40 protein-coding genes and 1 pseudogene (1 of these 41 only partly in view) are annotated in these 41,045 nt (G+C 67.6%); 14 read left to right on the top strand and 27 right to left on the bottom strand.

Going from position 1 to position 41,045, the window contains the following annotated elements:
* From LWH48_RS08060 to LWH48_RS08040, 5 genes are all read right to left on the bottom strand, one after another.
* Positions 1-433, bottom strand: a 433-nt coding sequence (locus LWH48_RS08060; RefSeq protein WP_232912176.1) for a universal stress protein, incomplete at its 3' end; no start/stop codon positions are given.
* Positions 434-450: 17 nt separating this feature from the next.
* Positions 451-1,734: a TRAP transporter large permease gene (locus LWH48_RS08055; protein ID WP_232912175.1), complete on the bottom strand. Its 1,284-nt coding sequence runs from the start codon at positions 1,732-1,734 to the stop codon at positions 451-453.
* 30 nt (positions 1,735-1,764) lie between these two features.
* The gene (locus LWH48_RS08050; RefSeq protein WP_161431842.1) at positions 1,765-2,343 is read right to left on the bottom strand and encodes a TRAP transporter small permease; all 579 of its coding nucleotides are present in this window, start codon (positions 2,341-2,343) and stop codon (positions 1,765-1,767) included.
* Between the two features lie 180 nt (positions 2,344-2,523).
* Positions 2,524-3,546, bottom strand: a complete 1,023-nt coding sequence (locus tag LWH48_RS08045; protein ID WP_161431841.1) for a TRAP transporter substrate-binding protein — start codon at positions 3,544-3,546, stop codon at positions 2,524-2,526.
* 93 nt (positions 3,547-3,639) lie between these two features.
* Positions 3,640-4,176 (bottom strand): TIGR02444 family protein, encoded by a 537-nt coding sequence (locus tag LWH48_RS08040; RefSeq protein ID WP_232912174.1) that lies wholly within the window; start codon positions 4,174-4,176, stop codon positions 3,640-3,642.
* Positions 4,177-4,226: 50 nt separating this feature from the next.
* On the opposite strand from LWH48_RS08040, the gene abc-f reads away from it, so the two are divergent.
* The gene (abc-f, locus tag LWH48_RS08035) at positions 4,227-6,170 is read left to right on the top strand and encodes a ribosomal protection-like ABC-F family protein (protein ID WP_232912173.1); all 1,944 of its coding nucleotides are present in this window, start codon (positions 4,227-4,229) and stop codon (positions 6,168-6,170) included.
* On the opposite strand, the gene dtd is transcribed toward abc-f, so the two are convergent.
* From dtd to thiD, 4 genes are all read right to left on the bottom strand, one after another.
* Positions 6,167-6,604 (bottom strand): D-aminoacyl-tRNA deacylase, encoded by a 438-nt coding sequence (gene dtd / locus LWH48_RS08030; RefSeq protein WP_161431839.1) that lies wholly within the window; start codon positions 6,602-6,604, stop codon positions 6,167-6,169. The two genes, abc-f and dtd, sit on opposite strands and share 4 nt — an antisense overlap.
* A gap of 51 nt (positions 6,605-6,655) precedes the next feature.
* Positions 6,656-7,225 carry a chalcone isomerase family protein gene (locus LWH48_RS08025; protein WP_232912172.1) on the bottom strand — a complete coding sequence of 190 codons (570 nt, stop codon included), beginning with the start codon at positions 7,223-7,225 and terminating at the stop codon, positions 6,656-6,658.
* 78 nt (positions 7,226-7,303) lie between these two features.
* Positions 7,304-8,149, bottom strand: coding sequence for a universal stress protein (locus tag LWH48_RS08020; RefSeq protein WP_161431837.1), 846 nt, complete (start codon positions 8,147-8,149; stop codon positions 7,304-7,306).
* A 90-nt stretch (positions 8,150-8,239) separates the two neighbouring features.
* A complete protein-coding gene (gene thiD, locus LWH48_RS08015) occupies positions 8,240-9,052 on the bottom strand; it encodes a bifunctional hydroxymethylpyrimidine kinase/phosphomethylpyrimidine kinase (RefSeq protein WP_232912171.1) in 813 nt (270 codons plus the stop codon).
* A gap of 66 nt (positions 9,053-9,118) precedes the next feature.
* Between thiD and LWH48_RS08010 the strand changes: the two genes are divergently transcribed.
* Positions 9,119-9,550: a YqaA family protein gene (locus LWH48_RS08010; RefSeq protein WP_232912170.1), complete on the top strand. Its 432-nt coding sequence runs from the start codon at positions 9,119-9,121 to the stop codon at positions 9,548-9,550.
* A 14-nt stretch (positions 9,551-9,564) separates the two neighbouring features.
* Here LWH48_RS08010 and LWH48_RS08005 read toward each other — a convergent pair whose 3' ends face one another.
* The 5 genes from LWH48_RS08005 to LWH48_RS07985 all read right to left on the bottom strand — a co-directional run bounded on the left by LWH48_RS08005 (position 9,565) and on the right by LWH48_RS07985 (position 13,847).
* A complete protein-coding gene (locus tag LWH48_RS08005; RefSeq protein WP_232912169.1) occupies positions 9,565-10,980 on the bottom strand; it encodes a TRAP transporter large permease in 1,416 nt (471 codons plus the stop codon).
* A complete protein-coding gene (locus LWH48_RS08000) occupies positions 10,980-11,525 on the bottom strand; it encodes a TRAP transporter small permease subunit (RefSeq protein ID WP_232912168.1) in 546 nt (181 codons plus the stop codon). The genes LWH48_RS08005 and LWH48_RS08000 overlap by 1 nt, the downstream gene beginning before the upstream one ends.
* Before the next feature lie 80 nt (positions 11,526-11,605).
* The gene (locus LWH48_RS07995) at positions 11,606-12,430 is read right to left on the bottom strand and encodes an endonuclease/exonuclease/phosphatase family protein (RefSeq protein ID WP_232912167.1); all 825 of its coding nucleotides are present in this window, start codon (positions 12,428-12,430) and stop codon (positions 11,606-11,608) included.
* Between the two features lies 1 nt (position 12,431).
* Positions 12,432-13,064 carry a thiol:disulfide interchange protein DsbA/DsbL gene (locus LWH48_RS07990; RefSeq protein WP_232912166.1) on the bottom strand — a complete coding sequence of 211 codons (633 nt, stop codon included), beginning with the start codon at positions 13,062-13,064 and terminating at the stop codon, positions 12,432-12,434.
* Positions 13,065-13,226: 162 nt separating this feature from the next.
* Entirely contained in the window at positions 13,227-13,847 is a 621-nt protein-coding gene (locus LWH48_RS07985) for a c-type cytochrome (protein ID WP_232912165.1), read from the bottom strand.
* A gap of 233 nt (positions 13,848-14,080) precedes the next feature.
* On the opposite strand from LWH48_RS07985, the gene yihA reads away from it, so the two are divergent.
* On the top strand, positions 14,081-14,698 hold the full coding sequence (yihA, locus tag LWH48_RS07980; RefSeq protein ID WP_232912164.1) for a ribosome biogenesis GTP-binding protein YihA/YsxC: 618 nt from the start codon (positions 14,081-14,083) through the stop codon (positions 14,696-14,698).
* Positions 14,699-14,785: 87 nt separating this feature from the next.
* Here yihA and LWH48_RS07975 read toward each other — a convergent pair whose 3' ends face one another.
* From LWH48_RS07975 to argH, 7 genes and pseudogenes are all read right to left on the bottom strand, one after another.
* Entirely contained in the window at positions 14,786-15,511 is a 726-nt protein-coding gene (locus tag LWH48_RS07975; protein WP_161431828.1) for an HAD family hydrolase, read from the bottom strand.
* The gene (locus tag LWH48_RS07970) at positions 15,508-16,425 is read right to left on the bottom strand and encodes a tyrosine recombinase XerC (protein WP_232912163.1); all 918 of its coding nucleotides are present in this window, start codon (positions 16,423-16,425) and stop codon (positions 15,508-15,510) included. The genes LWH48_RS07975 and LWH48_RS07970 overlap by 4 nt, the downstream gene beginning before the upstream one ends.
* On the bottom strand, positions 16,418-17,134 hold the full coding sequence (locus LWH48_RS07965) for a DUF484 family protein (protein ID WP_232912162.1): 717 nt from the start codon (positions 17,132-17,134) through the stop codon (positions 16,418-16,420). The genes LWH48_RS07970 and LWH48_RS07965 overlap by 8 nt, the downstream gene beginning before the upstream one ends.
* A gap of 39 nt (positions 17,135-17,173) precedes the next feature.
* Positions 17,174-18,022, bottom strand: coding sequence for a diaminopimelate epimerase (gene dapF, locus LWH48_RS07960; RefSeq protein WP_232912161.1), 849 nt, complete (start codon positions 18,020-18,022; stop codon positions 17,174-17,176).
* Positions 18,022-19,308 (bottom strand): diaminopimelate decarboxylase, encoded by a 1,287-nt coding sequence (gene lysA / locus LWH48_RS07955; protein ID WP_232912160.1) that lies wholly within the window; start codon positions 19,306-19,308, stop codon positions 18,022-18,024. Before lysA ends, dapF begins: the two co-directional genes overlap by 1 nt.
* 89 nt (positions 19,309-19,397) lie before the next feature.
* A pseudogene (lptM, locus tag LWH48_RS18445) lies at positions 19,398-19,514 on the bottom strand (LPS translocon maturation chaperone LptM); the annotation flags it as partial.
* The gene (gene argH, locus LWH48_RS07945; RefSeq protein ID WP_161431822.1) at positions 19,514-20,932 is read right to left on the bottom strand and encodes an argininosuccinate lyase; all 1,419 of its coding nucleotides are present in this window, start codon (positions 20,930-20,932) and stop codon (positions 19,514-19,516) included. The pseudogene lptM and the gene argH, both read right to left, overlap by 1 nt.
* Before the next feature lie 266 nt (positions 20,933-21,198).
* Between argH and hemC the strand changes: the two genes are divergently transcribed.
* Genes hemC through LWH48_RS07925 form a run of 4 tightly spaced genes read left to right on the top strand, consistent with a single transcriptional unit; the run spans position 21,199 to position 25,637 of the window.
* Entirely contained in the window at positions 21,199-22,140 is a 942-nt protein-coding gene (gene hemC / locus LWH48_RS07940) for a hydroxymethylbilane synthase (protein WP_161431821.1), read from the top strand.
* Positions 22,141-22,145: 5 nt separating this feature from the next.
* Entirely contained in the window at positions 22,146-22,937 is a 792-nt protein-coding gene (locus LWH48_RS07935; protein ID WP_232912177.1) for a uroporphyrinogen-III synthase, read from the top strand.
* 7 nt (positions 22,938-22,944) lie between these two features.
* Complete coding sequence (locus LWH48_RS07930; RefSeq protein ID WP_232912158.1) at positions 22,945-24,360, top strand: uroporphyrinogen-III C-methyltransferase; 1,416 nt, start codon at positions 22,945-22,947, stop codon at positions 24,358-24,360.
* Complete coding sequence (locus LWH48_RS07925) at positions 24,357-25,637, top strand: heme biosynthesis HemY N-terminal domain-containing protein (protein ID WP_232912157.1); 1,281 nt, start codon at positions 24,357-24,359, stop codon at positions 25,635-25,637. The genes LWH48_RS07930 and LWH48_RS07925 overlap by 4 nt, the downstream gene beginning before the upstream one ends.
* 142 nt (positions 25,638-25,779) lie before the next feature.
* Here LWH48_RS07925 and ybiO read toward each other — a convergent pair whose 3' ends face one another.
* The gene (gene ybiO / locus LWH48_RS07920) at positions 25,780-28,095 is read right to left on the bottom strand and encodes a mechanosensitive channel protein (protein ID WP_232912156.1); all 2,316 of its coding nucleotides are present in this window, start codon (positions 28,093-28,095) and stop codon (positions 25,780-25,782) included.
* 245 nt (positions 28,096-28,340) lie between these two features.
* Here ybiO and crcB point away from each other — a divergent pair, with 245 nt between their 5' ends.
* Both crcB and LWH48_RS07910 read left to right on the top strand, forming a co-directional pair.
* Positions 28,341-28,721, top strand: a complete 381-nt coding sequence (gene crcB, locus LWH48_RS07915) for a fluoride efflux transporter CrcB (RefSeq protein ID WP_232912155.1) — start codon at positions 28,341-28,343, stop codon at positions 28,719-28,721.
* The gene (locus tag LWH48_RS07910) at positions 28,718-29,110 is read left to right on the top strand and encodes a fluoride efflux transporter FluC (RefSeq protein WP_232912154.1); all 393 of its coding nucleotides are present in this window, start codon (positions 28,718-28,720) and stop codon (positions 29,108-29,110) included. The genes crcB and LWH48_RS07910 overlap by 4 nt, the downstream gene beginning before the upstream one ends.
* Here LWH48_RS07910 and LWH48_RS07905 read toward each other — a convergent pair.
* From LWH48_RS07905 to LWH48_RS07885, 5 genes are all read right to left on the bottom strand, one after another.
* A complete protein-coding gene (locus LWH48_RS07905; protein WP_232912153.1) occupies positions 29,107-30,399 on the bottom strand; it encodes an aspartate kinase in 1,293 nt (430 codons plus the stop codon). The genes LWH48_RS07910 and LWH48_RS07905 overlap by 4 nt on opposite strands.
* A gap of 147 nt (positions 30,400-30,546) precedes the next feature.
* Positions 30,547-31,725: a carboxynorspermidine decarboxylase gene (gene nspC / locus LWH48_RS07900; RefSeq protein WP_232912152.1), complete on the bottom strand. Its 1,179-nt coding sequence runs from the start codon at positions 31,723-31,725 to the stop codon at positions 30,547-30,549.
* A gap of 3 nt (positions 31,726-31,728) precedes the next feature.
* Positions 31,729-32,928 (bottom strand): saccharopine dehydrogenase family protein, encoded by a 1,200-nt coding sequence (locus tag LWH48_RS07895; protein WP_232912151.1) that lies wholly within the window; start codon positions 32,926-32,928, stop codon positions 31,729-31,731.
* Positions 32,929-33,247: 319 nt separating this feature from the next.
* Positions 33,248-34,417, bottom strand: a complete 1,170-nt coding sequence (locus tag LWH48_RS07890) for a M20 aminoacylase family protein (RefSeq protein WP_232912150.1) — start codon at positions 34,415-34,417, stop codon at positions 33,248-33,250.
* 85 nt (positions 34,418-34,502) lie between these two features.
* Positions 34,503-35,963 (bottom strand): MFS transporter, encoded by a 1,461-nt coding sequence (locus LWH48_RS07885; RefSeq protein ID WP_232912149.1) that lies wholly within the window; start codon positions 35,961-35,963, stop codon positions 34,503-34,505.
* Positions 35,964-36,239: 276 nt separating this feature from the next.
* Here LWH48_RS07885 and LWH48_RS07880 point away from each other — a divergent pair, with 276 nt between their 5' ends.
* The 5 genes from LWH48_RS07880 to torD all read left to right on the top strand — a co-directional run.
* Positions 36,240-36,731: a MarR family winged helix-turn-helix transcriptional regulator gene (locus LWH48_RS07880; RefSeq protein WP_232912148.1), complete on the top strand. Its 492-nt coding sequence runs from the start codon at positions 36,240-36,242 to the stop codon at positions 36,729-36,731.
* A 179-nt stretch (positions 36,732-36,910) separates the two neighbouring features.
* Positions 36,911-37,093 (top strand): periplasmic nitrate reductase, NapE protein, encoded by a 183-nt coding sequence (locus LWH48_RS07875; RefSeq protein ID WP_161431809.1) that lies wholly within the window; start codon positions 36,911-36,913, stop codon positions 37,091-37,093.
* 28 nt (positions 37,094-37,121) lie between these two features.
* Positions 37,122-38,306, top strand: coding sequence for a pentaheme c-type cytochrome TorC (torC, locus tag LWH48_RS07870; protein ID WP_232912147.1), 1,185 nt, complete (start codon positions 37,122-37,124; stop codon positions 38,304-38,306).
* A gap of 19 nt (positions 38,307-38,325) precedes the next feature.
* Positions 38,326-40,824, top strand: a complete 2,499-nt coding sequence (gene torA / locus LWH48_RS07865; protein WP_232912146.1) for a trimethylamine-N-oxide reductase TorA — start codon at positions 38,326-38,328, stop codon at positions 40,822-40,824.
* A protein-coding gene (torD, locus tag LWH48_RS07860) for a molecular chaperone TorD (protein ID WP_232912145.1) crosses the window boundary here: on the top strand, positions 40,824-41,045 show its beginning. 468 nt of this gene lie beyond the right edge of the window; only the first 222 of its 690 coding nucleotides appear in the window; it begins with the start codon at positions 40,824-40,826; the stop codon falls past the right edge of the window. Before torA ends, torD begins: the two co-directional genes overlap by 1 nt.

Raw genomic sequence — 41,045 nt, 5'->3', positions numbered from 1 at the left:
GGGTGGGGCAGTGGGCAGAGCCCGCCACGCGCTGGGAGACGCTGCCCAGCAGCAGGCTCTTGTCGCCGTTGGTGCCCTGGGCGCCGATCACGATCAGGTCGCACTCGCGCTTGCGGGCGAAGCGCACGATGGTACGCGAGGGACGCCCGCCCTTGACGAAGGCGCGCAGCTTGTCGGCCGGCACTCCCATCTCGATGGCCTGGTTCTTGGCATGCACGGCGATCTCGGTGGCGTACTCCTTGAGGGCGTCGTCGGGTATCTCCAGCTTGTCGGGGCGCACCATGGAGAGCGATGCCTCGAGCAGGCTGTGGTGCTTGAACACGCACAGCAGGTAGAGCTCCGCTCCGGTCAGCAGCTGCAGCCCCACGCCCTTCTCGAGTGCCTTGAGCGCGCCCTTGGAGCCATCCACCGGGACCAGGATCCGATTGAACATGGTTCACTCTCCTTGGATCAGTTGAACGCCACGTCGCGCAGGAACAGGGCGATCTGCGGGAACATGATCAGCAGCGCCGCGGCCAGTACCAGCATGAAGATGAAGGGTGGCGTGCCCTTGATCACGTCCAGGTAGGGGCGCTTGAAGATCGCGATGGCGGTGAAGATGTCACAGCCGAAGGGTGGCGTGGCCGAGCCGATGGCGACCTGCAGGGTGATCAGGATACCCACCAGCACCGGATCGAGGCCGGTAGCGGCGATCGCCGGGGCGAAGATCGGCGTCAGCACCAGGATCACCACGATGGGATCGACGAACATGCAGGCCACGAAGAAGGAGATGCAGATCGCGATCAGCACGCCGGTAGGTCCGGCCTCGTTGATGCCCACGGCCTCCAGGATCGCCTGGGGAATCTGCGCGAAGGAGATGATCCAGGAGAAGCCGTTGCCCGCCGCTACCAGGATGAACACCACCGCGGTGATCAGGCCGGTGGACTTGGCGATGGCGTAGATATGCTGCATTTTCAGCGAACGGAAGATGACGAATTCCAGGAAGACCGCGTAGAGCACGCAGGCCGCCGCGGCCTCGGTGGGGCTGAAGACGCCGCCGTAGATGCCGCCGACGATGATCACCGGGAAACCCAGCGGCCACAGCGCCTGGCGCACCGCGGTGAGGCGTTCACTCCAGTTCGCCCGGGCCTCGGTGGGAACGTCGCGGATCACGGCGTAGGCGATACAGTAGGCGGAAAACATGGCCAGGATCATCAGCCCCGGGCCGATGCCGGCGATGAACAGTTCGGCGATGGAGGTCTCGGAGATGACCCCGTAGATGATCATGCCGATGCTCGGCGGGATCAAGAAGGCGATATCGCTGGCGTTGATGATCAGCGCCAGGGTGAAGGAGTCGGAGTAGCCGGCCTTTAGCATCTTGGGCCGCAGGGGCGAGCCCACCGCCACCACGGTGGCCTGGGTAGAGCCCGAGACGGCGCCGAACAGGGTGCAGGAGGTGGCGGTGGAGACCGCCAGGCCACCCTTTATATGGCCGATGAAGGACATCACCATGGCGATCAGGCGGTCGGCCGACTGGCCGCGGGTCATGATGTCGGCGGCGAGGATGAACATCGGCACCGCGATCAGCGACGCGGGCCGGATACCGGCCATCATCTGCTGGATCAGGGTATCCATCTGCCCCAGGCCGTTGAACATCATGAAGAAGCCGATCACCGCGGCGGTGATCAGCGGGATCATCATCGGAAAGCCCAGCAACAGCAGGGCGATCATGGTGCAAACCATTATTGTGGTCATAGTGCGTTCCCCCGAGCGTAGCGCCCTGCGTCAGACTTCCGTTTCCGTGTCCTTGTAGCCATCGACCACGCCGGTCGACAGGTAGACATCCCTTGAGGTCATGTTCTTGATGGCGGTGAGCAGGTACTGGATGCCGGTGATCAAAAAGCCCAGTGGCGCCCAGACATAGATCAGCCAGATCGGAAAGCCCAGTGCCGGCAGTACCCGACCCTTGGACTGGAGGTCGAGGATATAGATGAGCGAGTAGTAGAGCAGGAAGAACATCACCAGCGAGGTGAACAGGGCGATGAAGATCATCAGGGCACGGCGGCCGCCCACCGGCAGCGCATCGTAGATGGCCGACATGCGGATGTGGCGGCCGTGGCGCGCCGCATAGCCGATGCCGGCGAAGGTGATCATGATGATCAGGATGCGGTTGATCTCGCCGGTAAAGAAGATGCTGTCGCCGAGCACGAAGCGGGCGATGACGTTGGCGATGGTGTTGATGGCCATCAGCAGCACGCCCATGGCCAGCAGCACCGCCTCCAGCTTGCTGATCAGGGTATCGATGACGCCCAGCGGGCCGGGCAGGCCCGAGCGATAGGCGTTTTCGGCTTCTTCATCTGTCATGGCTGCACTCCCTTCAGCATGCAGTGGGTTGTTGGCCGTGTATCAAGCAACGGCTTCTCGACTGTCAGGATACGGCCCGTGAGCCCGCTAGTGTGGTCTGAGGGTCAACGCTGGGTGCACGCAACGAACAAGGGGGTGACCCGCTATGGGCCACCCCCTGTCATGGCGACGGGAAGCGAATTACTCCTCGTCGGAGGTCACGGCCTCGAGGTCAGCCTTGAACTGCTCGAGCAGCTCCTGGCCCTGCTCGCCGGCCATCTCGACGAACTTCTCCTCGACCTGCGGTGCCTGCTCCTTGAGCTTGGCGATCTGCTCGTCATCCAGGCGGGTGACGGTGCAGTTGTCGCAGGCTTCCGTGATCTTGTTGAGCGACTCCTCGGCCAGGCCCTGGATATGCTCGATGGTGTGGTCGTAGGCCGCACCGGAGGCTTCGCGTACGAGTTCCTTGTCTTCGTCGGAGAGACCCTCGAAGAAGTCCTGGTTGGCCATCATGGCGGTGGTGAACCAGCCGTGGCCGGTAAAGGTCAGGTGCGGGGAGACCTCATAGAGGCCACCGGACTCGATCCAGAAGATGGGGTTCTCCTGGCCGTCGAGGATGCCGGTCTGCAGGCCGCCGTAGACCTCACCCCAGGGCAGCGGCGTGGGCGTCGCGCCGAAGGCGTTGTAGGTCTCGGAGAGCAGCGGGTTGGTCATCACGCGGATCTTCTTGTTCTGGAAGTCATCCACGGATTCGATGGGCTCGTCGGTGGTGATCACCATCTCGCCCTCGGGGTACATCTTGAGCAGCTCCAGGCCCTGCTCGGCGTAGAGCTCCGGGAACATCTCGTTGATGGCCTTGCTCTCGTCGAAGAACTCGAGCACCGTCTCCATCTCGGTGGGCAGCAGATAGGGGATGAAGAAGATCTGTGCCGACGGGATCAGCGAGCCGGTGAAGCCCGGCGACTGGTTGACGAACTGCAGGATGCCGTTCTGGGTCTGCTCCATGATGTCGTCGGACTCGCCCAGCTCGCCGAAGCGGTAGATCTGCACGCTGTGGTCGGAGTTCTCCTCGACATACTCCTTGAAGGCCACGGCGAAGACGTCCTGCACGTCGCCTTCGTACTCCTCGTGGGCGTAGCGCCAGTTGTCTGCCATGGCGGCGGAGGTCATGCCGAACATCAGTGCGCCGATACCGGCGGTGGTCAACAGCTTGTGTGACTTCATTCTTGTGGTCCCTCTGCAGGTTTTGCCCGGGGCGGCGCAAGCGCTCGCCACGCGGCATCTGGTGAATTCACATTCACACGGCTGATTTTCAGGCTAGCGTGGGCCCCGGGGAGGGTCAAGGCGCATCACCAGGCTATTGAGCGTTGAAAGATGGGCTTTTTTCTTCAGTTGCAGGACATTCGAAAGAAGTTCCTGCGGCGCCGGGTCGCCCGCAGCGAGCGGGCGCAGCGGCCCGGTCATCGCCACGGCCTGCAGGCGGGCGAGCGTCTCGCGCTCGGCCTGCAGCTCGGCCCGCTTGAGGGTCTCGCGCAGCTGGGCCACGCCATGGTGCTCGGCGGCGGCAGCCTTGAGCTCGCGGCGCAGCCGCCGCAGCGGGGTGGTGATCTCGCGCTGCCAGCGGCGCACCTTCGCGAGGGCCGTCTCGCTGCCCGGCTCCGGGATGGCGCCGTGGTGCAGCAGCCAACAGCGCCACAGCAGCTCGCAGACGTCGACGCCTGCCTCATCCTGCAGTTGCAGGCAGGCGGCCTCGACGCCCGGGCGTGCATAGAGCGCCAGGGCGAAGGGCCAGAGTGGCGACTCGGCGAGTCGGCACCGCAAGGCGGCCAGCATTTCGGTAGAATCGTCGGTCATGGTTTTTTCGTCGCCGCGTCGAGCGGCGGCCGCATCCTCGTGGAGCCCGCATGATCGCACTGCGCCAAGTTTCCCTGCAACGCGGCACCCAGGCCCTGCTGGAGGGCGCCGACCTCACCCTGCACGCCGGCCACAAGGCGGGCATCGTCGGCCCCAACGGGGCCGGCAAGTCGAGCCTGTTCAAGCTGCTGCTCGGCGAGCTGGCGCCGGATCGTGGCGAGGTCGAGATGAGTGGCGGCCAGCGCATCGCCCATATGGCCCAGGAGGTGGAGGCGCTGGACCGCTCGTTGCTCGATCACGTCCTTGACGGCCATGCCGAGCTGCGTCGGGCCGAGGCGGCCCTGGAGGCCGCCAGGGAGGCGGGCGACGACCATCGCGAGGCGGAGCTGCACGGTGTCATCGAGGCACTCGACGGCTACAGCGCCCCGGCCAGGGCCGCCCAGCTGCTGGTGGGCCTGGGCTTTTCGCAGGCCGACCTCGATCGCCCCCTGGCATCCTTCTCCGGCGGCTGGCGGATGCGCGTCAACCTGGCACGCACCCTGTTCATGCCCTCTGATCTGCTGCTGCTCGACGAGCCCACCAACCACCTCGACCTCGACGCCTTGCTGTGGCTGGAGCAGTGGCTGACGCGCTATCCCGGCACGCTGCTGCTGATCTCCCACGACCGTGACTTCCTGGATGCGGTGTGCGACTGCATCGTGCACTTCGATCGCCGCTCGCTGGTGCTCTATCGCGGCAACTACACCACCTTCGAGCGCACCCGGGCCGAGAAGCTGGCCCTGCAGCAGGCCGAGGCCGCCAAGCAGCAGGCGCGACGCGAGGAGATCGAGCGCTTCGTGGCGCGCTTCCGTGCCAAGGCCACCAAGGCGCGCGCCGCCCAGAGCCGTCTGAAGATGCTCGAGCGCATGGGCGATATCGCCGTGGCTCACGCCGACTCGCCCTTTCACTTCACCCTGCCCGCCGCGGAGAAGACCTCCCACCCGTTGCTGGTGCTGGACGAGGCGCGGCTGGGCTATCGCGACGAGGCGGGCCATGAGTCGGTACAGCTCGACAACGTCAGGCTGACGCTGCTGCCCGGGCAGCGTATCGGCCTGCTGGGTCCCAACGGCGCCGGCAAGTCGACCCTGATCAAGTCGCTGATCGGTGAACTGCCGCTGCTCGCCGGCAAGCGGGTGGCCGGCGAGCACCTCAAGGTCGGCTACTTCGCCCAGCACCAGCTCGAGGGGCTGGATCTCGCCTCCACCCCCTTCATGCATGTGCAGCGTCTCTCGCCCACCGCCAGCGACCAGGAGATCCGCAACTTCCTGGGCGGCTTCGGCTTCCCGGGCAACGATGTGTTCGGCGAGGTGGGGCGCTTCTCGGGGGGCGAGAAGGCGCGTCTGGCGCTGGCCCTGGTGGCCTGGCAGAAGCCCAACCTGCTGCTGCTCGACGAGCCCACCAACCATCTGGATCTCGAGATGCGCGAGGCGCTGACCGAGGCCCTGGCGGGCTTCGAGGGCACGGTGATCATCGTCTCCCACGACCGCCACCTGCTGCGCGCCAGTGTGGACGAGTTCTGGCGGGTGGCCGACCATCGGGTGGAACCCTTCGATGGCGACCTGGAGGACTATCGCCTGTGGCTCAAGGCGCGCCTGGAGGGCGAGCGGCGTGAGGCCCGCGGCGACAAGGAGGAACGCCAGGTCGAGGAGGGCGCGCCGAAGGAGGATCGCAAGGCGTCGCGTCGTGCCGCCGCCGAGCAGCGCGAGAAGCTGCGCCCGCTGAAGAAGCAGCGCGATCGCGTCGAGCAGACAATGGACAAGGTCCAGTCACAACTCGCCGAGGTGGAAGCGCTGCTGGGTGATGCCGAGCTCTACACCGATTCCGCCCGCAAGGAGGAGCTCACCACGACCCTGGCCCGCCAGGGCGAGCTCAAGTCGCGTCTCGACGACCTGGAGGCGGAGTGGCTATCCGCCGAGGAGGCCCTCGAGGCGATGCAGGCCGAACTGGGCGGCTAGCTTTCGAGCAGGAAGGTCACCGGCCCGTCGTTGACCAGCGTGACCTGCATGTCGGCGGCGAACTCGCCGCTGGCGACCTTCGGCCAGGCCGCCTCGGCGCGCGCCAGCAGGAGGTGGAAGAGGCGGTCGCCCTCGGCGGGCGGCGCAGCGCTTGAGAAGCTGGGTCGCAGCCCCTTGCGGGTATCCGCGGCCAGGGTGAACTGGGAGACCAGCAGCAGGCCGCCATCGACCTGCTGCAGATTGAGGTTCATCTTGCCATCGGCATCGCTGAACACGCGGTAGTGCAGCAGCTTGTGCAGCAGGCGCTCCACGGCGGCCTCGTCGTCGCCCTTCTCTACCCCGACCAGGGCCAGCAGGCCGTGGTCGATGGCGCCCACGGTGCGTCCCTCTACCTCCACGCTGGCGCGGGTCACGCGCTGGATCAACGCCTTCATCCTGAGTCTCCCGACGATCTCGAACGCGCGCAGGGTAGCACGCGGCGAGGCTCAGCCGCGCCCCAGCAGGGCGTCACGGAAGTTCTCCTTGAGCGGCGACGCACCCAGCCAGATGGCGAAGAGTGCCTCGGCCAGGGCCGTGTCTCCGCCCCGGTAGAGCTCCTCGTCGTTCAGTGCCAGGCTGAGTTCCTCGTCACTCCAGGTCAGGGCATAGCGGTCACCGGGCTCGACGCTGCGGTAGGCGCGGGTGAAGGCGTTGAGCCCCGCCAGCAGCTCGCGGTAGCCGGCCTCGCCGAGGTTCTCGCGGACCCGGTCGCGGGTGACGCCGGCGAAGTCGTCGGCCTCGATGGCGTGGAAGTACTCCAGCTCCAGGCGCCGCGGGATCTCGTCCAGGGGGGCGGGCGTCCGGCTCTCCGGCGCCTGGTAGTAGGCCCCGGCATAGGCGTCCCAGATCATGTAACGGAACAGGCCGTGGCCGACCAGATGGAAGGGCTGGCCGTCGACCTCGAGCTGGGTGGTGAAGCGGGCGCCGTTGACCTCCACGCGCTCGCTGGCCTGGGCGCTGGCCGAGGGGGCAAGCAGCATGAGCGCCAGCAGGGAGATAAGGGGAAACAGATGCATGGCAGTGCCTCCAGGGGAAGGGGATCTTCCTGTGCAGACAATGCCACCATGTACAAGTTCTGTCTATTTATTTGCTCGCTACCAGGCACGACACAGCATGATGTCGCAGTGGGGCTCGGCCAGCAGCGACTCCGTGATCTGGCTATGGCGACCCAGCTGGCCGCGGCTGCCCAGCGCCAGCAGGTCGGGCGGCTGGCGACGCAGGCGGTTCATCAGCACCTCCAGGGGCGCGCCCTGCTCCAGCACCAGTTCCACCTCGGGCACGTCGTCGAGCTCGGCCATCAGGCGTTCCACCTCGGTCTCCAGCTGGCTCTGCAGGCGCGCCACCTCGCGGTCGCGCCAGCGGGCGAAGTCGCCGCGGGAGCCGAGCTCGCGCTCACCGGGGATATCCCAGGCGTGGAGCAGGGTCAGGCGGGTGTCGGGAAAGCGGCGCAGGGTCTCGCGCAGGGTGTGGCGGGAGGTGAGCGAGAAGTCCATGGGCAGCAGGATCTCTTCCCAGCCCTGGCTGGCGGTGTGGCTCACCGAGAGCACCGGGCAGGGAGCGCTGCGCAGCACCCGGGCCAGGGTGGTGCCGGCCACCAGATCGGGCTGGCCGCGCTTGCGGTGAGCCCCCAGCACGATCATGTCCACCTCGCGTTCGTGGGCCTCGCGGATGATCTCGGCATAGGGGGAGCCGGTGACCGTCTGCATCAGCACCCGCGGCTCGGGCAGGGCGTAATCCTCGCGGATATCGGTGAGGGTGGCCTGCATGTCCGCCACTACGGCCTCCTCCAGGTCGTGGAGCACGCGGCGTGGCAGGTAGGGGTCGAGCACGTGGATGACGTCGAGACGCGCGCCCTGTTCACCGGCCAGGCGCACCGCCCTGGCGAAGGCGGCGCGGTTCTCGGCCGAGAGGTCGCAGGCAAACAGCAGGGTCGGGGTCATGACGGCTCCTTGGCGTGGCGCCACGGCGGTGTAGACCTTCAGCATGGGAGGCGCCGGCCGGGCCTGCAAGGCGAGATGCGCGAAAGGCCACTACCACCAGGCGTGGAAGTGGTGTACCGGCCCGTGGCCGTGCCCCACATCCAGCCGCCGGCTGGCGGCCAGCGCCGCCCCCAGCCAGTGCTTGGCCGCGGCCACCGCCTCCTCGAGGGCATCGCCTCGGGCGAGGCGTGCGGCGATCGCCGAGGAGAGGGTGCAGCCGGTACCGTGGAGGTTGGCGGTGTCGACCCGCGCCCCCTCGACCCAGCTGGTCGCCTCGGCGGTGATCAGCAGGTCGGGGCACGCCTCGCCGTGCAGGTGGCCGCCCTTGAGCAGGGTGGCCCCGGCGCCCAGCTCACGCAGCGCCGGGGCCATCGCCAGCATGCCGGCGCGGTCGGTCGGCGCCGGGGTGTCCAGCAGCACCGCCGCCTCGGGCAGGTTGGGGGTCACCAGGTCGGCCAGCGGCACCAGCACCTCGCGTACCGCGCGGATGCCGGCGTCGTCGACCAGGATGTCGCCGCTCTTGGCCACCATCACCGGGTCAAGCACCACCCAGCGCGGCCGGCGTCGCGCCAGGGCGTCGCGGATCACCTCGGCCACTTCGCGGCTGGCTACCATGCCGATCTTGACGGCATCGATGCGCACGTCCGCGAGCAGGGTCTCGAGCTGGACGGCGATGAAGTCGGCGGGCACCGGGTGTACCCCGGCCACGCCGCGGGTGTTCTGGGCGGTCAGCGCGGTGATCACGCTGGTAGCATAGGCGCCCAGTGCCGAGAAGGTCTTGAGGTCGGCCTGGATGCCGGCGCCGCCGCTGGGATCGGAGCCGGCGATGGTCAGGGCGTTGGGAATCGTGTCGGGGAGGGTCATCGCGGTCATGTCTTCATGGGATCAACGGAACTGCATCAGCCTACTGCAGGGGCGGAGGGTGCTGCCATGCTGAGTCTCTTCCTGGTGGCCCTGGCCAGCGCCACCCTGCTGCCCGGAGGCTCCGAGGTATGGCTGGCCCGGCTATGGTGTCTGGAACAGCCCGCCCTCGCCCTGTGGGCGGTGGCCACCGCCGGCAACACCCTGGGCAGCCTGGTCAACGTGGCCCTGGGCCGCTATGCGCGCCATTTCCAGGGGCGTCGCTGGTTTCCCGCCTCGCCGGCGAGCCTGGCGCGGGCCGAGCGCTGGTACCTCCGCTTCGGCGAGTGGAGCCTGCTGGCCTCCTGGGTGCCGGTGGTGGGCGACCCGCTCACCGTGCTGGCCGGCCTCTTCCGGTTGCCCTGGTGGCGGGCCATCCTGCTGATCGGCGTGGCCAAGGCGGCGCGCTATGCGCTGGTGCTGTGGCTCGCCGAGGCGTGGCTGGCGCCGCTCTGCCAGTAGCTCGCCGCGCGTGGCTAGAGCACCCCGGGCAGCCAGGTGGCCAGCCCCGGGAACAGCGCCAGCGCCCCCAGCATGCCGAGCTGGATCAGGATGAAGGGCAGCACCCCGCGGTAGATCGCCGAGGTGGGTACCGACTCGGGCGTTACCCCACGCAGGTAGAAGAGCGCGAAGCCGAAGGGCGGTGTCAGGAACGAGGTCTGCAGGTTCACAGCGATCATGATCCCCAGCCAGATGGGGTCGAGCCCCATGGCCAGCAGCACCGGCCCGACGATGGGCACCACCACGAAGGTGATCTCGATGAAGTCGAGGATGAAACCGAGCAGGAAGATCACCAGCATCACCACCAGGGTGGCGCCCACCACGCCGCCGGGCAGCGACTCGAACAGCTCGATGACCAGCTCCTCGCCACCGAAGGCGCGGAATACCAGCGAGAAGAGCGCGGCGCCGATCAGGATCAGGAACACCATGCTGGTGACCTGGGCGGTGGAGTGGACCACCTCGCGCAGCATGCGAAGGTTCAGACGGCGGTTGGTCAGGGCCAGCAGGAAGGCGCCGGCGGCGCCCACCGCCGAGGCCTCGGTAGGCGTGGCGAAGCCGCCGAGGATCGAGCCCAGCACGGCCACGATCAGCAGCACCGGCGGCAGCAGCCCCTTGAGCAGCAGTGGCCAGAGGCTGCCGCGGTGGCCGAGCTCCTCCATCAGTGCCTGTCGGTCCACCGGCGGGGCCACGCTGGGGCGCAGCCAGGCAGTCAGGATCACGTAGACGATATAGGCGGCCACCAGCAGCACGCCCGGGACGAGCGCACCGATGAAGAGGTCGCCCACCGAGAGGGTCCTGGGGCTCCATACGCCCATCGCCAGCTGGGCCTGCTGGTAGGCGTTGGAGAGCACGTCGCCGAGCAGTACCAGGGCGATGGAGGGCGGGATGATCTGGCCCAGGGTACCAGTGGCACAGATGGTGCCGGTGGCCAGCGAGGCGGAGTAGCCGCGCTTGAGCATGGTGGGCAGCGACAGCAGCCCCATGGTCACCACGGTGGCGCCGACGATGCCGGTGGAGGCGGCCAGCAGCATGCCGACCATCACCACCGCGATGCCCAGCCCGCCGCGCAGCGAGCCGAAGGCCAGGGCCATGGCGTCGAGCAGGGTCTCGGCGACCCGCGACTTCTCCAGCAGCACTCCCATCAGCACGAACAGCGGCACCGCCAGCAGGGTCTGGTTGGTCATGATGCCGTAGAGGCGATTGGGCATGGCGCTGAGGTAACCGGCCTCGAAGGGGACGGGAACCCCCAGGTGGGTCAGCGCGAAGCCCAGACCGGCGAAGATCAGGGCGGTGCCCGCCAGCGACAGTGCCACTGGATAGCCGAGCATCAGCACGCCGCAGATGGTGGCAAACAGCACCAGGGGCATCAGTTCGAGCAGCGTCGCGAGCATTACAGCTTCTCCTCGTGGGTCGGCGTATCGGAGGAGAGGCGACCCTTGAGGATCAGCGTCTGGCGGATCAGCTGGGCGATGCCCTGCAGCAGCAGCAGGGCCGCCATCACCAGGATCAGGCTCTTGAGCAGGAACACCGCGGGGATGCCGCCATCCGGGGAGCGCTCGAGGATGGCCCAGCTGCTGCTGACATAGCCGAAGCTGCCGAGCAGGATATACAGAGTGACCGGAAGCAGCAGGAAGAGGGTGCCGAACAGGTCGGTGGAGGCGCGACCCCGAGGCGAGCGCTTGCGATAGAAGATATCGACGCGCACATGGGCGTCATGGCGCAGGGTCCAGGCGGCCCCGAGCATGAATACCATGGCGTGCATGTACATCACCGACTCCTGCAGGGCGATGCTGTGGACGCCGAAGATGTAACGCATCACCACGATGGCGAACTGCACCGCCATCATGGCGAGTACCAGCCAGGCGGTGGCGCGGCCGACAAGGTCGGTCACGGCGTCGAGGCCCCTCAGCAGGCCCAGGTGGCGAGGGTGGGGCATGTCTCCTCCGCTGCCAGTTGATCCGGAGGCGCATCTTCGCCGATTCCCCGGCCAGCGTCACCTATCCGCGGCCAACGCGGTCAGTCCTGGTGGTCCTTGAGGCGTGGGGTGAGGGCCTTCAGGCAAGCCGCCGGCAGGCGAATATCCACGGCAATCGGCAGGTGGTCGGAGAACAGGTGGTCGAGCACGCGGACCTCGTCGGCCTCCAGGGAATTGGAGAGAAGGATATGGTCCAGGGCACGGCGTGGCTGCCAGGAGGGATAGCTGAGTGGCGGCCGTACCGGGTGCAGCGGCAGCGCGGCGATGAAGCGCTGGTGGCCGTGGAGCTGCTCGGGGGTACAGTTGAGGTCGCCCATCACCACCACATGGCGCAACGGCTGGATGATCTCGGAGAGGTAGTCGAGCTGGCGTACCCGGCCTCGGTGGCTCAGCGCCAGGTGGGCGACGAACAGGTGTAGCGCGTCGGGGCCCTCGCCGAAGCGGGCGTGGATGGCGCCGCGTCCGGGTAGCGTGCCGGGGAGCTGGTGCTCCTCGATGCGGGCGGGAGGGAGTCGCGACAGCAGGCCGTTGCTGTGCTGGGCGATGCGGCCCAGATTGCGATTGAGCTGCTGGAAGTGATGGGGGAAGCCGCCATGGGTGGCGAGGTACTCCACCTGGTTGACGTGGCTGGAGCGGAAACTGCCACCGTCGGCCTCCTGAAGGCCGACGATGTCGAAGCGCCCCAGTACCTCGCTGACCATGTCCAGGCGGTGCTGTCGCCGGGGATGAGGCAGCAGGTGCTGCCAGCTGCGGGTCAGGTAGTGGTGGTAGGCCGACGTCTGGATGCCCACCTGCAGGTTGAAGGTGAGCAGCTTGAGATGGCCGCCCTCAAGGGGCGGCATCCTTGCCTCGGCCAGGTGAGACATCTCAGTCTTCACGCTCCTCGCGGACCTTCCCGACCAGGGCCTCGGCGATCTGTGGCATGTTGGCCAGGCTGCCGGCGCTGCTCGGGCTGACCAGGTAGCGGCCGTCGACGATCAGTGCCGGGACGCCCATCAGGCGCATCTTGCGCATGCGGGAGTTGGCCTGGTTGACCTGGCTCTTCACCGCGAAGGAGCCCAGCGCCTGCTGTGCCTCCTCCTCGCTCACGCCGTAGTCGCTGAAGAACTCGGCGATCTCGGCATTCCCGGTCAGGCTGCGGCCCTCCTCGTGAATGGCGTGGAAGAAGTCGTCATGGATGGCTTCGAGGATGCCCAGCTCCTCGGCGGCGTAGAAGGCCAGGGCGTGCTGGTTCCAGTCGCCGCCCATGGTGGCCGGCATACGCTGGAAGCTGACGTCGTCGGGAAGCTCGGCGACCCAGGCGTTGAGCGGCTCCTCGAGGTTGTAGCAGTGGGGGCAGCCGTACCAGAAGGCCTCGGTGACCTCGATCTGGCCCTCGTCCACGCGGGTCTCCACCGGCTCGGGCAGCACCTCGTAGTGCTCACCCTCGACCAGGTTCTGGGCCGAGGCCAGGCCCGGCAGGGCGAGGCCGGCGAGCACGAGCATCAGGGGTTTCAACATGGGCATCTCTCTCCTTGGGATGAATCGCGTCCCGGCGGGCCGGGTGTCGCTGCCTTTGAGCGCGTCGTCGGGCTCGGGTTCCCCACGCACGCTACGGCAAATATGCCAGGGGCGGCCCGAAGGCCGCCCCGACTGTGTGCAGATGCGCTGACCGAGACGGTCTCAGTGCAGGCCCAGCACGTAGTTGGCCACGGCCTCCATGTCGGCATCGCTCATCTTGCTGGCGATGTCGCGCATGATGTTGGCCGGATCATTGGCCCGCTCGCCGGAGGCGAAGGCCTGCAGGGTGGCCAGGGTGTACTCGGGATGCTGGCCGGAGAGCGCCGGGTAGACGGCGGTGCCGATGCCCTGGCCGGTGGGGGTGTGGCAGGCGGCGCAGGCCGGGATGCCCTTGGCCATGTCGCCGGCGCGATACAGTTCGCGACCGCGCTCGACCAGCAGCTCGTCGGGATCCGCCTGGCCCAGGGCCGCGTCCTTGTCGGCATAGAACTTGGCTACGTCCCAGGCGTCCTGGTCGGAGAAGTTGTCGACCTGGCCGGCCATCTGCGGCACCACGCGATTGCCGTCGCGGATGTCCATGATCTGCTTGGCCAGGTAGGAGGCCTGCTGACCCGCCAGGTTGGGGAAGGCGCCGGTGGGACTGATGCCCTCCTGGCCGTGACATGCCGCACAGGCGGCGGCCTTGTCGCGACCGGCTGCCGCATCGGCATCGGCCTCGAGGTCTGCGTGGGCGGCGCCGACGGCGCCCATGGTGATTGCCAGGCTTGCCAGTAACTTTCTCATCGCTAATCCACTATGCCGTTACGTTGTTGACCGGTACGTACCCTGGGTGTCGCCCGGATCGCGACGCCGGCCAGCCTATGGGTTATCGAGCGGGCCAATCGCGGACGTCGTGGGCGCGGTGGTACACTAGCGTGCCCCGGGTCGCAGACAAAAGACACTGTATTATACCGAATCACCCCGCCGGCGGGAATGCAAGCCGCCAGGCCCTTGATCAATGTCAGGAATTCTTGCCCATGGCGCGACTCAACTACCAGACCGCCCGCTTCCTTATCAGCGCTCCGACCCTGGCCAAGTGCCCGGCGGACGACGGTGCCGAGGTGGCCTTCGCCGGCCGCTCGAATGCGGGAAAATCAAGCGCAATCAATACCTTGACCCGGCAGAATGCGCTGGCGAGGATCTCCAAGACGCCTGGGCGGACTCAGCTGATCAACTTCTTCTCGCTGGGTGACAACCTCGACCAACGCCTGGTGGACCTGCCCGGCTATGGATACGCCAAGGTGCCCGAGTCGGTCAAGCTGGAGTGGCAGCGCCACCTCTCCGACTACCTGCAGCGCCGCGCCTCGCTCAAGGGCCTGGTGCTGGTGATGGATGTGCGCCACCCGCTGTCCGAGTTCGACCAGACCATGCTCGGCTGGGCCGATGCCCAGGAGATGCCGGTGCATATCCTGTTGACCAAGGCCGACAAGCTCAAGCGCGGCCCCGCGGCGAGCGCCCTGCAGCAGGTGCGTTCGCGGCTGCGCGAGTGGGAGGACCTGGTGAGTATCCAGCTCTTCTCGTCACTCAAGGGGCAGGGTATCGAGGAGCTCGAGGCGCGCCTGGATGCCTGGCTGCTGGGGCCCACAGAAGCGTAACTTTCGGTCGGAGCTTTCCCGTGGACGGCCTTCTTCGGCTTGTCCACGGCGCTCCTTGCCGGGGTCCACGGCGCTCCTTGCCGGGGGTCAGCTCCGTGCTTCCAGCCAGCGAATCAGCTCCGGCAGCTCGCGCACATGGGCCAGGCGGTGGATGCCCTGGGGCATCGGGCGGTCGTCGGGGCCGATCCACGCCGCGCGCATGCCCAGGCGACGGGCGGGCAGGGCATCCTCCTCCCAGGAGTCGCCCACGTGGAGTGCTCGCGCGGGGTGTACGCCCAGGCGTGACATCGCCAGCAGGAAGGGGCGCGGGTCGGGCTTGGGGGCGAGCAGCTCACCGGCGGCGACGGCCACCGGGAAGTGGCGGCCCAGCGGCAGGCGCGTGACCTCGACGTTGCCGTTGGTGATGCTGGCCAGCCGGTAACGTCGTCCCAGCGCCTCGAGCAGCGTCTCCACCTCAGGGTGCGGTTCCACCTCGTGCCTGAGCGCCATGAAGCGCTCCATGGCCCGGTCCGCCCAGTGTTCGGCGTGTTCATTCGTCAGCCCGTACTCCCCCAGCAGCTCGGCCAGCGCCCGTCGGCGCAGCCAGGTGAAGTCGCCGCGCCGTGGCGGATGGGCGGTGGCCAGGGCCTGGCGGCGCGCCACGAAGGCCTCCAGCGGGAAGCGCGCGGCGAAGCGGCCGCTGGAGGCCTCGGCCGCCTGCTCGGCCAGCGCCGCGTCGAGCCAGGCGTAGTGGCCCTGCTCGGTGCGCGTCATCACGCCGCCGTTGTCCCACAGGGTGTCGTCCAGGTCGAAGGTGATCGCCTCGAGGCTCATGTCGGGGTCTCGTCGTTGTGTCGACGCCGCGCCCGGGGGTGGGCGGCATCGTAGCTGGCCGCCAGGTGCTGCCAGTCGAGGTGGGTATAGACCTGGGTGGTGGAGAGGTTGGCGTGGCCCAGCAGCTCCTGGACGGCGCGCAGGTCCTGGCTCGACTCCAGCAGGTGACTGGCGAAGGAGTGGCGCAGGCGGTGGGGGTGGAGGTGTTCGTCGAGCCCGCGGCGCCTGGCGATCAGCGCCAGGCGCTGCTGGATGGCGCGATGACCCAGCCGGGTACCGCGCTTACCCACGAAAAGGGCGGTCTCGCCGGGGGCGGCCATGGCCGCGCGCACACCGGTCCAGGCCTGCAGCGCCTGGCGGGCACGCGATCCCACCGGAACCTGGCGCGGCTTGCCGCCCTTGCCCAGCACCCGTACCCGCTCGTCGCGCAGGTCGTCGAGGTCGAGCCCCGCCAGCTCCGCCAGGCGCAGGCCGCTGGAGTAGAAGAGTTCGAGCATCGCCTGGTCGCGCACCGCCAGGGGGGAGCCGTCGTGGGGCGTATCCAGGAAGTTCGCCAGGCGATCCACATCCACCGGGCGTGGCAGGTGGCGGGGCTGACGCGGGCTGCGCACCAATGCCACCGGGTTGTGATCGAGGTGGCCCGTGGCGAGCAGGTGGTCGGCCAGGCGCGAGCAGGCCGAGCGGCGCCGGGCCAGGCTGCGTGGCGCCAGGCCCCGGGCCCGCTCGCCGCCCAGGAAGCGCCTCAGCAGGCCGGCATCCAACTGGCGCCATGCCGTCACCTCCTGCTCCTCCAGGAAGTCGAGCAGGCGGGTCAGGTCGCGCCGGTAGGCGTCCAGGGTGGCGAGACTGGCGGTGCGCGCGAGCCTGGCCAGGAAGGCCTCCACCTCGGCGGCGAGCGGTCCGGGGCTAGGCATGCTCGGGGCCGAGGCGTATCAGCAGCCGTGCCACCACGTCGCCCACATATTCGGTGAACAGGGTGTCCATGCTGGCCCGGAAGTGATCGGGATCGGGGCTGGCCAGCACCAGGTACCCCAGCGGCTCGCCCAGGCTCAGCCGGGTGATGGCGCAGGAGCCCGAGCGACGCGGTGCGCTGGTGTGAGGCAGCAGGCGCTTCCAGTCGGTAGGTGTCAGTCGGGTACAGCGGCTGGTGCGGCCGTCCAGCAGCGCCGCCAAGCGTGACCCGGCATGCTCGTCGAGCACCTGGCGTGGGGCCTGGGGCGGGTGCGGTTCGGCATCGGAGAGGCTGGCCGGGCACCACAACGCCACCGCGGGCGTGGCGAAGTGCTCGGCGAGGTGGGTGGCCAGCGCCTGCCCCAGGGCGTCGCGGTCCTGAGCCTCTACCAGCGCCAGCACCAGCTCGCGGGTGCGCCGGTACTGGGCCTCGTTGTGACGCGCCGACTCCAGCAGCTGCTCCAGGCGCCACTCGGCCTGCTCGGCGCGGGTTCTCAGGTCGTGGACCAGGCGCTCGAGCAGCGAGGTGGCGCCGCGCGCCTCGGGGTGGGGCACCTTGAGCTGCTGCAGCAGGCCTTCGCGGCCGACGAAGAAGTCGGGATGGGTGGCCAGCCATTCGGCGACCCGGTCCGGGTCGAGGGTCTTGCGCGGTTCTGGGGCGGCTCGTGACATGCCATCTCCTCGCGGGGTCGCGAAATCGGGTTAGCTCTCTCAGTAAAGCACCAGGCGGCCATCGAAGACGCGCTCGGCGGGGCCGGTCATGAACAGGGGGTAGCCAGGGCCGGCCCACTCGATGGTCAGCTCGCCCCCCGGCAGATGCACGTTGACCGGGCTCTCCAGCACTCCCTGGCGGATGCCGCTGGCCACCGCGGCGCAGGCGCCGGTGCCGCAGGCCAGGGTTTCGCCGCTGCCTCGCTCGTAGACGCGCAGGCGGACCTCGTGCGCCGACACGACCTGCATGAAGCCGGCGTTGACGCGTCTCGGGAAGCGCGGGTGGGCCTCGATGGCCGGCCCCAGACGCTCGACGGGAGCCGTGTCGACGTCGTCGACCCGCAGCACCGCATGGGGGTTGCCCATGGAGACCACACCCACCTCGAGGCGCTCGCCGTCGACGTCCAGGGCGTGCAGTACGCGGTCCTCGGTCGCCTCGAAGGGCTCGGGGGTGAAGGGCAGGGCCTCGGGGGCGAAGCGCGGCTCGCCCATGTCGACCCGGATACGGCCGTCGTCCTCCACCTTCAGCACCAGGGGGCCGCCGGCGGTCTCCACGTGGATCTCGCGCTTGTGGGTCAGGCGCTGGTCGCGCACGAAGCGGGCGAAGCAGCGCGCGCCGTTGCCGCAGTTCTCCACCTCGCTGCCGTCGGCGTTGTAGATGCGATAGCGGAAGTCCATGTCCGGGTCCCGGGGCGGCTCGACCACCAGCAGCTGGTCGAAGCCGACACCGAAGCGACGGTTGGCCAGGCGGCGCACCTGGGCGTCGGTGAAGTGGGCGCGCTGGGTCACCAGGTCGACCATCATGAAGTCGTTGCCGAGGCCATGCATCTTGGTGAAGTGCAGCAGCATCAGCGCGCTCCCTCCGGCAGCGGCTCTTCCGGCAGCAGGGACTCGCCCGCCCACAGCTCCTCGAGGCGTTCGCGACGACGCACCAGGTGGGCCTGGTCGCCATCCACCATCACCTCGGCGGGGCGCGGGCGGCTGTTGTAGTTGGAGGCCATCACGAAGCCATAGGCTCCGGCGGAGCGCACCGCCAGCAGGTCGCCGGGGGCGATGGCAAGCTCACGCTCCTTGCCCAGGAAGTCACCGGTCTCGCAGACCGGGCCCACCACGTCGTAGGTGGCGCTCTGCCGCGCACGGCGCGTGTCCACCGGCAGGATCGCCTGCCAGGCCTGGTAGAGCGCGGGACGGATCAGGTCGTTCATGGCGGCGTCGACGATGGCGAAGTTCTTGGTCTCGCCGGGCTTGAGGAACTCCACCCGGGTCAGCAGCACCCCGGCATTGGCGGCGATGGAGCGGCCCGGCTCGAAGAGCAGGGTCAGGCGCTCGCTGCCGGGCCAGCTCGAGAGCCGCTCGAGCAGGGCGGTGGCGTAGTCGAAGGGCGCCGGCGGATGCTCGTCACGGTAGGGCACGCCGAGGCCACCGCCCAGGTCCAGGTGCTCCACCTCGATGCCGCGCTCGCGCAGGGTCTCGAGCAGCACCAGCAGGCGGTCCAGGGCGTCCAGGAAGGGCGAGAGCTCGGTGAGCTGGGAGCCGATATGGCAGTCCAGGCCGGTGATGCGCACGTTGGGGAGCTCGGCGGCCAGCTCGTAGACCGCCAGCGCCTCGTCCACCGGGATGCCGAACTTGTTGTCCTTGAGCCCGGTGGAGATATAGGGGTGGGTGCCGGCGTCGACGTCCGGGTTGACCCGCAGCGACACCGGGGCGACCTTGCCGAGCCGGCCGGCCACGGCGTCGAGGCGCTCGAGCTCGGGGCGCGACTCCACGTTGAAGCACTTGATGCCCACTTCCAGCGCCCGGGCCATCTCGGCCTCCTGCTTGGCCACGCCGGAGAACACCACCTTGGCCGGGTCGCCGCCGGCGGCCAGCACCCGCTCCAGTTCGCCCATCGAGACGATGTCGAAGCCGGCGCCCAGGCGGGCCAGCAGCCCCAGCACCGCCAGATTGGAGTTGGCCTTGACCGCATAGCAGATCAGGTGCGGATGGCTGCCCAGCGCCTCGGTGTAGGCGCGGAAGTGGCGCGCCAGGGTGGCCTTGGAGTAGACGTAGCAGGGCGTGCCGAACTCCTCGGCGATGCGGGTCAGCGGGACCTCCTCGCCGTAGAGCACGCCGTCGTGGTAGTTGAAGTGGTCCATGGCTACTCCTCGTCCCCCCGGGGTTCGGTATCGTCCCGCTCGGTGCTGTCCTGCTCGCTCTGCTCTTCACCCTGCTGGTCATCGCGGGGGCCGTACTGCTCGGCGGCCTGCTCGTCATCGGGCAGGTAGAGCGGCCCCTTCTGGCCACAGCCGGCGAGCCCCAGGATCAGTGCCAGGCCGAGCGCCGGGACGGCAAGTCGGGCCATCAGGCACCTCCTGTCAGGGCAGCGAGGGCCTCGCGGGCCCGCTGGGCGGCGGCGCGTACCTGGTCGGGGGCGGTGCCGCCGATATGGTTGCGGGCGGCTACCGAGCCCTCCAGGGTCAGCACTTCGAAGACGTCCTGCTCTATGGTGTCGGAGAACTGCCGGAGCTCGTCGAGGGTCATCTCGGAGAGGTCCTTGCCTTCGCGGATGCCGAAGGCCACCGACTCGCCGACGATCTCGTGGGCGTCGCGGAAGGCCACCCCCTTGCGCACCAGGTAGTCGGCCAGGTCGGTAGCGGTGGAGAAGCCGCGGCGGGCCGCCTCGGCCATGCTGGCCTTCTTCGGCTCGATGGCGGGGATCATGTCGGCGAAGGCCTTGAGGCAGTCCTTGACCGTGTCCACGGCGTCGAACAGCGGCTCCTTGTCCTCCTGGTTGTCCTTGTTGTAGGCCAGCGGCTGGGACTTCATCAGGGTCAGCAGGCCCATCAGGTGGCCGTAGACGCGGCCGGACTTGCCGCGCACCAGCTCCGGCACGTCGGGGTTCTTCTTCTGCGGCATGATGGATGAGCCGGTGCAGAAGCGGTCGGGCAGGTCGATGAAGTCGAACTGGGCGCTGGTCCACAGCACCAGCTCCTCGCTCATGCGCGACATGTGCATCAGCAGCAGGCTGGCGAAGGCGGTGAACTCGATGGCGAAGTCGCGATCGCTGACCGCGTCGAGGCTGTTCTCGGCGGGGCGCTCGAAGCCCAGCAGCTCGGCGGTGACATGCCGGTCGATGGGGTAGGTGGTGCCGGCCAGCGCGGCGGCGCCCAGCGGCATCACGTTGACCCGCTTGCGGCAGTCGAGAAGCCGCTCGTGATCCCGGGCCAGCATCTCCTGCCAGGCCAGCAGGTGGTGGCCGAAGGTCACCGGCTGGGCGGTCTGCAGGTGGGTGAACCCGGGCATGATGGTGTCGGCCTCGCGGTCGGCGAGCTCGATCAGCCCTTCGCGCAGGCGGGCCAGCTCCATGGCCACCTGGTCGATCTCGTCACGCAGGAAGAGGCGGATATCGGTGGCCACCTGGTCGTTGCGCGAGCGACCGGTATGCAGCTTCTTGCCGGTGATGCCGATCTTCGCGGTCAGCCGTGCCTCGATGTTCATGTGCACGTCCTCGAGCTCCACGGACCACGGGAACTCGCCGCGCTCGATCTCGCCGCGCACCTCGTCGAGCCCCGCGATGATGGCGTCGCGCTCGGCCTCCTCGAGCACGCCGACCCGGGCCAGCATGGTGGCGTGGGCGATGGAGCCCTGGATGTCGTGGAAGGCCAGGCGGCGGTCGAAGGCCTCCGAAGCGGTGAAGCGGGCGACGAAGGCGTCGGTGGGCTCGCTGAAGCGGCCCCCCCAGGACTGGTTGGTGCCGGGGCTGGAAGAGTTCGAGGTCATCGGCTTGGGATCCTGCATGACGGGTTGCGGTTGGCTGGGGGCGAGGGCCCCCCGCGGCCGCCGGTCTCGCGGCGGCAGGCGCGACATGGCAGGAGTGTACCAGAGTCGCCGAGGCAGGCGAGGGGCGCCTGGCCGCCCGGGGCGTGGATTTTTCCTCCTTGGCCGCGTGCTTTATGATGAGGGTAACCGTGCGTCACGCATGCCAACTTCACCGGGTGTCGGCGCTGGCTCGCCGCCAGCGAGGAAACCGGTACAGGGAGAACTTCGTGCAAGCCATCACCAAGCTGCGTATCGCCACGCGCAAGAGTCAACTGGCCATGTGGCAGGCCGAACATGTCCGCGATCGCCTGCTGGCCCTCCATCCCGGCCTCGAGGTGGAGCTGGTGGCCATGTCCACCCGCGGTGACAAGATCCTCGATACCCCGCTGGCCAAGGTGGGCGGCAAGGGGCTCTTCGTGAAGGAGCTCGAGGAGTCGATGCTCGACGGCCGCGCCGATATCGCCGTGCACTCCATGAAGGATGTGCCCATGCACTTCCCCGAGGGGCTTGGCCTCTCGGTGATCCTGGCCGGCGCCGAGGCCACCGATGCCTTCGTCTCCAACCACTACGCCAGCTTCGATGAGCTGCCCGAGGGGGCCCGGGTGGGCACCTCCAGCCTGCGCCGCGGCCTGCAGGTCAAGGAGGCGCGCCCCGACCTGGAGATCCTCAGCCTGCGCGGCAACGTCCAGACCCGGCTGGGCAAGCTCGATGACGGCGAGTTCGATGCCATCATCCTGGCCACCTCCGGCCTGCGTCGCCTGGAGCTGGATGCGCGCATCGCCCAGGAGCTGCCGCCCGAGGTGTGCCTGCCGGCCTGTGGCCAGGGCGCCTTGGGCATCGAGTGTCGCCTCCACGACCCCGAGCTGATCAACCTGCTGGCGCCGCTGGATGATCCCGATACCGCCACCCGGGTGCGCGCCGAGCGCGCCATGAACACCCGCCTCGAGGGGGGCTGCCAGGTGCCCATCGGTGGCCATGCGGTATTCGAGAACGATGGCCAGACCCTGTGGCTGCGCGCCCTGGTGGGCACCCCTGATGGTGCCAGGGTGCTGCGCGCCGAGGGGCGCGGCTCGATCCATGAGCCCGAGGCGCTGGGTATTCGCGTCGCCGAGGAGCTGCTGGAGATGGGCGCCGGGGAGATTCTCGCCGAGGTCTACGGCGCCGGCTGATGGATATTCAGCCGCCGGTGGTGATCACGCGTCCCGGTGAGCGCGGTGCCGTGCTCGCCGCGGCCATCGAGGCGCGCGGGCTACCGGTGGCGCGCCTCGAGGCGATGCGCGTCGAGGCATTGCCCGAGACTCCCGAGCAGCGCGCCGCCTGGCTCGACTTCGACCACTTCCGGCGCGTGGTGGTGGTGAGCCCCTTCGCCGCGGTGTGCCTCGCCGAGGCGCTGGACCGCTACTGGCCCCAGCTGCCACTGGGCATCGACTACTACGCCGTGGGGGCGGCCACCGCCGCCGTCCTGCATGAGCGGCTCGGGGTGCGCGTCCATGTGCCGCCGACGGTCGCCGGCGAGGATACCAGCGAGGCCCTGCTGACCCTGGGCTCCCTGCGCACACTTCACGACGAGAAGATCCTGCTGGTGGCCGGCGAAGGCGGGCGCACCCTGCTGGCCGAGACGCTCACCGAGCGCGGTGCCCGGGTGACCCGTCTGGCCGTCTATCGGCGTACCCTCCAGCCCCCCGAGCCGGCCATGGCCGACTGCCTCGCGGCGGGCGACTTCCGTGCGCTGGTGGTGAGTAGCGGAGAAATCCTCGAATATCTGGCAAGATGGTGTTCAGGCGCCGCCTTGAACCAACCGCTAATCGTTTCCAGCGCCCGGTTGGCTACACTGGCCGGCAAGCTGGGGTTTCGCGACTCCGTGGTGGCGCGTGGCGCCACCCCGACGGCGCTGGCGGCGGCCGTGGCCGATGCCTGTGACCCGCAGGAAGCCGATGTCGATCAAGACGATCTCGAAAAGGGCTAGCGACAAGATGAGCAAGCAACCACACGAGCAGGAAGAACAGAAGGCGTCTGACGGCGCACAGTCGGCGACCTCGGGAGACGAGGCAAGCAGAGGCAACGCCTCCGGCAGACGTCGCTCGCGTCGGCATGACAAGCCCAACCTGGGCGGCGGTACCGGCAGGAGCGAGGCCGCAAAGCCCGCTCAGAGCCAGACATCCGCCGAGTCGTCGACGGCCGGCCAGTCCTCGGGCGGCAAGCAGGAAGCCGACCAGAAGGCCACTGACACACGGGCGTCGTCATCGAAACCCGCCGCCGACAAGGCCGAAGCGGCCCCGTCCCAGGCCGGCAAGTCACAGCCGGGCGGGAGTGGTGGCAAGTCCGGCACGCCCGCCGCGGGTGGCGGCGATGGCAAGGGAGGCAAGGCCGGCATGGTGGCGATCGTGCTGGTCATCCTGCTGGCCATCGCCGCCGGCTTGTTCGGCTGGCAGGCATGGCAGAAGCTGGATGCCCAGCAGGCGCGCATCGCCGAACTGGAGTCCCAGACCAGCCAGTCCGCCACCGCCAGCGATCTGAACCAGCTGCAGTCACGCTTCGAGGAGGCCGAGGGCGAGCGCCAGGCCGCCCTGGAGGAGGCCATCGCCTCGCTGGAGAGCGACTTCAGCGACTACCGTGGCGAGGTCGACGAGACCCTCGACCGGGTGCTGGCAGAGCTCTCCAGTGAGCAGGAGACCGACGAGCGCGACTGGCTGCACGCCGAGGCCGCCTACCTGCTGCGCCTGGCCAACCAGCGCCTGCAGCTGGAGCGTGATGTTCAGGGAGCCGCGGCGCTGCTGCGCACCGCCGATGCGCGCCTGAAGGAGGCCGACAACCCGGCGCTGGTGCCGGTGCGTCGCGAGATCGCCAGCGAGCTGGGCGCTCTGGAGTCGGTGCCCGAGGTCGACCGCACCGGCCTGTGGCTGGCGCTCAACGCCCAGCAGGAGCAGATCGCCGGGCGTCCGCTCTCCCAGGATATCGACGAGATCACCGCCAGCTCCGGCATGCAGGAGGCGCCCAGCGGCTCCTGGCAGCAGCAGCTGTCGAGCTTCGGCCAGGAGCTCAAGGACCTGGTCACCGTGCGCAAGCATGACGAGGCACTGGAGGCGCTGATCTCGCCGGAGCAGGAGTCCTACCTGCGCCAGAGCGTGCGCCTGGTGATCGAGCAGGCCCAGCTGGCCCTGCTCAAGGAAGAGGAGGAGCTCTTCGAGGCCAGCCTCGACAAGGCGATCACCCTGATCGAAGGCTACTACGACACCGATGACAGCGGCGTGCAGTCGGTCCTCGCGCGGCTGGGTGAGCTGAAGGGTGAGGCGGTGCGTCCTGAGCTGCCCGACATCAGCGGCTCCCAGCAGGCCCTGGCCACCTTCATCGAGCGGCGCTTCGAGTCGCGCCAGGGAGATGAGGCATGAGAAAGCTGATACTGATCATCGTCCTGGGCCTGGCCATCGGTGCGCTGTTCGGGCAGCTGATGATGTCGGTGCCCGGCTACTGGCTGGTGCGGGTGGGTGACACCTCCTTCCAGACCTCCTTCTGGTTCGGCCTGGTGCTGCTGCTGGCGGCCTTCCTGGTGCTGCACTTCGCGCTGCGCCTGCTGATGCGCCTGTCGCGCCCGGTGTCGCGCTTCAAGGTGTGGAACAGCCGCTCACGCAACCGCACTGCCATGAAGCGCACCGTGCGCGGCCTGGTGGCGCTGGCCGAGGGGCGCTGGAAGAAGGCCGAGAAGTCGCTGGTCAAGGCGGCGGATGACTCCAGCACCCCGCTGGTCAACTACCTCTCCGCGGCGCTGGCGGCCCACTACCAGGGTCGCTTCGACCAGGCCGATACCCTGCTCAAGCGGGCCCACCTCAGCACCGAGGGCGCCGATACCGCGGTGGGCATGATGCAGGCCCAGCTGATGCTCGACCGTCAGCAGTACGAGGAGGCGCTGGCCATCCTGACCCGCCTCGACCGCCAGCTGCCCAACCACCCCCAGGTGCTCAAGCAGCTCAAGCAGGCTTACCTCAGCGTCAGCGACTGGGATGGCCTGCGCCGCCTGATGCCGCGCCTGGGCGCCCAGCAGCTGATCTCCCGAGAGGAGCGCGACCAGCTCGAGCGGCGCGCCTACCGCGAGCTGATCGTGCGCGAGGCCCGCGAGGGCAGCGACATCGAGACGGTGCGCAGCCTGTGGGCGGACATGCCCGACCACCTGCGTGGCGATGTCGAACTGATCGTGCTCTATGCCGAGGCGCTGGTGCGCGGCGGCCAGGAGCCCATCGCCGAGCGACTGCTGCGCCACTCCCTCAAGGAGAACTGGGACAGCCGCCTGGTGCTGCGCTACGGCCTGCTCGACGTGGATGCCTCGCGTCAGCTGGTCACCGCCGAGAAGTGGCTGCAGGAGCGCCCCAACGATCCCGACCTGCTGCTCACCCTGGGTCGCCTGGCGCTGCGCAACGCCTACTGGGGCAAGGCCCAGGAGTACTTCGAGGCGAGCCAGCGCCAGCGCCCGAGCGGTGTGGCATGTGCCGAGCTGGCACGACTCTTTGCCAACCTGGGCGAGCACCAGAAGAGCCAGCTCTACTACCGCCAGAGCGTGGAGCTGCTCGACAAGTCGTTGCCCTCTCTGCCGCAGCCCAGCGAGGACAAGGACGTGCTTGGAGAGGACAAGGACGTGCTTGGAGAGGGCAAGGAGGCGAAGAAGGCTTCCTGAAGGCAGCCTGATCCTCTCCAACACTCGACCTCACCACACTAGGGGGCGCTTCGGCGCCCCCTTCGTGTATCCGGGGCAGAAACAATAACAGCGAGGCCGCCCGAAGGCGGCCTCGCTGTTTGGTGCGGCTGAGTCGTCGGGCTCAGGGCTCGTCGGGCTCGTCCACGTCGTCACCGCTGGGCTTCTCGTGCTCCGGGTTGCTGATCTCCTGAGCGTCGCGGTGTGCGGCAGCGGAGGCAGGTTCGGCCTGCCGGGCCCTGCTGCGAGATTCCAGCACCCGCACATTGGCGGCCGGGGAGTCCCCCTGCTTGTCCTCGCCGAAGTAGAGGGTGGTGTGCGGGAAGGGGATCTCGATGCCGGCCTCGTCGAAGCGCAGCTTGACCAGGCGGTTGTAGGCACGCCCCACCGCCCACTGGTCGCCGGGGGTGGTCTTGATGATCACCCGAATATTCACCGAGCTGTCGGCCAGGGCGATGACGCCGGCCACATCGAGCGGCGCCAGCAGCTTGTGGCCATGCTCGTCGCTGGCCTTGAGGTCCTCGAAGGCCACCTTGAGCTGCTCGATCGCCTCGTCGATATTCTCGCGGTAGGCGATGCCGTACTCGCCCACGTGGTTGCCGAACTCGCGCATGTAGTTGGAGACGGTGTCCACGCTGGAGAAGGGCACCACGTGGTAGGTGCCGGAGAGGTCGCGGATGCCTACCGAGCGGATGCTGAGCTTCTCGGCGGTACCGGTGACGCCGCCCACGGTGACCACGTCGCCGGTGTTCATGGCGTTCTCCACCTGGATGAAGATGCCGGTGATGATGTCCTGCACCAGCTTCTGGGCGCCGAAACCGATGGCCAGGCCCAGCACACCGGCACCGGCGATCAGCGGCCCGATATTGATGCCGATCTCGGCCAGCACGATCATCGCCGTCATGGTGATCAGGGCGATGGCCAGGGCGTTGCGGAACAGCGAGAGCAGGGTCTGGGCACGCGCCGAGGGCACGCCGCCGCCGGTCTCGGGGTTGAGCTTGTGCTCGATCAGGCTGGCCAGCGCCAGCCATACCATGACCGCGATGGCCAGGATCATCGCCACGCTGACCAGCTTGCCGACCAGGCCCCGGCCCGCCTCGGAGGCGTACCAGGCGGCGAGGTCGAAGGCGCCCCAGGCGTTGAGCACCACCATCACCACCAGCACCACGATCACCGTGCGGATGACCCGCAGGGCGTTGGGCACGTAGCTGTTGAGGCGTGGCTCGAGCAGCGGCAGCTTGCGGCGCAGGTCGTCGGACAGGCGGATGCGCCGGCCGATGGTCTGGGTCAGGAAGCTGGAGGCCAGCAGGCCCACCACCACTGCGGCAATGGTCTTGAGGGTGGCGAAGAGCACGTAGGGCAGGGCGTCGGCGGGGCGCGTCAGGGTCAAGACCAGGACCATGACGAAGTAGGCCAGGGCGAACAGGTGCCAAGTGCGCGCGAACAGCTGCAGCGAGACCCGGCTGGCCGCCATGGTGGCCTGGCTGGCCTTGGCGTTGATGGCGTCGCGCAGGCGCTTGCGGTTCCTGAGCACCACCACCACGGCATAGAGGAAGGCGCCGATCATGATCAGGGTGCCCAGGCCCTGACCCACTGCCGGTGACACGTAGGCGTTGACCAGAGGCACCACCACCATCAGACCGTAGCCCACCAGGCCGATCAGCCGGGCGATCCAACGGTTCCAGTAGGAGGCCTCGTCGGAGCCGATGGGCAGCAGGCGCAGCCCCTCGTAGCGGGAGGCAAACAGCATGCGCACCCCGGCCTTGAGCAGCTCGATCACCAGGAAGGCGTTGAGGAACAGCGAGGCGCGAGTGGAGAGCTCACCGGTCTCGCCGATGGCGAAGGTGGCGATCAGGTTGCCACCCAGATAGGCGAAGGCCACCACCAGCACGTCCACCGCCGCGGCCAGGGCCACGCAGATCACCAGGCGCAGGATGGGGGTCAGCCCGCTGCCGTTGAGGGACCACTGGCTGATGCCGGTGAACAGTGGCCGCGCCAGGCGGCGGAAGAGCACGAACAGGGCCAGGGTGGCGAGGATCACCAGGCCCAGGTTGATCGCCGCCGTCATGAAGGCCGCGGTATCGAAGGTGCTCTCCAGGTCACTGGCGAACATGCCGCCGATGGCGGAGGCGATGGCGTCGAACTGGGCGCCGACGTCGCCGGCGACGCGGCTGGTCACCTGGGCCAGCTGTCGCGGTAGCGAGGGCTCGGCGGCGGCTTCCTCGGCGGGGGCCGATTCGGCCACGTCGCCGGCCATGCCGCGCAGCTGGTCGATCAGCTCCTGGCGGGTCTGTTCGTTCTCCAGCAGGTCGGCCAGGGTGGAGTAGGCTGGCGGTTCTCCGCCGCTGCTCTCTTGCTGCGCCTGGGCAGGACCCGCCAGCGCCAGCAGGGCAAGCAGCAGCCAGCCGAGCATCAGGGGTAGGGCTCGCTTCGGGTTCACGCGGTGACCTCCGTCTCTTGGCGTGTGGGGCGATGGATCTTGAGACCCGTCATGATACGGGCTTTGTCGTGAGGCCACGACCCCGGGGCCTGTCACGGCACATGCATGTACATGAATTGTACATTGTAAGATTTTTGTGCCATCTTTGTCCTGTCGGCGGCGCCTCCTGCCGTCGGCGCGGCAAGCATGCGATACTCTTTCGCCACCCTCGGGTGGCGTTTTTCGTTTCAGGGAGACGGTCAGGCATGCTGGAACTGCTGTCGGTACTGCTCGGCGGAGCGCTGGGAGGCATGGCGCGTCTGGCTCTCGGCAACGCCGTGGGCCGGCGACTGGGAGCCCACCTGCCCTGGGGTACCCTGGCGGTCAACCTGAGTGGCGCCCTGGCCATGGGGATGCTGGCCGGTGTGCTCGGCCTCCCCGCCCCGGGCGTGTCGAATACCGCCTGGTCCCTGCTCGCCATCGGCCTGCTGGGTGGCTACACCACGGTGTCGTCGCTCAGCCTGCAGACGTTGGCGCTGTGGCAGCAGGGCCGCGAGACGGCGGCGATTAGCTACATGGCGATGACCCTGGTCGCCGGGCTCGCCGCCCTGGCTCTGGGTGCCTGGCTGACGGGAGGCCTGGCATGAGTGCCTGGCGGGCCTACGCCGCAGTCGGCCTGGGCAGTGGGCTGGGCAGCGTGCTGCGCTATCAGCTCGGCCTGTGGCTTTCGCCCCCCGACTTTCCCTGGGCGACCCTGGTGGTGAACCTGGCAGGCTCCGGGCTGATTGCGCTGTTCGCCGCCTACGCCGCGGGCCGTGCCCATGGCCGGGTGGCACGCTGGCAGCCCTTCCTGGTCGCCGGCTTCTGTGGCGGCTTCACCACCTTCTCACTGTTCGGCCTCGAGACCCTGGCGATGCTCAGCCAGGGGCGCTTCGTGACGGCCCTGGGCTATGTGGCACTGAGCCTGGCGGCCTGGCTCGGTGCCGCCTGGGCGGGTCATCTTGCCGGGCGGCGACTGGCCGCGCGGCGCGCCTAGTCCGGGAGGCGCCAGGTCACCGGGCAGGCGTCGCCGGGGAAGAGCCGCTGGGCGGTGGTGGCGCTGCACTGTTCGGCGACCACCGGCATGTCGCCGCTCAGCGCCTGCAGCAGGCCGTCGTCGGGGTGGCGGACGGTCAGCAGGGTCAGGCCTTTCTGGCACTCGACATGGTAGTCCCCTCGCAGGTCGGTCAGCAGCGCGGCGCGCCTTTCGGGGTCGTCATAGATGGCCAGGCGCAGGCGCATCGCCTCGCACGCCAGGAAGTGGGCATGCAGCCCGTGGCGAGCCAGGCGGGCGAGCACATCGCCCAGGCAGGCCTCGTCCATGAAGCGGAAGTCTTCGGGGCTGATGTCGAGCAGTCGCTGATCGTCACGCAGCATGCAGGCGGGTCGGCAGTCGCCGTCGCCGGGCTCGGGGCCGATGCGGCTGGGGGTGGCCCCGGGCTCGAGGAAGGAGCGCACGGTGAGGGGGATCGCCTTGCGCTGCAGCGGGGCCAGGGTGCGGGGGTGGATCACCTTGGCGCCGTGCCAGGTCTGCTCCACGGCCTCGGCGTAGCTCAGGCGCTCGAGCTGGCGGGCGTTGTCGAAGCGCCTGGGGTCGGCGTTGAAGACCCCGGGGACGTCCTTCCAGATGGTCAGCCCAGCGGCATCCAGGCAGTGGGCCAGGATGGCGGCGCTGAAGTCGGAGCCCTCGCGCCCCAGGGTGGTCATGGCGCCGTCCGCGGTGGCGCCGATAAAGCCCTGGACCAGCAGGATGCGGTTCTCCCGGGCGGCCAGTGAGCGCAGGCGGTAGCAGGTCTTGCCCCAGTCGATTCCGGCGGCCTGGTGGCGGTCGTCGGTGATGATCAGCTCCCGGGCGTCACACCAGCGGGTGGGAAGGCCGATCTCGTTGAGCCAGGCAGCCACCAGGGTGGTGGAGAGCAGTTCGCCGAAGCCCACGGTCTGGTCGTAGTGAAAGGCGAAGGGCGCCTCCCGGTGGGTGCGGTGGGCGATGTCGAGGGCCTCGAGCAGCCGCTCCAGGTTCGCCGCGGTGGTGGAGTCGGCACCGAACAGCGCCTGGGCCACGCCGAGGTGATCGTCGCGGATTGCCGTCAGCCGCTCCTGGTAGACGCTCTGCTGGTCGCCGCGGGCGGCATCGAGCAGCACCTCCAGGGCGTTGGTGGTCTTGCCCATCGCCGAGACGACCAGGGCGCGAGGGTGCAGGTCGTGGCGGGACAGCAGCTCGCCGAGGCGGCGGATGGCCGCGGCGTCCTTTATCGAGGCGCCGCCGAACTTGTAGATCTCGGGCATCACGGGCTCCCTGTGGCAGTGGCTTTTCCTCACCATAGAGCCCGCGGGGGGAGTGGTGAAGGGGCAGGTGTTCCGCGCCCACCCTGAACCACCACGAAAAAGCCCCCGTGAGGGGGCTTCGCGAGGCTGGCGGCAGGGCAGGGAGGCTCAGCTGAGCCGCTGCATATAGTCCACATAGCCGAAGGTCCTGACCGTGCGCACCTCGCGGCTCGCCTCGTCGATCCGGCAGATCGACGGCAGGCGGATGCCGTTGAAGGTGGTGGTCTTGACCATGGTGTAGTGGGCCATGTCGGTGAACACCAGGCGGTCGCCGATCTGCAGGGGCGCGTCGAAGGAGTAGTCGCCGATCACGTCGCCGGCCAGGCAGGTCTGCCCCCCCAGGCGGTAAGTGTGGCCCTTCTCGTTCGGCTCGCCGCCGCCGATGATGTGCGGGCGGTAGGGCATCTCCAGCACGTCGGGCATATGCGCCGTGGCGGAGGTGTCGAGGATGGCGATGGGGCCGTCATTCTCGACGATATCCAGCACCGTGCATACCAGGTAGCCGGTATTCAGGGCGATCGCCTCGCCCGGCTCCAGGTAGACCTCGAGATGCGGATGGCGAGCCTTGAAGTCGCGGATCACCCGCACCAGCCGCTCGACGTCGTAGTCGTCACGGGTGATATGGTGTCCGCCCCCGAAGTTGACCCACTCGAGCCCGGCGAGGTAGTGGCCGAAGCGCTCCTCGAAGGCCGTCAGGGTCGACTCCAGGTCGTCGCTGTTCTGCTCGCACAGGGTATGGAAGTGCAGCCCCTCGAGGCCTTCCATCACCTCCGACGTCAGGTCCGCCGCCCGGGTGCCGAGCCGCGAGCCCGGCGCGCAGGGGTCGTAGAGAGGCACGTGGCCCGTGGAGTGCTCGGGGTTGACCCGCAGGCCGCAGGAGACCCGGCGGGGCGCCGCCGCGATCGTCTCGCGGAAGTGTTGCCACTGGCCAGGCGAGTTGAAGCTGAGGTGGTCGGCGTAGCGCAACACCACCCGCATCTCCTCCTCGGTGAAGGCCGGCGAGTAGCAGTGCACCTCGCCGCCGAAGGTCTCGGCGCCCAGGCGCGCCTCGTCCTGGCCGCTGGCCGTGGTGCCCACCAGGTACTGGCGTACCAGTGGAAAGGTGTCCCACATGGCGAAGCCCTTCAGGGCCAGCAGGATCTTCGCCCCGCTGCGCTCCTGGACCTCGCCGAGGCGCTCCAGGTTGCGGCGCAGCAGGGCGTCGTCCACCACATAGGCCGGGGAGGGGCAGGCCATCACGTCGAAATTGAGATCGAAGCCCAGTCCCTGCTCGCGTGCGTTCGCCATGGCTCAGGCCAGGGGGTCGTGGTCGGGGTCGAGCTCGACCACCTGCCAGGGCAGGCCCATCTCGCCGATGCGCTCCATGAAGGGGTCGGGGTCGAGCTGCTCAACGTTGAACACGCCGTCACCCTTCCAGATGCCTTCCAGCATCAGCATGGCGCCGGTCACCGCCGGCACGCCGGTGGTGTAGGAGATGGCCTGGGACTGCACCTCGGCGTAGCACTCCTGATGGTCGCAGATGTTGTAGATGTGCACCTTGCGCCGCTTACCGTCCTTGATGCCATCGGCGATGATGCCGATGTTGGTCTTGCCCTTGGTGCGCGGGCCCAGCGAGGCCGGGTCGGGCAGCACCGCCTTGAGGAACTCCAGCGGGGCGATCTCGGTATCTCCCACCTTGATCGGCTCGATGCTGGTCATGCCGACGTTCTCGAGCACCTTGAGATGGGTGATGTACTTGTCGGAGAAGGTCATCCAGAAGCGGATGCGCTCCAGGCCCTTGATGTTCTGACTGAGGGACTCGAGCTCCTCGTGATAGAGCAGGTAGAGGTCCTTCTCGCCGATGCCGTCGAAGTCGAAGGTGCGCTTCACCGCCAGCGGGTCGGTCTCCTTCCACTCGCCCTTCTCCCAGTAGCGACCCTTCGCGGTGATCTCGCGAATGTTGATCTCCGGGTTGAAGTTGGTGGCGAAGGGGTAGCCGTGGTCGCCACCGTTGGCATCCAGGATGTCGATGCGGTGGATCTCGTCGAACAGGTTCTTCTGGGCGTAGGCGCAGTAGATGTTGGTCATGCCCGGGTCGAAGCCGCAGCCCAGGGTGGCCATGTTGCCCGCGTCCCTGTAGCGCTCCTGGAAGGCCCACTGCTCCTTGTACTCGAACTTGGCCTCGTCCGGATGCTCGTAGTTGGCGGTGTCGAGGTAGGGCACGCCGGTACGCAGGCAGGCCTCCATGATGGTCAGATCCTGATAGGGCAGGGCCACGTGGATCAGCACGTCGGGCTTGAACGACTCGATCAGGGCGACCAGCGCCTCGACGTCGTCGGCATCCACCCGGGCCGTCTGGATCGGGCGATCCAGCTGGTCGGCGATGGCCTTGCACTTCGCCTCGTTGCGGCTGGCCAGCATGATCTCGCTGAAGACCTCGGGATGCTGGGCGCACTTGTGGGTAACGACGCCGCCGACGCCGCCGGCGCCGATAATCAGGACTTTGCTCATGGGGTTCGAATCCAGATCGGGAAATGTCAACAGTGGTAGGGTCTTATCGGTAGTGAAGCGCCGCAGCACTCCCGACCCGATGCCACCCCGGTCTTGGCCTCGCTCGACCACCCTGGCAGGGGGGGAGGCGAGTGGGCGCTGATGATGGCGCCCCTTGAGGCTGGCCGCAAGCGGTTTTCGCGTCAAGCCTGCGACCTTGGTCGTAGCGCTGCTGCCGATGCCTGGGCGGTGTCTCTGCGCCGTCGTCTAGCGTGAAGAGGCCGTCCACGACAAGGCGCCACGGGGCGGAATCGCCCCGTGGCGCAGCGGGTGCCGAGCCTCAGCCCTGCTTGGGCAGGTAGCCCTCGGTGAGCGCTACCCAGTAGGCCGCGCCGATGGGCAGGATCTCCGGGTTGAGTACATATTCCGGGTGGTGGACGAAGGGGGTGTCGCCATTGCCCAGGAAGCAGTAGGTGCCCTTCTTCTGCTGCAGCATGAAGGCGAAGTCCTCGGAGCCCAGGTAGGTGGGCCCCTCCTCGAACACCAGCTCCTCGCCGAAGGCCTGACGGGCGATGGCGGCCGCCTTGCGGGTCTCCTCGGGGTCGTTGGTCAGCACGGCGCCCGGCACGCCCTCGCGGATCTCGGAGGTGCAGCCGAAGGATTCACTCTGCTGCTGGATGAGGCGGCGGATATTGCCCAGCACCATCTCGCGGTCCTCGGGGGTGGTGGTGCGGATGGAGAGGCGCAGGATGGCGCTGTGGGCGATCACGTTGCCTGCCTGGCCGGCCTGGAAGGCGCCCACGGTGACCACGGCGCGGTGGGCGGGGGCCACATTGCGGGCGACCACGCTCTGCAGGGCCATCACCAGCGAGGAGCCGGCGACCACCGGGTCGATGGCATGCTCCGGGAAGGCGCCGTGGCCGCCCTTGCCGGTGATCTCCACCTCCCAGTTGTCCACCGCGGCCATGGTGTCGCCTTCCGTGAAGTAGAGCTTGCCGAGCTCCAGTCCGGGCATGTTGTGCATGCCGAACACTGCGTACATGGGAAAGCGCTCGAACAGGCCGTCGGCGATCATCGCCGGACTCCCCTCCATGGTCTCCTCCGCCGGCTGGAAGATCAGATGCACGGTGCCGTCGAAGTTGCGGGTCTCGGCCAGTTGCCTGGCGGCGGCCAGCAGCATGGTGGTATGGCCGTCGTGGCCGCAGAGGTGCGAGACACCAGGAGTTTCCGAGCGATAGTCGAGGTCATTGGTTTCCTGGATCGGCAGGGCGTCGAAGTCGGCCCTCAGCCCGATGGCCCGGTCGCTGTCGCCGACCTTCAGCGAGGCGACGATGCCGTGCTTGCCGACGCCGGTCTCGATCTCATAGGCACCCAGGCTACGCAGGGTCTCCTCGATGTACCTGGCGGTCTGCGACTCCTGCATCGAGAGCTCGGGATGACGGTGCAGATGCTCGAACCACTCACGGAGCTGGGTTTCGTTCTGCTTGATTTCCTTGACGATGGCATTCATGTCTCTTTCCTCTTCAATCTAAGGGCGGTTCCAGCAACGTTCGGCTGACGCCCACCGGCCGCTCGGCCGGTGGGCCGTTATGGCATCAGGCATTGTCGGCCGGGCGGCCCTTGGGGATCGTCAGCACGATCGAGGCGATGGCGACCAGCAGCATGATCAGCATGACCAGCAAGGCGAAGAAGGCGGCTTCCCGGGAGGCCAGGTTGGTCTGGTTGCCGACGAAGCTGATGACCCCTTCGATCCAGCGGATGCCGGCGTTGTTGCCCGCGATGGCGGTGTAGATCGCCGAGGAGATCGCCACGCCGAAGGAGGCGCCCAGGGAGGAGGCCATCTTGTAGATGCCCGCGCCGGCACCTGACTGGTCGGCGGGCAGGTTGGAGAGCGCCGCATCGGTAGAGGGAGTAGCGTAGAAGGCGAGGCCGACGCCGAACAGCGAGAAGGCGATAACGGCGAGGATCTTGTAGCTGCCCAGCATCAGATTGGTGGGCATCAGCAGCACGATGGCCAGGCCGACGATATAGCAGCCCCACAGCATCGGCTGGCGCGGACCGAAGCGCTGCAGGAGCCGCTCGCCAACGCGGATGAAGGCCAGGATGGAGATCGCATAACCCAGCGTCAGCAGGCCGGCTTCCTGAGCCGAGATACCGCCACCTTGCTGCAGTACCAGCATGGCGACGATGATGATGCCGGCGGTGGCATTGAGCAGCATGTTGGAGATGGTAGCACCGGTATAGGTGCTGTTGCGGAACAGGCGGAACTGCACGAAGGCGTTGGGGTTGCCGGACTCGACCTTGAAGAATACGGCGCCGAACACGAAGACGATGGCCATCAGGCCCAATGAGGCCATGCTGGTCCAGCCGAACTTGCTGCCCTGGGTGGCGAGTACCTGGAGTGCGACCATGGCCACCATGAAAGTGATGACGCCGACAAGGTCAAACTTGTAGGCGCCCTTGTTCTCGGCCTTGGACTCCGGCGTGCCACGCACCATCAGCATGCCGACCACGGAGAGGGCGGCGGCGATAATGAAGATCCAGCGCCAGCCCACGTTCTGGGCCATCAGGCCGCCGAACAGGGCGGCGAAGCCGGAGCCCCCCCAGGAGCCCATGGACCACAGGGAGATGGCACGCTGGCGGCCGGCGCCTTCCCAGTACTCCTTCACCAGCGCCAGGGACGCCGGCATGATGAAGGCGCCCGAGAGGCCCTGACAGATCCGCCCCACCATCAGGAAGCTGCTGCCCAGCGAGCCCGAGGGGGCCAGGCCGATCAGCAGTGAGCCGACGATGGAGAAGATGAAGCCCCACATCACCGTCTTGACGCGGCCGATGCGGTCGGCGAGGCCGCCGACGACGACGATGAAGATCCCCGAGAAGAGTGCCGTGATCGACACCGCGATATTCATGAGATTCTGCTCGACCCCCAGGTCGGCGGCCATGGTGGGGGCGATGTTCAGCGTGGTCTGGGCGAACAGCCAGAAGGCCAGGACACCCAGTATGATGCCGTACAGTAGTCTGTCGGTACCCTGGTAGGTGGTAGCGGGTTGGGTCATGACGACGATCCTCGATTGGCTCGCTCAAGGCTGTGCCGGTGCTGGCACAGCCGCGAAGGAGCAGTGAAGGGAGCGAGTCGGATGCTGCGGCTCGAACCAGTCTGCTCTTGGGATCAGGTTAAGATAGTTGCAGATTGAGAGTATTGATTCGGATCAATTATCGCGTCACCTGTTCGATTATCATGGTGACACACCGGCGGCGAGCGTCCGGTGCCATGCAGGCCCCTGTCGGGCCAGCCTGCCGCCCGCCGCGGAACATGAGAGAAGGAGCAAGAGGTGGCAAAGCCGTTCAGTCGCGAGAGGTTGACCTTTCGCCTCGATATCCTGGCCCAGGAGGCGATTCGCGCCAACGACGATATCTTCCAGGCGCGGGTGGGCCTCAAGGTTCATGAGGTGCGGGTGCTGCGGATCATCGGCCAGAATCCGGGGATCACCTTTGTCGAGCTCTCGCATCAGGCCCGCATGGAGCGCAGCCTCACGTCACGCATCATCCAGCGGCTGATCAAGCAGGAGCTGGTGAGGCGCGAGAATGACGAAGCGGATGCGCGCCGTTTCCGGCTGTTCACCACGCAGCAGGGCGATGCGAAGCGGGAGGTGGCCAAGGGGTTATCTGATGCCCTCGAGGAGGTGCTGCTGGCGCCCTTGGCGGTGTCCGAGGCCCACCAGCTGGATGCCCTGCTGGCGCGCTTGGCGGATTGGATTCACTCCGAGGAGTACGAGCAGAGGCTTGAAGCCTTCGAGAACGACAGCGATCCGGGGCAGGGGTAGCCACCGAGTGGCTGGGCAGGCGAAAAGCTATGCCGGTATCGCCAACTATCATAAGTAAGCGGCTGTTTCTTGATAAAAGTCATGGCTATTCCCTGACAGACTGTTACCTTTCGCGTACCAATTATTTCAACATTATGTGCATGCCGAAATTTGTGTCGGCAGACCTGTGAGGGGGCGATATGGCAGAGGTCAAGAGCGAGAACGAAACTGGCTCCGGTGGCAAGCGGCGAGAGTGGCTTGCCTTTCTTTTTGTCACCGCGGTCGTCGTGCCACTGCTGACCATTGCCGTCGTGGGCGGCTATGGCTTCGTGGTGTGGATGCTGCAGGTCTTCGTGCTGGGCCCGCCCGGGCATGGCGGTTAAGCCCCTACTGATCAGAGAGAGATGAGACATGAAGATCCTTGCAACGCTGTGGAACACCCTGAAGAAACCCCCTGTGCATATCAGCCTGGGGGTCATCATCATCGTCAGCTTCTTCGCCGGCATCGTGTTCTGGGGTGGCTTCAATACCGCCATGGAGTACACCAATACCGAAGAGTTCTGCGTCAGCTGCCACGAGATGGAGGACAACGTCTACCAGGAGCTGCAGACCACCGTGCACTGGTCCAACCGCACCGGGGTCCGGGCCATCTGCTCCGACTGTCACGTGCCCCATGACTGGACCGCCAAGATCGCCCGCAAGATGCAGGCGAGCAAGGAGGTCTGGGGTGCCATCTTCGGCACCATCGATACCCCCGAGAAGTTCGAGGCGAAGCGCCTGGAGCTGGCACAGCACGAGTGGGCGCGCTTCAAGGCCAACGGCTCCCTGGAGTGCCGCAGCTGCCACGACTACAACAGCATGGACTGGGACAAGATGTCCGACGAAGCGCGGCGTTTCATGGAGCCCGCCGCCGAGCGTGATCAGAGCTGCATCGACTGCCACAAGGGTATCGCCCACAAGCTGCCCGAGCAGATGGGCAGCGAGGATCCCATGCTGGCCAGCCTGGTTCGCGAAGCCACCTCGGTCAGCGTGGATGAGGGGCAGCAGTACTACAGCGCCAAGTCCGTGGACCTCTACACCGATGCTGAACTCACCGAGCGCGCCGGGGTGCTGCAGGTGGCCACCGAGGTCAGCATCGTCGACACCCAGGGGGACAGCGTGAAGCTGGAGATCCCCGCATGGCGCAAGGAGAAGGGCTTCGGACGGGTGCTCTACGAGGACTTCGGCCAGAACATCAGCAGTGCCGTCCTCAACAAGGATATTGCCCAGGATGATGCCCTGATCGAGGTCCAGGAGACCGATGTGGTCGACGAGATGACCGGCCTGCCCTGGGGCAGGGTGAGCGTGGCGCTATGGGCCGAGAAGGGAGCCTACCTCGAAACCCGTGAGTCGCTCTGGGAAACCGCCGGACAGACCTATCGTGATGCCTGCAGCGTCTGCCACACCGAGCCGGCGCCCGAGCACTTCGATGCCAACACCTGGCCGGCGATGTTCTCGGGCATGGTGGGCTTCACCAACCTGAGCGCAGGCACTCAGGAGCTGGTGCTCAAGTACCTGCAGATGCACTCATCCGATTATGCCGACGGTGCTCACTGATGACGCCCAAGGAGCTCTCATGACTATCAGCCGTAGAAGTTTCCTCAAGGGGGCCATGGCCGGCTCCGCTGCCTCGCTGATCGGCCCCGGGCTACTCACCAGCACCGCCGCTGCCGGGGTGACCGAGCAGGGCGTCTGGAAGACGGCCGGCTCCCACTGGGGCGCCATGAATGCCCTGGTGAAGGGGGGCAAGGTGGCCGAGGTGAAGCCGTTCGGTGCCGACCAGTACCCCACCGAGATGCTCAACGGCATCAAGGGATTGATCTACAACCCGTCGCGCATCCGCTATCCGATGGTGCGCCTGGAGTGGCTGAAGAATCGCCACAACGGCGACCGCACCACCCGGGGCGACAACCGCTTCGTGCGGCTGACCTGGGATGCGGCCCTCGATCTCTTCCACGAGGAGCTGGAGCGCATCCAGACCGACTACGGCCCCTGGGCGCTTTATGCCGGGGCCACCGGCTGGCGGCAGACGGGGCAGGTGCACAGCTGCGGCAACCATATGCAGCGTGCGGTGGCCATGCATGGCGACTTCGTCAAGAAGGTGGGGGATTACTCCACAGGCGCCGGGCAGGTGATCCTGCCCTACGTGCTGGGCTCCACCGAGGTCTACAGCCAGGGCACCTCCTGGCCGCTGATCCTGGAGAACAGCAAGACGGTGGTGCTGTGGGGCAACGATCCCTACAAGAACCTGCAGGTGGGATGGAACTGCGAGACCCACGAGTCCTACGCCTATCTGGAGCAGCTCAAGGCCAAGGTGGCGGAGGGCAGCATCCGGGTGATCAGTGTGGACCCGGTGCGCACCAAGACCCAGAAGTACCTCGACTGCGAGCAGCTCTACATCAACCCGATGACCGACGTGGCCTTCATGCTCGCCATGGCGCACACCCTCTACAACGAGGAGCTGTACAGCCAGGAGTTCATCGACGCCTACGCGCTGGGCTTCGATGACTTCATCGCCTATGTCCAGGGCGAGGACGAGGATGGTGTAGTCAAGACGCCGGAGTGGGCCGAAGGCATCTGTGGCGTTCCCGCCGAGCAGATACGCGAGTTCGCTCGCCTGCTGGCTGCCGACCGCACCCAGCTGCTGTTCGGCTGGGCCATACAGCGCCAGCAGCACGGCGAGCAGCCCTACTGGATGGGGGCCGTACTGGCGACCATGCTGGGACAGATCGGCCTTCCCGGTGGCGGTATCAGCTATGGTCACCACTACAGCTCCATCGGCGTACCCTCCTCCGGGGCGAGTGCGCCTGGTGCCTTCCCGCGCAACGTGGATGCCGGCAAGACCCCGGTGCATGAAAACAGCGACTTCCAGGGGGCCGCCTCGACCATCCCGGTGGCGCGCTGGATCGACTGCCTGCTCAACCCGGGGGAGACGATCCAGTACAACGGCGCCGACGTGACCTTCCCGGATATTCGCATGTGCGTCTTCAGCGGCTGCAACCCCTGGCATCATCACCAGGACCACAACCGCATGAAGAAGGCGTTCCACAAGCTCGAGACGGTGGTTTCCATCGACTACGCCTGGAATGCCACCTGCCGCTTCTCCGATCTGGTGCTGCCGGCCTGCACCCAGTTCGAGCGCAACGATATCGACATCTACGGCTCCTACTCCAACCGCGGTGTGCTGGCCATGCACAAGCTGGTGGACCCGCTGTTCCACTCGCGCAGCGACTTCGACATCTTCACCGACCTGTGCCGTCGCTTCGGGCGTGATGATGAGTATCGCCAGGGCCTGGACGAGATGGGCTGGGTCAAGAAGCTCTACGACGAGTGTCGCGAGGCGAACAAGTCCTTCAGCCCTGCGCCGGGAGGCGACCAGTCCACCTCCTCCATGCCGGAGTTCGCGGAGTTCTGGAAGGAAGGGTATGTCGACTTCGGCCCCGGGGAGAACTGGGTACGCCACGCCGACTTCCGGGAGGCTCCCGAGGTCAATGCGCTGGGCACCCCCTCAGGCTTTATCGAGATCTCCAGTCGCAAGATTGCCCGCTACGGCTACGATGACTGCCGCGGCTACCCGACCTGGATGGAGAAGGCGGAGCGCTCCCATGGGGGGCCCAACTCCGACCGCTACCCGCTGTGGCTTCAGTCGGTGCACCCCGACAAGCGGCTCCACTCCCAGATGTGTGAGTCCGAGGAGCTGCGTGCCACCTATGCGGTGCAGGGGCGCGAGCCGATCTTCATCAGCCCGCAGGATGCAGCGGAGCGCGGCATCCAGGACGGTGACCTGGTTCGGGCCTACAACGATCGCGGGCAGCTGCTGGCCGGGGCGGTGGTATCCGATGACTTTCCGCCCGGGGTGGTGCGTATCCAGGAGGGGGCCTGGTACGGGCCGGTGGGGCCGGAGATCGGCGCCCTGGACACCTACGGTGATCCCAACACACTGACCCTCGACGTGGGCACCTCCAAGCTGGCCCAGGCACCGAGCGCCAACACCTGCATCGTGGAGATCGAACGCTTCGAGGGCGAAGCCCCAGCGGTGACGGCCTTCGGCGGGCCGACCATGGTGGAGATATGATGGAGCCAACCTCGTCCCCGACCGCTACCCGTCCGGAGGTGGGTGGCGGTTTGCCAGTCGACTGGGAGTCGGAGGTCCTGGTCTGCCGTTGGCTGGCAACCCTGCTCGGCAGCGAGCTGGATGACGCCTCGCTGGAGCGTTATCGCCAGGGTGAGGCCACCCCCTTCCTCGACTACCTGGGCGATGCCCATGGCATATCCAGTGACGTGACGCGCCTTGCC

This window comes from Halomonas sp. G15 (genome assembly GCF_021282295.1).
Classification (GTDB): Bacteria; Pseudomonadota; Gammaproteobacteria; order Pseudomonadales; family Halomonadaceae; genus Halomonas; species Halomonas alimentaria.
The sequence above is the reverse complement of the archived record's forward strand: the minus strand, read 5'-3'. Positions and strand labels throughout refer to the sequence as shown.

Coding starts and splice junctions, on each gene's coding strand:
- LWH48_RS08055 (WP_232912175.1), bottom strand. CDS start 1,734: ATGACCACAATAATGGTTTGCACCATGATCGCCCTGCTGTTGCTGGGC.
- LWH48_RS08050 (WP_161431842.1), bottom strand. CDS start 2,343: ATGACAGATGAAGAAGCCGAAAACGCCTATCGCTCGGGCCTGCCCGGC.
- LWH48_RS08045 (WP_161431841.1), bottom strand. CDS start 3,546: ATGAAGTCACACAAGCTGTTGACCACCGCCGGTATCGGCGCACTGATG.
- LWH48_RS08040 (WP_232912174.1), bottom strand. CDS start 4,176: ATGACCGACGATTCTACCGAAATGCTGGCCGCCTTGCGGTGCCGACTC.
- abc-f (WP_232912173.1), top strand. CDS start 4,227: ATGATCGCACTGCGCCAAGTTTCCCTGCAACGCGGCACCCAGGCCCTG.
- dtd (WP_161431839.1), bottom strand. CDS start 6,604: ATGAAGGCGTTGATCCAGCGCGTGACCCGCGCCAGCGTGGAGGTAGAG.
- LWH48_RS08025 (WP_232912172.1), bottom strand. CDS start 7,225: ATGCATCTGTTTCCCCTTATCTCCCTGCTGGCGCTCATGCTGCTTGCC.
- LWH48_RS08020 (WP_161431837.1), bottom strand. CDS start 8,149: ATGACCCCGACCCTGCTGTTTGCCTGCGACCTCTCGGCCGAGAACCGC.
- thiD (WP_232912171.1), bottom strand. CDS start 9,052: ATGACCCTCCCCGACACGATTCCCAACGCCCTGACCATCGCCGGCTCC.
- LWH48_RS08010 (WP_232912170.1), top strand. CDS start 9,119: ATGCTGAGTCTCTTCCTGGTGGCCCTGGCCAGCGCCACCCTGCTGCCC.
- LWH48_RS08005 (WP_232912169.1), bottom strand. CDS start 10,980: ATGCTCGCGACGCTGCTCGAACTGATGCCCCTGGTGCTGTTTGCCACC.
- LWH48_RS08000 (WP_232912168.1), bottom strand. CDS start 11,525: ATGCCCCACCCTCGCCACCTGGGCCTGCTGAGGGGCCTCGACGCCGTG.
- LWH48_RS07995 (WP_232912167.1), bottom strand. CDS start 12,430: ATGTCTCACCTGGCCGAGGCAAGGATGCCGCCCCTTGAGGGCGGCCAT.
- LWH48_RS07990 (WP_232912166.1), bottom strand. CDS start 13,064: ATGTTGAAACCCCTGATGCTCGTGCTCGCCGGCCTCGCCCTGCCGGGC.
- LWH48_RS07985 (WP_232912165.1), bottom strand. CDS start 13,847: ATGAGAAAGTTACTGGCAAGCCTGGCAATCACCATGGGCGCCGTCGGC.
- yihA (WP_232912164.1), top strand. CDS start 14,081: ATGGCGCGACTCAACTACCAGACCGCCCGCTTCCTTATCAGCGCTCCG.
- LWH48_RS07975 (WP_161431828.1), bottom strand. CDS start 15,511: ATGAGCCTCGAGGCGATCACCTTCGACCTGGACGACACCCTGTGGGAC.
- LWH48_RS07970 (WP_232912163.1), bottom strand. CDS start 16,425: ATGCCTAGCCCCGGACCGCTCGCCGCCGAGGTGGAGGCCTTCCTGGCC.
- LWH48_RS07965 (WP_232912162.1), bottom strand. CDS start 17,134: ATGTCACGAGCCGCCCCAGAACCGCGCAAGACCCTCGACCCGGACCGG.
- dapF (WP_232912161.1), bottom strand. CDS start 18,022: ATGCTGCTGCACTTCACCAAGATGCATGGCCTCGGCAACGACTTCATG.
- lysA (WP_232912160.1), bottom strand. CDS start 19,308: ATGGACCACTTCAACTACCACGACGGCGTGCTCTACGGCGAGGAGGTC.
- argH (WP_161431822.1), bottom strand. CDS start 20,932: ATGACCTCGAACTCTTCCAGCCCCGGCACCAACCAGTCCTGGGGGGGC.
- LWH48_RS07930 (WP_232912158.1), top strand. CDS start 22,945: ATGAGCAAGCAACCACACGAGCAGGAAGAACAGAAGGCGTCTGACGGC.
- LWH48_RS07925 (WP_232912157.1), top strand. CDS start 24,357: ATGAGAAAGCTGATACTGATCATCGTCCTGGGCCTGGCCATCGGTGCG.
- crcB (WP_232912155.1), top strand. CDS start 28,341: ATGCTGGAACTGCTGTCGGTACTGCTCGGCGGAGCGCTGGGAGGCATG.
- LWH48_RS07910 (WP_232912154.1), top strand. CDS start 28,718: ATGAGTGCCTGGCGGGCCTACGCCGCAGTCGGCCTGGGCAGTGGGCTG.
- LWH48_RS07905 (WP_232912153.1), bottom strand. CDS start 30,399: ATGCCCGAGATCTACAAGTTCGGCGGCGCCTCGATAAAGGACGCCGCG.
- nspC (WP_232912152.1), bottom strand. CDS start 31,725: ATGGCGAACGCACGCGAGCAGGGACTGGGCTTCGATCTCAATTTCGAC.
- LWH48_RS07895 (WP_232912151.1), bottom strand. CDS start 32,928: ATGAGCAAAGTCCTGATTATCGGCGCCGGCGGCGTCGGCGGCGTCGTT.
- LWH48_RS07890 (WP_232912150.1), bottom strand. CDS start 34,417: ATGAATGCCATCGTCAAGGAAATCAAGCAGAACGAAACCCAGCTCCGT.
- LWH48_RS07885 (WP_232912149.1), bottom strand. CDS start 35,963: ATGACCCAACCCGCTACCACCTACCAGGGTACCGACAGACTACTGTAC.
- LWH48_RS07875 (WP_161431809.1), top strand. CDS start 36,911: ATGGCAGAGGTCAAGAGCGAGAACGAAACTGGCTCCGGTGGCAAGCGG.
- torC (WP_232912147.1), top strand. CDS start 37,122: ATGAAGATCCTTGCAACGCTGTGGAACACCCTGAAGAAACCCCCTGTG.
- torA (WP_232912146.1), top strand. CDS start 38,326: ATGACTATCAGCCGTAGAAGTTTCCTCAAGGGGGCCATGGCCGGCTCC.